Origin of the sequence: Lactobacillus sp. ESL0700, from assembly GCF_029392095.1 — a bacterium.
Lineage (GTDB): Bacteria > Bacillota > Bacilli > Lactobacillales > Lactobacillaceae > Lactobacillus.
The window spans coordinates 1094560-1152230 of record NZ_CP113930.1; the positions used below are offsets into that span (position 1 = coordinate 1094560).

Sequence of the window (57671 nt, forward strand, 5' to 3'; positions counted from 1 at the left end):
TGCTTCAATGCTGAAATATAGCCGGATAATTCTTGACCAAAGGTAACAGGAGTTGCGTCTTGCAAGTGAGTCCGACCAACCTTAACTGTCTTCCAATATTTGTCTTGCTTAATCTTCAATTCATCAATTAAGTGTTGAATTGCTGGTTCTAACTTATCCAAAGCTTCAACAGCCACAATATTCATTGCAGTTGGGTAAGTATCGTTAGATGATTGTCCACGATTGACATCATCATTTGGCAAAATATCCAAACCTGGATGCAGTTTGTTAGCTAAATTAGCAACAACTTCATTAACGTTCATATTACTTTGCGTACCTGAACCGGTTTGCAAAACATGAAGCGGAAAATCTTTTTGCAAATCAACATCATCAAGCTTTAAAAGCTCATTGATTGCATCTTCGATTGCTGCACCCTTTTCTTCAGGCTCATCTCCGACTTCAACATTTGATTGAGCAGCTGCCTTCTTCAAATGTAAAAATGCGCGAACAATTGCCAATGGCATTAATTCACCACTTGGGAAATTATTGCGGCTACGTTCTGTTTGTGGGCCCCACAATGCATCCTTAGGAATTTTTACTGGACCGATCGTATCGCTTTCTACACGGTATTCTTCTTTGCTCATAATAAGTCTCCTTTTGGGACTGAATCCCTAATATTCTTAAAATTATACTTTAGTTTTTTAAATTCCACACTAATAATACATTTTTTGACTAAATTTTTCAATAATTTAAAAATAAAAGGTGATTTTTTAATTATTTAAACAAAGCTATTTAGAAGCGACTTTTTTAATTCATTAATACGATTTTACTGCCATGAAGTTGAGTTACTCCTAGTTTACCCGCGATGACTTCACAATTGGCCGCAGTAATTCCGCCACCGGCCAAAATTTCAATTTTGTCTTTTGCCCATGACACAATTTCTTGTAAGTGTGGTACAGCTTCCATAATTGGCTGTATTAAATCACCGCCGTGAGTTAGGATTCGTTTAACGCCATGCATAGCTAGCCAATTCAAGCTTTCCTGTTGGCGTTCTTGCGGAATTTCATCAAATGCCATGTGCATTACAACAGTCATGTCAGCAGCTTGAGCAGCAACAATTAATTTTTGCATTTGTGCTTTATCCAAATCATGTGCAGCAGTCAAACAGCCAAAAGTAACTGCATCAACATTTAATGAAGCGCAAATTTTCAAATCATTCAGCATAATCTCAAATTCTTCATTATTATAGATAAAATTACCGCCACGTGGTCTAATCATAACGACTAGCGGCACATTATGTTGGTGAGCATAATTAACAGATTGCTCAATTACACCATATGATGGCGTCGTCCCACCAACAGCTAAATTGTTGTTTAATTCGATTCTGTTAGCTCCTGCCGCAATTTCTCTTGGTATATCGGTAAAATTTTCAACACAAACTTCTTTAAGCATCTTAAACTCCATCTATTTTTATTATTAATAACTATTACAAATTTAATATACAACAAAACCACGCAAAAATTAACGTGGCTTGTCATTTTATAAAATTATCAGCTATATCTTGAGCATTTCAGCATTAATCGCAACAATTACCGTTGATAACGACATCAAGATTGCACCCACTGCTGGATCCAACATAATCCCAAACGGTGCCAAAATACCTGCTGCAAGTGGTAATGCAACAATATTATAGCCTGTACCCCACCATAAATTTTGAACAGTTTTTCGGTGTGTGTTTTGAGCTAATTCTAAAAAATCAACGATATCTGACAGACGACTATTAACCAAAACTACATCTGCAGAGTCAACTGCCACATCAGTCCCAGCACCGATTGCTACACCAATATCTGCGCGGGCTAAACTGGGGGCATCGTTAATTCCATCACCCACCATCATTACCTTGCTACCATTTTTCTGCAGATTATCGACGATTTTTTCTTTATCCGCCGGCATCAATTCCGCATAGACCTCGGTAATACCTAGCTGACGAGCTATCCCCTGTGCCGCGGACTGATTATCGCCGGTCAACATCACTGGGGTAATTTGATGCAGCTTAATTTTACTAATCAATGAAGCTGCATCGGGTTTAAGTTGATCGCCAACCGCTACGTAACCCAACACATTTTGTCCCTGCACCAAATAACTAACTGTATAATCTGCAGTTGCAATTTGGTGGAAGTCAGGGACTTGTTCGCGAACGGCCTTCTCATTAATTAGAAAATATTTTTGACCAGAAATTGTCGCTGTAACTCCTTTTCCCGGCAGATTTTTACTATCAGAAATTGGTGCCAAATTTATTTTGTGAGCGCGGGCAAATTGCAAAATACTCTGTGCAATTGGATGAGTCGAATCTTGTTCAAGTGAAGCAATCAACGTCAATACTTGTTCTTGCGTCATTTGTTCATTTAAGCTAGCATATTTGCGCACTTGAAACTTGCCTTCGGTTAAGGTGCCAGTTTTATCGAGTAACAAATAGTTAATTTTGAGGCTCAAGTCAATCACATTACGGTTTCTAATTAGTAACCCATGTTTGGCACCAATCGCCATACTCTTAGCACTAACTAGCGGAATCGCCAATCCTAAAGCATGGGGACAAGCAATTATCAACACCGTCACTAGTCGCTCAAGTCCGGCCGCAATCCCCTGATTAGCAGTCCAAATAATTAAAGCGATTATCCCAATAATTATTGCCGCATAAAATAGCCAGCCTGAGACTTTAGCGGCAAGAGTTTGCAAATTTGATTTATCCATTTGCGCGGATTGAACTAGCTGATTAACATTAGCCAAAAAGCCATTATTGGCAGAGTTTGTTACCTTAATGGTTAACTTTCCAGAACCATTGCTGGCACCGCCAATTACTTGGTCTCCTTTTTGGCGCGTGACCAATCGTGCTTCGCCAGTAACAAGTGATTCATTCACCTCACTTTTTCCAGAAATAACAGTACCATCAAGCGGAATACTTTCACCAGCTTTGACAATAACTACAGCGTCTTTCTTTACTTGTGCAAGTGGAACGTCGATTATTTGATTATCCTTTTGAACGTGAACTTGATCAGGCAATAACTCAGCTAAATCATTAACTGAACTTCCAGCTCGCATAATTGAATTCATTTCAATCCAGTGCCCTAACAACATAATTAAAATTAAAGTTGCTAGTTCCCAGAAGAAGTCCATCACATGACCAGAATTTGGGTAAAAATTGTTTTGAATAAACGCATATAAACTGTAAATGTAAGCAGTAGTAATCCCCAGCGAAATTAACGTCATCATTTCTGGCTTTTTATCTTTTAACTCATAAAAGGCGCCACTGAGAAATGGTTTGCCGCCATAGATAAATAAGGCGGTTGCAAATATCATAACTAACCAGTCAGAGCCTGGAAAAGAAAACTGAAAGAAAAGATGAACTCCCATTGCTGGACTTAAAAATAAAATTGGTAATGCCAAAATCAGCGACACCCAGAATTTTTGCTTTAAATTACCCATGTGCATCATTTGCCCGCCATGCATCATCATGTCATTACCGTGCATCGACATTTTATCCATGTGCGTCATTGGCTGGTGCTGATGCATCTGCATTTCAGGTTTACCCGTCATTTTCATTTTTGCCACAATAAATCAATCCTATCTTCATACAACTAGCTCTATCTGTTCTGCACCCTTAATCTACTGTGGCAAATGATGGTTGTCAAAAATTCGGTACTAAAAAGCTAGGACTAAAATCCTAGCTTTTGACGATTTATTTAGCTAATTTTGTTTGACGATAAAAATGAAATGCCAGACCGATGATTAACCCAATTATTGCTGGAATAATCCAATCCATGCCAATTGCGGCAAATGGCAAAAGCCGTAATTGTAATGCCCGAACTTGCAAAGCCCAGTGAGTTTGACTGATAACTGGTGGAAATGAAGCAATCATATCAAAAATTGCAGGAATAATTGTTAATACAACTACCCAGAAATAAACTACTGGGTCGTGATCAAACAAGCTAGCCGTAATTGACAAGATAATTAAAACCATTGCAATTGGATAAATAAACATTAGCATTGGCGTTGACCAAGAAATAATTGTATCCAACCCACAATTAGCGGTCAGAAATGACGCAAAAGTCATAATTCCTAACCAAGCATGATAACTAACTTTACTAAAACTGCGATGAAAATCTTGTGCAAATGCAGCAATTAAGCCTACTGCAGTCGTTAGACAAGTTAAGGTAACTAGGGTCGCCAACAAAGCATGACCGATATTACCTAAATAATAGGTAACAATTTGATTGAAAACAGTCCCGCCATCTGGTGAAATGTGGTAATGATTGAGCGTTGTTGCCCCAAGCCAGATCAAGCCAATATAGATAATACCAATGGCGCTAGTCGCTAAAACCCCTGCACGAGCCGTAACCTTCGCATTGCTTTTGGCACTTGTCTTACCTAGTTGTCGAACAGCAGAAACAATTGTATATCCAAAAGCTAATCCGGCTAAAGCATCCATTGTGTTGTAACCTTCCAAGAAGCCGTTAAAAAATGGTGCACTTTGATAAGCTGCGGTTACCTGTTGCTCTTTGGCTGCACCCATTGGTGAAGAAAAGGCCATTAGGAAAATGGCAAAAAGCAATAATAGGAAAATTGGATTTAAAATTCGACCAATACTATCTAAAATCGTTGATTGCTCGTAAGAAATAATAAATGCCAAAATAAAGAAAATTGCTGAAAAAATTAGCAAACCAGGTTTAGCTAATTTTTGCGGTAAAACTGGCTGTAAACCAACCGAAAAGGAAATACTCGCCGTTCTCGGAGTAGCAAATAGTGGCCCTAAAGTTAAGTGAATTAAGACCATAAAGACCAAAGCAAATTTAGGTCCTAATGGCCGACCAATATCAAAAACTCCCTTGGCGTGACTGGCACTAATTGCCAAAACTGCCAGAAGTGGTAACAGAACTGCAGTGATCAAAAAGCCAATCGTGGCAATTCCCCAATTTGCGCCAGACATTTGACCTAAATGTATGGGAAAGATTAAGTTTCCTGCCCCAAAAAATAGCCCAAATAATAATGAAGCAACAACCAAATATTGTTTCCACGTTAATGGTTTAGTATTTACGTCTCTTTCGATTTCTTCCATTTAATTAACCTCCAGTTTTTATTCAATGCAATAATAGATTCATCATTGCTAGCACACGTATTCATTTTTCAAGATTGTCACTTCCTAAAAAGCGAAATTTAGCAGGTAACTAAAAAAGCACCCTTGATTTTCAAAAATCAAGGGTGCTTTGGCACGGTACCACCTATCTTACTAATAAATTGACAACAATATCAGTTATTAGTCACTTCACGTACAGCAGTTGCGATACGCTAACACGTTAATGGGTGTCACCAATACTAGCTACTTCTACTTCACTAGATAGCTCAAAGTTACTTTCCAATTGCTGTCGTGGTTCATTTTCACCATCTGAACTCTCTTTTGCACTACTTGCAACTGTACTCTTCTTTTCTTCGCTTGTTTAAATATTAATAATATTTTAATCATTAAGCCATTTTTTGTCAACAAGAAAAATGAAAAAATTTGCTGAAACTATGATTCTGTCTGCGCAACTTTTACTTTGACAAAACTACAAGCAAGACCAATTACTAAACCAACAAGAGCGGGAATTAACCAATCCATCCCAATTGCCGCAAACGGTAAATATTTAAGCTGCATAGCATGTAAAGCCAGCGCTAATGGACTTTGACTAACTACTGGCGGAAAAGCAGCAACCATGTCTAAAAATGCTGGGATTAATGTAAACAACACAACCCAGAAGTAAACAACAGGATCATGGTGAAATAGTGAGGATGAGATTGACAGTAAGATGAGCACCATGGCAAACGGATACAGAAACATGAGCATCGGTGTTGACCAAGAAATAATTGTATCTAGGCCAAAGTTAGCCGTTAAAAATGAAGCTAGCGTCATCAAAAATAGCCAAGCATGGTAACTTACTTTAGAAAAACTACGATGAAAATCTTGAGCAAATGCTGCGATTAAACCAACAGCAGTTGTCAAACAGGTCACTGTGATGAGAGTTGCCAGTAAAGCATGACCAAAGCCGCCGAGGTAATAAGTAACAATTTGGTTAAAGGCCACACCACCATCTGGTGATAATTTAAAATGATTCAAAGTTGTGGCACCAAGCCAAATTAACGCAACATAGATTAAACCAATAGCACTTGTTGCTAGAACACCAGCCTTAGCCGTTACTTTAGCATTGCTCTTGGCAGTGGTCTTACCCATTTGCCGAACGGCAGTTACGACCGTTACCCCAAAAGCCAATCCAGCCAAGGCATCCATTGTATTATAACCTTGCAAAAAGCCGTTAAAAAATGGTGCTTGCTGGTAAGCAACCGTTACTTTTTGGGCATTAGCGCGACCCATCGGTGAGAAAAAGCCTAACAAAAAGATAACGAATAGCAGTAACAAAAACAGTGGATTTAATATTTTGCCGATACTAGTTAAAATATTGGATTCCTTGTATGCGACTAAAAAGGCACAGATGAAAAACAGTGCGGAAAAGACAAACAATCCAGGTTGTGCCCACGACTTAGGCAGAATTGGCAGAACGCCAACCGTAAATGAAATACTGGCAGTACGTGGTGTCCCAAAGAGCGGACCGATTGTTAGGTGAATTAACACCATAAAAATCAACGCAAAAGCTGAACCTAGTGGCAAACCAATATCATAAACGCCTTTGGCATGTGTGACACTAATTGCCAAAACCGATAGTAATGGCAGTAAGACTGCAGTTACCAAAAAGCCAAGGGTAGCTTGACCCCAATTAGCTCCTGCCATTTGGCCTAAGTGAATTGGAAAAATTAAATTCCCAGCGCCAAAAAATAAGCCAAATAGCAATGACGCTACAACTAAATACTGTTTCCACGTTAATGGTTTTTGATTAACATCTTGTTCTAATTCCTTCATACTTAACCTCCATTTGGATAAAATTGTTCAATTCTTGTTTGGATGCTAATTTTAACTTTCATCAGTCCATCACCTGCCTATTTTGCAATAAAAAAAGCACCCTTGAAATTTCTTCAAGGGTGCTTGCTCGGCACGGTACCACCTATTTTACTGTTTAATTTATGCGCGTACCTAAATCAAACAGTCACTTCACGTACGGCCAAAAACAGCGATACGCTAACACGATAATGGGTGTCACCAATCCTAGTTACTCGGTTCACTAGATAGCTCCAAGGGATTTTCTGTTTGCATTTGTGATTCCATTTCAGTAACCGGAACTCTCTGTGCATTTCCTGCAAACTTACTTTTCTTTTCATTGCTTTTCAAATATTAAGGATATTTTAATTATTAACTCATTATTTGTCAAGCAAAATCACGTAAAAAAATACAACAGCATAATAAAATGCTGCTGTATTAGTTATTTATCGGGCTTTTTACCACATACCGATTACTTTAGTCCAAAGCAATCCGCCGCCAAGCCAGATAATGTTCAGAACCACGCCGATAATTGCGCTTAATTTCCACCAATCTTTATTGGAAACATAACCGGTTGATGAAAGTAAAGCTGCAGGACCAGCAGAATAAGTTGAAGTTGATAGATATAATGAGCCATCAAGAGCAAGCATTAAAGCTGCCATCAATGGTGGGACACCGGCACCAATTGCAACTGATAAAAATCCGGCGTACAAAGCTGAAATTTGAGTTGAAATACTTGGGAATAAGTAGTGTAAATAGAAGTAAACTAGGTAAAGAATTACCAAAACCCAAATCCAGTTCATTCCGTGTAATGCATTACCCAAAGTCTTTGAGAACCATGGGAAGAATCCTAAGGTCATTAATTTTTGGGACATTAACATGATAATTGACAACCAAGTTAAAATATTCCAAGCAAAACTTTGACCAAGCAAGTCTTTGACATTAATTACGCCAGTAATTAATAGTAGAGCTACGGCAATAAAACTAACTTCGGTTGCATCAATACCAAATTTTGAACCAACAAGCCATAAAACAACGGCTAAGATGAAGACAACGGCCATAATCTTTTCGGCAACAGTTGTTTTACCTAATTCCTTCAGTTTGTTATCAGCCCATGCGTGAGCATTTGGAGTTTCCTTAATCTCAGGTGGATAAATCTTGTATAAAATAAGCGGTATAACAATTAAAGAAATAATTCCGGGTACGATTGCAGCAACAAACCATTGCATCCATGAGATTGAGATATTCTGTGTTTTAGCAATTCCCAATGCTACCATGTTACCAGCAAGACCAGTAAGGAACATAGTTGAGGTAACGATGTTCACTTCGTATTCATTAAAGACTAAGAATGAACCCATCTTTCTTTGGGTACCCTTCTTAGGGTCCGATCCCATTTCTTTGGACAAGTTATCAATAATTGGGTACATAATACCGTTAACACGAGCATTATTACTTGGAATCCCAATTGCTAAAACAGTTTCAACCATTGATAATGCGTATGCTAAACCTAAAGTTCTCTTACCAAATGTTTTAACAAAAAAGTAAGCTATTCTTTTGCCAAGGCCTGACTTAATAAAGCCAGCAGCCATGAACATACACATTGCAACCATCCAAGCAGTTGAATTACCAAATCCAGCTGTGACTTCATCCATTTTAAAGATACCAGTCAAGGTCGCAATCACGATGGCAATAATCGTAGTTGCCATCATTGGTAGAGGTTTAGTAACACAGGCAATAATTGTCGCAATAAAAATTGCAAACAGATGCCATGCAGGAATACTGATTGCAGCAGGCTTTAATGGCGTTACTAGCCATAAGATGATGCCAACTGCTACTGGCAGCAGCCACTTTTTCCATTCAAATTTATCTAACATTATTTTTCTCCTTTATTTTCGGCTTTACCGATTGCTTGGTTAACAGCTTCTACTAAGGCTTTAGTGGTAGTTGTTGCGCCTGAAATTGCGTCAACATTTGTCGAGTTTTGGTCAACTATTTGTTGAGGCAATTGCTTAATTGCAACTGCACCAATGCCTTCAGTTTCATGGTTTTCAAGTACTTCAACATTACTAATAGTTTGATCCTGATAAGTTACTCGAACCAAGACCTTACCACCAATTCCAGCTTCAGAAGACCCTAAATATTGGTTAGCCTTAAGTTCAATCTTACTTTCACTTTCGCTATCAACTAAGTCGTTAATTCGCGGTACTTGGTTGGTAAGCTCAATTTCTGCAGCATCTGACAGTTGTGCTACATTTTCACCGGCAATTTTGCCAAAAATCAAACACTCTGCTAAATTGCCGCCACCTTGATAACGATTAGCACAGATGCCGCCCAATTCTCCAGCACTGTATAAGCGTTTAATCGGCTGATCAGAATTATCGAGAACTCGGGCTTGTTCATCATGTTGTGGGCCACCTTGAGTATTCAAAACAGCTGGAGCAAGCTTAATAGCATCTACCGCATCGTTTAAGTTAAAGCTACTCATCGTTTCTGGTGCGCGACCAAATTCTAAGTCACGGCCACTATCTGCAAATCGATTGAACTGGGTAATTGTAGTAGTCAAAGTATTCGCAGATAACTTCATTTGGTCTGCTAAATTCGCTACAGAATCTGCCTTAATTAATTTGTCAAAGAAATTCTGATATTTTAAATTACCAGCTTTTTGTTCTTGAACAAATTTTTGATATTGTTGTTCATCAAAGACAAGCCAGGCATGATCATAAGCGTGTGGCAACAAGTAATCACCATGTTGGAAAATATGTCCGTGGCGGAATTTTGCATCCTCACGCATAAACCGGCTGCCGTCATCAGCTACGGCAATGATTGAACCTGACTTCACATTCTGCCAGCCGCTGATTTGACGACCGCGTTGACCAGCTTCTTCTGCGATCACGTAGCTAGGAACTATGCCAAGGGATTCATAATTACTCATGTGCCACATCTTGGCGCCAACTTCGCCAGCCATCTTGATACCGTCGCCTTTGTTATACAAGGTACCTAATGGGGTTAAGTGCGTAATATGCAAATAATCCTGTTGCATTTTATCGTTATTTTCAAAGCCACCGGTTGCAAGCACTACACCCTTTTTGGCATGAATGCAATACTGCTTTTCTTGCCGCTTAATTACCACACCAGTGATTTCATCAGTTACTGGGTCTTGTAATAATCTTGTTGCTCTTGAATTTAGCCAAATATCGATTTGGTCTTTTCGCTGTAATGTTTCCTGGCGAATAACCTTCCACAGACCCGCATCAAAATCACGATTATGAACTAAGGCAAAGTCAAACGTTGCCGCGCCTTGATATTCTGGATATTCACATAACTGCTTCTTATTAGCTAAATGATCACCTGGCTGAAAATCCTTTGACCAAATAAACGGGTTTAGACCAAAATACTTTTTAAAATATTCTGGCATTTCTACAAAGCCATCAAGGTAGACATCCATTGTCTTTTCGTCAACGGCAAAAGGTGCAGCTAATTCATGATAATAATCAGAAATTTGCTGACGATCATGAGCCATTGCCACGTGCTGAGCAGAATAACGCGTGTTACCACCCTCATGACCATATGGGGCAGCTTCAACTAGTAAAACCTGGGCACCATTATCAGCTGCAAATCTGGCTGCAGTAGCACCAGCACCACCAAAACCTAAAACGATGACATCATAATCGCCATTCCATTTAGTATTTTTAGTTACTTTCACGATTAAGACTCTTTTCTACTTCTTAATATTTTGCAATGCTTGCTTGACTGCATCCTTAAACGCTGCACTAGTTACACTGGCACCACTAAAGGCATCAACATCGGCTGTTTGCTTAGCTAACATTTCCTTTGTTAAAGCTGGAATAGCGCGACCACCAAGTGATGGTGTTTCTTTTTGCTGCAAAGTTTCAATATCAGTAATCTTGTCATCGCTAGCAGTTACCCGAACGATAATTGGAACATCATTAATCCCATTTTCACTGATGCCAATACCTTGATTAGGACCGGCTTCATAATCACTTGTTGAAATGTGGGCATCAGATTGTAATTCTGGTGCCTTACTTGCATGACTAATAACTTCAAAGTCAATAATCTTCCGCTTTGGCCATGCAGCATTTTCTCCCGCAATTTTTCCTGAAATTAATAAATCAGCAATACTGTTAGCACCGACATACTTAGTAGCAAAAATGTCACCTAATTCTCCAGCTTCATAAAGGTGAGGAATTACGTTGTTTGCCATATCAAGCACTTCACAGTTTTCATTACGGCGGCCACCACCGTGAGTATGCAAGATATTATGGCGAATTGGAATTGCATAGTATGGACCTTCACCAAACGCACGCATTGTTTCAATCTTCCGGTCTAAAACCATGTCACGTTCCATTTTGTCAGTGAAGAAATTAAAATCAGTAACTGCTTGTTCTAATTTAGGAGCTTTAATCTTTTCAGCTAATTCTGCAATTGAATCTGCCTTGATGGCATAAGAGATTAATTCCTTAATTTGATCAGCTTTAGCAGAATCATCTTCAGCAAGTTGCTCATATTGTTTTTGATCCATTACAATATGCGGATGATTTTGGTTAGGCAGCATAATCCAATTACCGTGGTTGTACTTATAACCGTGGCGATCTTCTTCGTCCTCACGATAATAACGTGTACCGTCATCCCCAGCAACAAAAATACTACCGTTAAATAGGCTCTTCCAGTTAATCATGTAAGCAAACTTTTCTCTTGGTTGACCTTCATTTAATGAAAAACCGTGTGAATCATAATTGGACATGTGCCATAAACGTGCACCAGCCTCAACAGCAAGATCAATTCCCTTACCTTGGTTGTATAATGTCCCAATTGGTGCTAATGATCCTTGACCTAAAAAGTTTTGTACCATGTCTTGATTGTTTTCAAAACCACCACATGAGAGAACAACACCATTTTTAGCAGCTACATAACGAACTTGACCTTGGTGCTTAATTTGAACACCCAAAATTGTTTTGGTTTCTGGGTCTTGAATTAAGTGTTGCGCTGGACTTGAGAACCAGACGTCAATCTTATCTAATCTTTCGTAAACTTTTTTACGTAGTAATTTCCAGAAGCCACCATTATACATCCCCTGTGTCATACTTTGCGAACGCATTGTTGACGCATGACGATATTCAGGATATTCACCCTCAGGTCTTCTACCTGTGTATTGAGCTTCTATTCCGAAATATTTCTTTGAGTATTCCTTCATCTGCAAAACATTGTTGACAAAGGTATCTAAGTCCTTAGGGTCATATTTAAAAGGATAATAAGTTTGCTTGTAATATTCACGTAGGTCTTCAAAGTTATCGCTCCACGCAAAAGCACCACCAGCATAACGAGTATTACCGCCCTCTTGTCCTTCAGGAGCAGCATCTATTAATAATACTTTGGCATTGTTGTCAGCCGCAAATCTAGCTGCACCTGCACCTGCACCACCAAAACCGACTACAATTACATCATAGACGGCATCCCATTTAAGAGTTGAATTGTAAAGCAAAATAGTTACCTGCACTTTCATAAATCTATTAACAGAAATAAATATATCGTTTTCATAAACATAAATCTACTTTATTTTTAATCGAAATTGCTCAGCAAAGTTTCTTTTAAAGCCTGATTTACCAACTGTTTGTTGCAATTATTCAGGTGATTTAATATAATATAAAAAGATTCACTTATAAATAACATTTATTATTTTTTGTAAAAAAGGATTATCTCAAAATGAATGAAAAAGATTTGATTTATTTTTGTAAATTAGTCGAAAGTGGTAATTACACTACTACCGCGGCTTACTTTGGCGTTACTCAGCCAACGATTTCGATGGCCATCAAAAGGTTGGCCAAAAAATTTGAAGATCCATTGATTGTTCAGAAAAATCGTAAAAGTAAGTTAATACTGACCAATGCCGGTGAATTACTTTATCAAAAGGCTAAAATCCTCATCCAAGATATTGCAAGTATTAATTACGATGTTAAACATGCCAGTGACAAAAAAATCCGGCTTGCCTTTTCTGGTGAAGCCGGAAGTTCTTATATTCCCGATATTATTCAAAAGTTTTTCCAAGTTGGCCTGACCCACCTGCTTGACACTCATATTGAACGATCAGCTGATGCCTTTTCTGATCTCACTAATGGTAAGGTTGATGTCGCAATTTACTCCTGGATGGTTAAAATTAACGACCCAGATTACTTTATCCATAACTTACAAAAGACAGAATTAGTAATCATTACTGGACTTGCTGATCCGTGGAAAGATGTCCATGAAGTCAGCGCGGCCCAATTACGAAACAGACGCTTTATTGCTCGTGAGCGTGGTTTCTTAACTAGAGAATGTCTTGAGCAGGAAGCAAAATTAGGCGACTTTACCCCCGACATTGTTTATACAGCGACTACAATGAAGTTAATGATTGACCTTGTAAAGCGCAACGTCGGCATTGCCCTAGCAATGGAAAGCAGTCTGAAAGATGTCACGGGAGTTCATATTGTCCGCTTGAATTCCGGCCAAAAATTATGGGCATATATGCAGATTGCCATGCGTAAGAGCTTTGTACCAAATAAATACCAGCGTGAAGGTATTGAAATTTTACGTCATTTCAAACCATAAAAAATAAGCTATTCGAATTTGAATAGCTTATTTTTTATTTTATTTTATCTTATCTAAGACCAATGAATAATAAAGCAGCTAAAATTCCGCCAACGAATGGCCCAACAATTGGAACCCAGCTGTATGCCCAATCAGAATTACCTTTATTTGCAATTGGTAATACTTGGTGAGCAAGCCGAGGACCAAAGTCACGAGCTGGATTAAGGGCGATTCCAGTAGGACCACCGAGTGAAAATGCAATAGCCGTGATCAAGCTACCTGCAAGAATCGGATTTAATGCGCCATCAACGCCACTCTTGCTGAATGCGAGCAATCCGTATACCAAAACGAATGTTGCTAACATTTCTGCAAAGAAGTTCCAGAAGTAATTTCTAATGGCAGGTGACGTAGCAAAACTTGTCAAAATTACTTCTTGATCATTCGTTTCTTTCCAATGAGGATAAAACATTAACCACACTAAAATGGCGCCAACAAAAGCTCCTGCAACCTCAGCAATAATGTATGGCAAAACATAAGACCAAGAGAAACTACCTGAAACTGCCATTGCTACAGCAACTGCTGGATTAAAGTAACCAGGTGTTAACCATTTGACAAAGTATACGGAAAAGGTAATTGCCATACCCCAGCCAAACGCGATACCAACCCAATTAGCTCCACTAGCTTTAGACTTTTTTAGGCCCATATCTGCACAGACACCATCGCCTAATAAAATCATCATTGCCGTTCCGACAAATTCACCAACTAATTGCATACCCAAACTATCATGTAACATTTTTAACTCCCAATCTTTCTAAATTAGTAATTGAATTATTAACTTCATATTTATAAATATTGAACATTATGGAAGCGCTTGATTAAAATATATAATATTTTTTCACAAATGTAAATAGAAATTTAACAAATATTTTTTAGTGCATAATTGTTGTTAAGACAGTAAATTTGTGATATGTGATTTATACTTTGTGAAATACTTTGTGAAAATTATTTTATAGGATTCAAGCAATAAAATACACATATCCCATTAGCCCTTATGGCGATACAATAATAGCTATACTAACTTTATCCGGTACTTATTAGCTCAATTCATAAGTAAAATTTTATTTCAAAAAGTATAATTTTTAGCTACTATGTGATTTTTTGCTTTAACTAAAAATTCCTCCAATAAGCAGATATTGGGGGGATTTTTAATTTATTTTTCTTTTAAAATTTTTGAATTTTATTAAGCGGCCAGTAGCGCAATACCACTTTTCCAATTATTTTTTGTCTTTTTACTGGACCAAACAAGCGTGAATCTTTTGAAATGTCGCGGTGATCACCCATTACCCAATAATAACCTTTGGGAACTTGATACGTAAAATTACTTGTGTACGTTTGCCCTACTGCATTGTCGGCTTTTTTATAGTTATTTTCGAGATATGGCTCCGGCAATAGCTTGCCATTAACATACATTTTGTCATTTTTAGAAACGATTTTATCGCCAGGTAAGCCAATTACCCGCTTAACATAAACTGAACCAGGAACGTCTTGTGCGGCTTTAGGTGCGTATAACACAACAACGTCATTTCGTTTCAATGAAGTATGGCGCCAAGCAATCAAACGTTCATTATTTTCAAAGTTCGGTTGCATTGAAGCTCCATCAACGCGATCATTTGAAATCACAAAAGTAAGTAATAAGTAAAATATTCCTAGAATGACTGCCATCATGACAATCACTTCGCGAAAAAAACTGCCCCAGCCTTCGTTATTCTTTTCTTTTTCCATTGGATTTCCTCCTTATATTCACGCTTAATATTATATACCTGAATAAATTAGAAATAAAAAAGCCTTTAAACAAACTTAACTTGTCTAAAGGCTTTCCAAATAGTACTTATACTTATTTATTTAATTACTAAAAATAATAATGCTGCTAAAACTCCACCGACAAATGGAGCAACAACAGGAACCCAGGCATATGCCCAGTCAGACTTACCCTTATTAGCAATTGGGAACAATTGGTGAACCAATCTTGGTCCCAAATCGCGAGCTGGGTTAAGAGCAGCACCAGTTGAACCACCCAATGACAGACCAATGGCACCTAATAATAAGCCGGCAACTAGTGGATTTAGTCCTGGGGCAAATTGACTCTTACTGAAGGCCAATAAGCCAAAGACAAGCATAAACGTCCCAATCATTTCGGCAAAGAAATTCCAGAGATATTTTCTAATTGCTGGCTCAGTGGCAAAAGTACCTAAGATAACATCTTGGTCCTCAGTTGCAGCAAAGTGCGGGTAGTATGTCAACCATACGAGAATACCACCAACAAAACCGCCGGCAACTTGAGCAACAAAGTATGGTAAGACAGAACTCCAAGGTAAATTCCCTGCAAGTGCCATTCCCAAAGTAACAGCTGGGTTCAAATGACCCGGGCTAAGCCAACTTACGCAGTAAATCCCAAAGGCTAAAGCAAAACCCCAGCCAAGTGTAACTGCAAGCCAACCAGCACCATTACCCTTTGATTTCTTCAAATTAGCGACAGCACAGATGCCATCACCAAACAAAACAAGGATAGCTGTTCCTAAAAACTCTCCAAGCATCTGCATTGCTAAACTATCATGCATTCTTTTTTCTCCCTCACTTAAAGTTTCAAAGTATTAATTTTGACTTAATCAATGATAACTTAACTTGTGAAGATGAAAAACATTTTTGCTTGAAAGACATCAATTAGAAATTAATTTTTTAGTCCTTAATAACCAATTCTTTGAGTTGGTCTTCAACTTCCGTGCGGCCAACGCCTGCTTGAATGAGTGAAGCTGCTGTATAAGCACCTTCAATAAAGGCAGTATCATACAAATGAACGGTTTTATCTGCCATTTCAATGGCCATTTCCAAATTCATTTTGGCACTGCCGAGGTCATAAAAAGCCATGATTTCGTCAGCTTGATTATCAGCAAAAGCCTGCATAATCTTATCCATGCTGGTACCAATATTGCCATCATTCGTGCCGCCAGCAGTAGTAATCGAAACATCAGCTGCTACTTGGTCTAATAACTTTTTTAAGCCACTTGCAATTTCCGGAACATGAGAAACTAAGGTGATTCCTAAACTCATAATAATCCCTTCGTTTCTAACATTGCTTCAAATAGGTAGCCACTTGATTGTGAACCAGGGTCAACATGTCCTCGTGACCGCTCACCTAAATACGAAGCGCGGCCCCTCTTAGCAACCATTTCCTTAGTAGCTTCGACTGCAGATGCAATTTTTTCCGTGGTCAGATTGCCAGCCTTGACGTCAGGAATTAATGCAGTCCAAACATCAACCATTGTTTTGTCGCCTGGTTTGGCACCACCACGCTTTTCGATTCCAATTAAGGCCGCATCTAGCAGTTCGCCCAAATCAGTCGTTGAACTGCTCTTTTTAGCCATTTCCAAAAAGGCAGTCCCATAAAGAGGCCCGGAAGCTCCACCAACAGTTGAAATCAAGGTCATTGCAATTGTTTTAAAAGCTGCAGTTACACTAGCTGGCTTCTCAGCGAGTTTTTGGCTGACTGCCGCCATACCACGATTCATGTTAAAACCATGATCGCCATCGCCGATTGGGGTATCTAGGTCACTCAAAAATTGCTGATTAGCGGCAATTTTAGCCGTAAAATTATTCATCCACTCTGTTAAAGTATCGACAGTTAATGTCATTATTATGTCCCTTCTATTACCAAGCAATTGTTTCAACTGGCGTCTTTAAGGCCTCAAGCCACTTGTCATCCTTTAATTCGAACATGGTCAGTGACAATCCTGCCATATCAAGTGACGTCATGTAATTGCCGATCTTCATAAATGACGGCTTAATCTTAAATTGCTCAAGTTTATTTAGTAAATCATTACTAAAAATATACTGTTCCATTATCGGGGTTGCACCCATCCCATTGACAAGTACAGCATATTTTTTACTGCCATCAAGGTGCATTTCACTATCCAGCTTACTGACTAACTCTTCTACTAAGTCCTTGGCAGGTTTGATCTTTTCTCGACGATAACCTGGCTCCGAGTGAATACCTACACCAAACTCAATTTCATCTTCTTGAAGAACAAAGCCGGGCTTGCCAGTTTCTGGATTTGTCGCTGCAGACAAGGCAACAGCAATGGTTTTAATATTCGGCAAAACCTTCTCAGCCAATTCTGCAATCTCATCAAGGCTAGCACCATTTTGAGCAGCTGTTCCCAGAATTTTATGCATAAATATCGTCCCAGCTACGCCGCGGCGTCCTTGGGTAAAAGTACTGTTTTCAACGGCAATATCATCATCAATCACGATTGACTTAACTTTAATGTCGTCCATTTCAGCTAAATCCTTTGCCATATCAAAGTTCATGACGTCGCCAGAATAATTTTTAATTATTAAAAAGACTCCCTGACCTTGATCAACAGCCTTGATAGCAGCATAAATTTGATCTGGTGTTGGTGAGGTAAAGACCTCGCCGCAAACAGCAGCACTCAGCATCCCTTTACCCACAAAGCCGGCATGGGTCGGCTCATGACCAGAGCCACCACCAGTAACAAGACCAACTTTACCCTTCATTGATTCCTTATCGGCGCGCATAACTGCTTCAGCATCAGGAACTTTTTCAATAAATTGTGGATACGACCGAACCATCCCAGATACCATTTCTGACACAACATTAGCAGGATCATTAATAATTTTTTTCATTTTAAATCCTCTTTCAATTATAAAACTTAAACTTTATTACAATTCGATTATATCAGTTAGCGCTTTCATTGGCTAATATATTATTATCAAAAAAAGCGAAGATTACTCTTCGCTTTCAATTCTATTTTCTAATTACGCGATATCGGTTGGTTCGGTCTTCACTTGGCGTTTCTGCAGCGTGACCAACTGCGACAATTACAGCTGTCGAAAATTCTGATGTGATACCTAATTCTGCCTGTAAATCTGGAGCAGTATTTAAAGTACTTGCTGCCATCATTAAGTAAACAGAACCTAAATCAAGATTTGCAGCTTCCACCATGATATTTTCAGCGGCAACTGAAGCATCACGCTCGCCAAAATGGCTATCCTTTTTGACATTAATGACAAACAAAAGTGGCGCACCATAGCAGGCATTGTCAGTTAACTGTTCAATTTTGGCTAACAGCTGCTCGTCTTCTACCACTGTTACTTGCATAACATCTGTTTCGTGCATTCCACATGGTGCTGCTTGAAAAGCCTGCAGTAATTGCTCAATTTCGTCTTGGCTAACTTTTTCATCTGTATATTTACGAATTGCGACACGTTTTAAAATTGGATCTGACATTTTTAAACTTCTTTCCCAATTACTGATTTACAATTTTCCAACTCTTATGATTTAAATCTGACCATTTAACATAGCCTGTTTCACTAACACCTACATACTTAGTACCATTAATTTTCTTAGTTTTAATGACAGGAACACGGGTACCCTTTTTGTAGTAACTGTTAGTCCTTTTACCCTTACTGTTATAAATAAACGCACTACGCTTAGCTTTATAACTAGCTACTTTAAAACTTTTAACATTATTAGCATTAATATATTGATTTTTCTTATTGTTAATTTGTAATAATGATTTTCCTTTAACGGTTACCATTCCAGTAATTGTTACAATTGTATTTTTCTTTAGCGCACGCTTCTTAACGCGCTTACCAGATTTATTATAAACATAAGAATTACGTTTCAACTTAACATTTTTACCAAGATACGAAACAGCAATAGCACTATTACCATTACTTGTTCCATTATTAGGCTTATCTGCTGCCGGCTTGTCGCTAGTTGCAGGTTGATTAGCATCAGTTGTCCCTGTTGTTGCAGCTGGCTGCTGATTTGAATTATCTGTAGCAGTAGTTGCAGGCTGGGTAGCTGCTTGGTCGGTAGTTGCTGCTCCTACTTGAGTAATGTTAAAACCGAGCGACAAGGAGGCTGCACATACTAGACCTAACAATAATTTCTTCTTCATATTTCCACCTCATGATGTATTATTTTTTCTTACAGTTTATTTTACTACATTAAGATTGCAATTGCCCCCAATTACAAGAAATGTAATGATTTGTAATTTATCTTCAAGCACTAAATGATAATGTTTAGATTTGAAACTAAATAACTTATAATAAATACTATGTAAATTGTTGTTTTTAGAAAGGGACATATGAAAAATACAAGTGATCAGCCAATTGAAATTCTAGTTACTATCGATCAAAACTACATTAAGCCACTTGAGGTGATGATGTACTCGCTCAAACTTAATAATTTAGGGCAAAAGATACGAATTTGGATAATTTATGACAATATTAGTGATCCTGCACTAGCTTCTTTAAAAGACTTTGGCAAAAAAATTGGCTTTGAAATTGAGGCTTTAGCAATGAATGCCGATTTTACTTTTCCAGAATCATTACTCAGCTTGCATGATTACCCACAAGAAATGTATTTTCGCCTTTTATCTGGTAAAATCTTGCCTTCCAGCCTGCACAGAATTATTTACCTTGATCCCGATATTTTGGTCATTAATTCGATTAAACCGTTATGGCATTTGGATTTAAAGGGTAAAATGTTTGCTGCAGCTGCTCATGAGGGACTTACGGACATCATGAGTTCAATTAACAACATTCGCTTGGGCACAACGACTGAGTATTTTAATTCCGGTATTATGCTAATGGATCTGGACCAAATGCGGCAAAAGGTCAAACTTGATGATCTGACTACTGCAATCAATCAGCACCACGATACCTTGATTTTGCCTGATCAGGACATTTTGAATTACTTATACGGTGAAGATATCCTTAAAATTCCTGAAACAAAGTGGAATTATGATTCCCGCGCCTATCCGGTATATTTAACTAGAAGTACTGGCGATTTTAACCTCGAATGGGTCATGCAGAATACCGCCATTCTCCACTTCTGTGGCAAACCTAAGCCATGGCAAAAGGAAAACCATTCACGCTTTAAGGCACTTTACCTAAATTACCAGCAAATGACCAACAAATTAACAAAAGTCAAAAAATAATTTGCACAATCGCAATTTTTCTATTGAAGGTCGGCTTAACTGTGCTAAAATAATTAAAGTTGCTGAATATCAAGCGACACAACGCATTACGTGAATAGCATGACGATTGTCTGCAATCAATTGTGTTGACCGTTTTATAATTTTTATAGAAAAGAGAAGATACATTATGGCTTCAATTAACAAATCTGAACTTACTAAAGAAGTTGCAGCAAAGACTGGCCTTAAGCAAAAGGAAGCTGAAGGAGTTATTGACGCTTTCATCGACTCAATCAAGGATAACTTGACTAAGGGCGAAAAGGTACAAATCATCGGCTTCGGTTCATTTGAAGTTCGTCAACGTGCAGAAAGAAAAGGTAGAAACCCACAAACTGGTAAAGCCTTAACTATTCCTGCTACTCAAGTACCTGCTTTCAAGCCTGGTAAGGCATTGAAGGATGCAGTTAAATAATTAACTTAAAATATAAAAGACCAGCAAGCAATCTGCTTGCTGGTCTTTTTTTAACGGCTTTGGTGATTTAGCTTTTTAGCAAAGAAGTCACCGACAATTTGAACAATAAAAATCAAAATAATTACGAGCACTGTTGCCACTAAGGTCACATCATTATTAAACCGGTTATAGCCATAAGAAATGGCCGTGTTTCCTAGTCCACCTGCACCGATGGCACCTGCCATAGCGGTTAAGCCAATCAGACTAATAATTGTAACGGTCGACACCCGAACTAATTCGGAGCGTGCTTCATTTAGATAAATACTAAAAATTATGTCCCAAATAGTTGCGCCCAAGCTCTGTGCTGCTTCAATTTTGCCTTGTGCCACACTCTCTAGTGCAACTTGCACTTGCCGAGCATAGAATGGAAAAACACCTAAAGTCAATGGGACTAAGGCAGCTTTCATCCCAATTTGTGTTCCCACAATCTTTTGCGTAACTGGTGCGATAAAAGCCAGCAAAATGATAAATGGGATTGCCCGGAAAATTGAAACTACTTTATCGCAAATATTAAACCAGAATTTGTTTGGGCGAATGCCATCATCTTTGGTTAAAACAAGAACTACACCAAAAATAATTCCTAATATGCCGCCAAAGATAGCTGACCAGAAGGTCATAAAGAGAGTTTGAACAATACTGGTACCCCAGCCTGCGTCCCCACTCCAACCGAGTTGAACAACATTTGGAAATACACTACTAAACCAACTACTCATACAAATTCCCCTTTTCATCAAATCTGGTTAACGATACCTGCTGTTCTTTTAAGAAGGCAACTGTTTCCTGCTGTTTTTCACTATCGCCTTTGACTAATACTAGCAAGGTACCAATCGGCTCGTCATCAAGCAATTCCACATTGCCGTAAAGCATACTGACTTCAACCCCAATTTCACGATAAAGGTCGATGACAATTGACTTAGTTACATTAGCTACACTATAAACTAGTTGATAAATTGCTTCATCATCATTTAAATTATCTAGATGTAACATCTCCAAGGTATTGATAACTTCAAGTGACCCACCAACAAAGCTCTTAGTCAAGGCCATCTGCGGATGCAAAACGACATCACGCAGCTTACCCTTTTCAACGATTTTGCCTTGTTCCATGACTGCTACTTTGTCACAAATCTTCTTAACAGCATCCATTTCGTGCGTAATTAAAACAATCGTTAAGTTCAGCTCTTTTTTGAGCTTTTTCAATAAAGCTAAAATTTGTTGTGTGTTTTGCGGGTCCAAGGCACTAGTTGCCTCGTCTGAAATCAAAATGTCTGGTTCATTGGCAAGTGCCCGCGCAATGGCAACACGTTGCTGCTGCCCACCAGATAATTGTACCGGATAAAAATTTGCCTTGTCCTTTAAGTCAACCAAATCAAGTAAGTGTAATGACTTTTCTTCTATTTCCTTATCCTTCAACCCAGAATGCTTCAGTGCAAACGATACATTTTCAAGGACAGTCACTTCATTTAACAGGTTGAAGCTCTGGAAAATCATGCCGATTTTTCTACGTGCCAATTGCAACTGCTTGTTGGCAATAATTTGCTTGCCATCCTTAACAAAGTCTGTACCGTTAACTTGAATGTCACCTGCAGTCGGCTTTTGCAAAAGATTAATTGTTCTAACCAAGGTAGACTTACCAGCGCCAGAGAAACCAACGACGCCGTAAATATCGCCTTTTTCAACGTTTAAATTGACATCCTGCACTGCATGAACAATTTTTCCTTTCTTATCTGGGAAATCTACATTAACGTGCTTTAATTCGATAATACTCATGAACAATCATCCTTTACTAAAACTTGATATCCCAAGCTGGTATTGTAGTTTTCTTAAAATACTTCTTAATTAACTTTTTGGTTTCAGCCGTTTGGTAGGCCTTAACAACTGCTTGATAATCCTGATTATCCTTTTCGTCTTTGCGGGCACAAATGATATTGACCCATTGCAGCGAGTCTTTGTTAAGAGGTTCAACGAAGATTGTTTGCTTTTCGCCAAGTCCTGCAGGTGCCGCAAAAGTATTATTGACCACTGCCGCGTCAACGCTATTAACTACACGACCACACTGGTCAGCGCTAACTTCCTTGATTTTAAAATTATGGGGATTTTTAACAATATCTGCAACGGTTAATAACGATTTGTGAGGACGTAATTTAATCAAGCCCGCATTTTTAAGGACAATTAATGAACGTGATTCGTTAGTGGCATCGTTAGGTACGGCAATTGTTGCACCATCTGGCAGTTGACTAAGCTTGTGATACTTCTTGGAATAAAGTCTAATTGGTGAAATTTGTGTCCGCGCAATTGCAACGATATTACCATGATTAGCCTTGTTCCAATCTTTTAAGAAAGCATAGTGTTGAAAGGCATCCAGATCAATATCACCATTTTTTAATGCTTTATTTGGCTGGTTAAAATCAGTAAAGTTCTTTATCTTAATTGAAACGCCATACTTCTTTTTAGCTAAAGTGGCTGCATGTCCCCAAATATCCTGGTCGGCTTTGGTCATACTTACCACTCCGACTGTTACAACATGATTTTGCGTCTTAGGCTTATTCAAACCAGGGCCAAGGCCGAACCAAGCGGCAACAACTACAACGACGGCGATAATTATCCAAATAATGATATTTCTTCGTTTTTTGTTACTCATGATAATTTTTCCTTTCTATTTTAAGGTAATGTCCCAAGCAGCAACCTCCATGTCGCCGTAATACTTCTTATATAATTTCTTAGTTTCTTCTGTTTGGTAAGACTTCACAACGGCTTGATAATCCTTATTCTTGGTCTGGCCTTTCTTAGCACAGATAATATCAATCCATTGTTGCGAATCCTTGTTAACTGGCTCAACAAAGATTGTCTGCTTCTTACCTAAACCAGCAGGGCCAGAAAAGTCATTATTTACAACCGCAGCATCAACTGAGTTGATTACCCGACCACATTGTTCAGCACTGATTTCTTTAACCTTTAAATTGCGTGGGTTTTTAACAATATCAGAAACTGTAACAAGGCTTTTACCCTTGCGTAAACCGATTAGGCCAGCATTTTTTAAAACAAATAGTGCTCGCGACTCATTAGTTGGGTCGTTTGGTACCGCAATTGTTGCACCGTTAGGTAATTGTGTTAACTTGTGATACTTCTTCGAATACAATCTAATTGGTGCGATATAGGTCTTGCCGATTGGAACTACACCGCCATGATTGGCCTTGTTCCAACTTGCCAAGAAAGAATAATGTTGAAAGGCATTCAGATCAATGTCACCATTCTTTAAGGCTTTATTTGGTTGATTGTAATCAGTAAAGTTTTTAATCTGCACCGTTACACCATATTTCTTCTTGGCCGTCTGTTTAACATGCTGCCAGATAGCCTGCTCGGCCTTACTTTCACCAACTACACCAACAGTTACAGTGTGCGGGTTTGAGTTATGATGCAAGCCTGAGCCAAATCCAAACCAAGCAGCAATGATTACAATAACAACAACCAGTATACCAACAATTAAATTGCGACGTTTTTTATTACTCAACGACCTTTACCTCCAAAATTGCAATAAAAAAAGCATCCGTCCCAATCAAGGACGAATGCTCGTGTTACCACCTTTAAATTGTTTATTACTCACGTAATAAACCTCACTAGCTATCAAACAATAGCTTGCAAAGATAACGGATGCAACTCCGCCATTAGCTAAATATCACTAACAGTCATCATTTCAAGCCCATGTTCGCTATTACTTAACTGCTGATTCTCACCACACTGCCAACTCTCTTTATTGCTAAGAAAAATAGTTACTCTGCTTTTCAAGATGTATTAATTATTTAATTGTTTATTAATTTAACATTCGAATTACTCTCTGTCAACCCCAGAATAAAATTTATTTATTGCGAGCGTTTTTGAAAGCTTTAATTTGAACCATATGGTAACGACCAACGCTATAAGTTACAATTGCCATGCCAATGACTTGCCACCAAAAATTATGGTTGGCTGTTTCGGCTTGAATTAGGCTGCTAATTAAAACAATGACACTGATTAAGAAAACCACGCCAGACCAGATAACTTGCTTCATTTTTGGACTTCCTTTCGCATATAAGTTAAAAAAGTATACGGATATTTATCCTGCTCATTAGGGATATGCTTTACTTTTTTAATCAAATTAAATTGTTGATAATCAAGAGCTGTAATCACCGTATCGCCAGCAAAAGTGGCATCAATTACGGTCCTTTCTAGAACATCAACACGCTCTTTTAATGCGGTAAAAACAGAATTACCGCCAATTACGCTGATTTTCTCTTGCTCATGGGCAGTAACCCAATCATTTAATGCAGTCAATGAGTTTACTGTGACAACTTGCTTATTTCCTGCATATTTGGCAATTAGTTGCTCGTCTTTAGTTAAAACAACGTGCAGTCTTTGCGGTAATAGTCGCGGCAAACTCGCAAAAGTTTTTCGCCCCATAATTATCGGATGGCCGATTGTTATTTCCTTAAAGTGTTTCACATCCCCCGGCAATTGCCACGGTAAATGTCCATTTAGACCAATTTGACCTTTTTGATCTTCTGCCCATACAAAAGTAATCATCTATTCACCTCTACCTTATTATACGGTTTATTTAACTTTAATTGTTCTTTAAGGTCTTAGCTTGACCAATTTTATTGCTATTTGTAGTCTGATAAGTCTAACTTTTCAGTTTAAATTAGCGCTTAGAAATTAATTCAGGAATTATAATGGCCAATATGCTATAGTTAATACGATAAATTTAATTGAGGAGTATCAGTAATGACTAAAAAAGATGATAAAAAGACGGCTGAAAATTTTAACAAAATGAAGGTTGCTGAAGCAAACCTTGTCCGCAATTTGCAAGCAGTTGTTAAAGATCCTACTAAAGAAGCAGAATTAAGCGACGACATTTTTGCTAATCATAAGGCATGGCTACAAATAATTATGCCTAATTATTCCCCTGAAATCCACTTAGCACTAGTCGATGATTATGAAAGAGAAGCTCGCTACAAGTCATATTATGATGACAAGGCTGGTAAAGGTGCAACCGCAATTTTAGTCAAAGTTGTCAAAGAACATTTAGCAAAATAAAAGGTGAAATTCTTCAGTTAATGAAGAATCTCACCTTTTTTGGTTGGCTGGCATAGCAACATTGAAAATTGAGCAAATTAAAATGCACGATACCAGAAAATACTAGAATCGTGCATTAATAATATGAATTTAAAAATATCTAACTTTTATGTCACTTTTCAAACTTCTAATAGACATTTTTATATTTTATTTAAACACGTAAAATTATTTCTTATAAACAATTTTACCGTCAGAAATCGTTAAATCAACTTTAGCATAGCGAATATCCATTGGATCAATCTTAAATAAATTACGGTCAAGAACAATAACATCAGCTAGTTTCCCTGCATCAAGGGTCCCCAAATCATCTTCAAAAGATTCAGCATAAGCTGACCACTTGGTATGTGCTCTCAAAGCTTCGGCTAAAGTAACAGCATGTTCATGGAAATAGCCTCCATCTGGCTTACCTTCATTAGGTTCACAACGTGTAACCGCTGCGTAAATTGTCCACATAGGATTGACTGAATAAACTGCAGGAAAATCAGAACCAAAGCCCAAATGATTGCCTGCATCTAAAATTTCACGATATGGCCAAGTATGAGACAACCGTTCTTCTCCAATACATGGCAGGTATCCTCCACTCATAAAGTCACCGGTACAATGTTGCGGTTGAACACAGCACATAACGTTTAACTTCTTTAAACGATCAATGTCATCTTGACGAATCATGTCAATGTGTTCAATTGAATTATGCAATTTCAATTTACCAAATCTATTTTGAGCATATTGATATGCATCAAGAGCCATTGTACTTGCTTGGTCACCAATTGCATGAATCTTAACTGGTAAGCCTGCCTCTTGCGCTTCTAAAACATATTTATTCAGCTCATCCTGCGTTAAAGAAGCATCTCCTTTAACATCAGGATCATTATCATATGGTTTACTCAACAATGCAGTATGAGCTTCAACCACACCATCAAGAACTTGCTTTAAACCAGCAACTCTATGTTTATCAGTATGATATTTTTTCTTTAATTCCAAAGCTCCTTTAACGTCTGTTAATGACGGAAATGAACTTATTCTGGTAGTTAACTCGCCACTTTGTTCTAATTCGTCAAAGATTTCAGGAATATTATCATTAGTTAATCCTGACGGATAGACATCTGCCACAGAAGTCATTCCTAATTCACGAAAATGCTTTAAACATTTCAACAATGATTGTTTTAATGTTGGAACATTTAAAACCTCGTCCATCATTGCCTTGGTTGCAGGTGGCTCATATAAAATTCCATTCAACTCACCATCATCATCGTGACCGTAAATTCCACCTTGAGGATTTGGTGTATCTTTAGTAATCCCAATTTTGTCGAGAGCAACTTGATTGCACCAGACAGAGTGTAAATCAAATGAGTTTAGACATATTGGACGGTCTAAGTTTAAAGCATCCAATGATTTCTTTGAAGGTGTATGCGGATTATCCCAAACTTCTGAATACCAACCAGTACCATAAATCCATGGATTATCAGGATGTGAAGCCGCAAAGTCCTTAACCATCTGTACACATTCTTCTTCACTCTTACAATCCATCATTTGTATACAAAAATCCGGATCATTCTGAACAGAGCCTAAAGAAATATGCATGTGCGAATCATTAAATCCAGGCATTATTAAATGATCTCCACAATTAATGACTGTTGTATTTTCATCAACGTAACCAGTCATTCTTTCAAGTGGAACAATCTTTAAAATCCGATTACCCTTAATTAATACACAGCCAGATTTAGGTTCATCATCATTGCCAGTAAAAATAGCTGTTCCCTTTAAAATATAGTCTGCTTTTTGTTGTGTCATAATCAAGTCTCCTTAGATCATTTTTTAGCTTTACTACCTAATTCAGGTAAAACCAAAATACAAATAACTGATAAACCAAAAATTAAGGATTCAATACCTAAGTTCTTAGCATAATCATTGCCAGCAACCATTGATACTAAAATTGGAATAATGTATGAAATCAGCATTGAAACTGTACCAACAATACCACCGGCACTACCAGCATATTTTTCTCCAATTTCAGGAAACTGAATTGGCATTGCTTGAACAATAGGTCCACTGATAGCTGTGAAAAAGCCATTAATAACTAACATTGCCCATAGGAAAAAGCCTGCAGGAGTATACCAAGTAAAGTACATAACAACTGCACCAATTAATGTAGTAACCGTCAAAAATAATTTATAACGACCAATTTTGTTGCACATTGCTGGCCCAATCAATGAACCAAAGAAACTACCAACTGTAACAATTGCTGACATTACGCCAGCTGTAGAATTACTAATATGTTGTCCTAAATTTAAAGCTTGAGGTAAAAAGCCAGCATAAGCTGTCGTAGATGCAATACCTAAACCTGCACAAATTGAAACAATCCAAGTATTTTTACTTTTAATTGCAACTTTTAAATATTTCATCGTTGGCTCTGCAGGCGGTAAAGATTCTCCTTTTGGAGTATCTCTAACAAAAACAATCCAACAAATTGATAAAACAAGCAAAGAAACTGATGAAAACATGTAAGCAGAATTAACCGTTTTGAACCACGAGCCAGTAATTTGTGAAAGTGTAATTCCTAAACATGATGCAGCATAAAACACACCCATAGCCGAATCAGTATCTTGTTTAAACCAAGTACCTAAAACCTTTATTAAATTAGCATTTAATAAAGCGATAAATATCCCGCTCAATAAAAGCATAATCATCATCATTGCAAAATTTTGAGCAATAAACCGTCCAAATGCACCGATTACAGATAGAATACATCCTACTGTAATAACTTTTTTTGAGCCAAATTTATCGCCAAGTGATCCTGCAGGAATACTTAAAATAACCGCTACAAGCATTGGTGCCATTAACAAACTAGAAAATTGTGCAGTTGAAATGTGTAATTGCGGCATAATTTCAGTAGCTAAAGCTGAAACTTGAAACTGAATATAATTTGCAATTAAGCACAATAAACTAACAATAGTTAAAATTACCCAGCGATAACTTGGTAACTTTTGTTTTTCCATTCTCTTTCTCCTTCTTACTTACTTAAATTGTAAAATTTTTTACATAATTAAATTAGTAAAACTAAGAGCCAGATACAATCAACTTTGGTTGTAAATTTAAAGTTTTATCTAATCTAAACTTTAGTATGAGATAATAAAAATGCCTTTAAATCAAGGATTATCTTAATCTAAAGACATTTTTATTATTTTTCTTCTTTGTATTCCATAAACACATGCATTAACTGACTACGTCGGTCAACTTCTAATTTTTTGAAAATACTATAAATATGCGATTTAACAGTACCAACAGAAATAAATAATTCATCTGCAATTTCTTGATTTTTCTTACCTTTTAAAACTAAACGTAAGATTTCTGATTCCCTTTTAGTCATTTTATAATATTCGCAAAATCCTACGACTTGACTATCTTCACTAGCGACTTCTTTTTCGTGTATCATTGCCTGATACTGATTCATTTTATGTTGTAGCAGTATTTCAAGCTGATTTTTATTAGCAATATCTTCTTCTTGTCTAGCAAACCAAATAATTAAAAGAGAAAGAATTACAGAAAAAAGATCCTCACTTAATCCTATTACCTTCATATAACTAAGTAATCTCTGCACTGCTATCGAACTTAAATGATACAAAGCAAAGTAAACAATACCTTCAATACACGATAAAGCCATAAATAAGGCTGTAATAAATACTACTTTATTGTAAAGAAAATCATTTTTTGTTTGTTTTTGTCTTTTACGAGCATAAAAATAATAAAAAATACATAATACAAAAATGCCAGCATCTTGTATACTTCTCTGCCAAACCACTGTTTGATTATCATTATAAAAATAAATTACGTGAATAATATCCAAAATTACTACAGAAATGATAGGTAAATAAAAAATTGGTTTAGTTTTTTGCGAGAGCATTTTAGCTACCAATTTAACATACAAATCTCCAGCAATTAAAAAGAATAAAACTCGTGCAAGGTAATAAGCCCGATCAAAAATATTTAGCCCACTGTTAGTTGCTTTAAGTAAATCAAATGAGAACGCAAAAGTACTATCAATTATTAGAATGACAAATAATAATTCTACATAATAAAAAAGATTATTATTTGTTATTTTATAAGCATAGCTTGCAACATTTATCACCCATAAATATAGAATAATAAAGGCAATGTTATAAATATAAATAAAAATTTCTTGCAAATTAATTTCTCCCATTCTATGCAGTATTATTTTGCAAAAATCAATAGATGTTATCTTGAGTCTACCATAAATAATTTTATTACTTCTGTTATTTTAAAATTTCTCACAATATTTATGATAGCGCTTTTCCAAGCAAAAGTATACTCGCTCTGTTTTGTTTAAAATGAATCGTATAAAAAATGTCCATTAGAATTTTTTCTAGTGGACATTTTTCAGTATTTTGAAATACTAATTTTTGGTTAAGCAAAATTATAAACTTGCTTAACTGGGTATCTAACTGATTTTACCTCGTCTACATAGTCTTTTGGCTTTTTACCAACTGCAATAGCCATTACTGGAACAAAACGCTTAGGGTCTAAATCAAACATTTCTGCAGCTTTCTTAGGATCATAGCCGCCGATTGGGTTAGTCTCATAACCGTGACTACGAGCTACAAGCATAAATTGCATAGCAGCTAGAGAACTATCAACAGCAGAATCCATTACCAATGTATCGTAATCTGCGTTCTCATATAAAGGTAAGAATGTGTTAAACACTTCATCAAGTTTAGCCTTGTCAATTTGCCCATTATGATATGCTTCGGTCCATAAATCACGATAGGACTTAAATGCCTCTGTATCGCCAAACAATAGTACCATTGCTGAACATGTTTCAACTTGTGGCATATTAAATTTCATAAAGTATTTCTTTAACTTTTCTTTGCCTTCTGGAGTATCAACGATTACAAAGTGCCATGCTTGCAAATTACATGCTGATGGTGCTTTCGTTGTTTGTTCAATCATTTCTTCAAATTCTTCATGCGAAATTTTAACTTCTGGGTCAAAAATTCTTTGAGATTGTCTGTTGAAGGCAACGTCTTTAAAATTGTTATTTACAATGTTTTCTTTAGTCATAATTAGTCTTCCTTTTCTACATCATGTGTTTCTTTTAAAAATGGCATTAGAGCTTGTAAATCAGGTCCTTTACCGCTTGGAATATTTTCGGCACGAGCTACAATAGCAGCATTCATCCCTGGGTGAGTCAAAATATAGAATTTATCCTCTTCCAAGGCCCTAAAGATAATTTTTGGTACATTATCAATTGGCATTCCAGTTGTAATATCCTTTTTAGCCTGTGCTTGTGCATCTTTAAATGTCTTGCTTGAATAGTAGGGATCACTTTCATCAGTATACTTAGCAGGACGATGATTTTCTGTGTGGTATAAATCAGTTTGAACGAATGCTGGACAAAAGACGTGCATCCCAACATTGGCCTTTTCTACTTGTAAGTCATATTCAACAGCCTCAGTCATACCAACAACGGCAAACTTAGTAGCGTAATATGCTGGCATTAAAGGACTCGTAGTTAAGCCGGCCATTGAAGCAACATTGATGATATCGCAGTGTCCTTCTTGTTTGCGCATAATTGGAATCACACGTTTTAGTGACCAAACCTGACTCATTAAATCAGCATGTAAAATCCATTCCCAGTCCCGTGTAGGTAACTCCCAAATTGGCCCAGGAATTGCAATACCAGCTGAATTAATCAACAAATTAATTTCACCGTATTCGGCCATAGTTTGTTTAACCATATTATCAACGGCTGACTCTTCCGTAACATCAGTTGGGATACTTATTGCATCTATACCCTTACTTTTAACGTCTTGCAAAGTTTTTGCTAAAGCAGGTTCGTCAATATCTGCAATTGCTAACTGCATACCTCGGTCCGCAGCTTCTAAAGCTAGTGAACGACCAAAGCCATGTGCTGCTCCTGTAATTAATGCAACTTTATCTTTAAATTCTTTCATAACAGCCTCTTAATTAATATCAAACTTTATTCGTCGACTTTATGAGTCTTCGTTAAAAACGGAGCAAGAAACTTCAGATCTGGTCCCTTTCCTTCTGGGATTCGTTTTGCTCTACCGACAATTAAGTCATTAACTCCAGGATGAGTTAAAATATAGAATTTGCCATCTTCAATGGCCTTGAAAATAATTTCAGGAACTTTATCAATAGACATTCCAGTTGTAATATCAACTTTAGTTTGAGCTAATCCATCTTTGAAAGATTTGCTTGAATAATATGGATCCGACATGTCAGCATATTTATTCGGACGATGATTTTCAGAGTGATAGAGATCCGTTTGAACAAATGCAGGGCAAAATACATGCATACTGATATTGGATTTTTCTACTTGCAAGTCATATTCAACGGCTTCTGTCATACCAACAACGGCAAACTTAGTAGCATAGTATGGGGCGCTTGTTGGGCTAGTTATTAACCCAGCTATTGAAGCAACATTAACAATATCGCAGTGTCCTTCTTGTTTGCGCATAATTGGAATCACACGTTTTAGTGACCAAACTTGACTCATTAAATCAGCATGTAAAATCCATTCCCAGTCTTGCGTTGGAACATTCCAAACAGTTCCGGCTACAGCAATACCAGCTGAATTTATCAATAAATTAATTGCACCATATTTGGCCATAGCTTGCTTAACCATATTGTCAACAGCCGCTTCATCAGTCACATCAGTTGGGATACTGATTACTTCAACACCCTTATCTTTAACATCTTGTAAGGTTTTAGACAAAGCAGTTTCATCAATATCCGCAATTGCTAACTTCATTCCACGGTTTGCAGCTTCTAAAGCTAGTGAACGACCAAAGCCATGTGCTGCTCCTGTAATTAATGCAACTTTATCTTTAAATTCTTTCATAACAAGCCTCTTTTCAAAATTGCTCAATAAGTAACAAAGTTTTTTACACTTCAAATATTAAACGCTTTCAAAAAGAAATAAAATATACACTTAATTAAATTCATAAGACATCTTATAAAACTTAATTAATGTAAGACTGTATCGTTTCTAAACATATCTTGATTTTTAGCTGTACTATGAAGACAATCGATGATTATGTCTTGCTGTGTCCGGCATAGCTGTTCTCTAATTTCTTCAGGTGTCTCTTTTTGACCGTATGCGATCCAATCCAAAACGATTGCAGAAAATGCCCCAGTAAAAAATTTAGCAATCAGCAATCTATCTTGCTGGCATATTTTTAGTTTGTCTCGGGAGATTATGTCATCAATATAGCCTAGTAAAATTTTTACTTGTGGATTTCTAAAAATTTGATTGAACTGGTACATATCAAGGTTGTTGTAAAAGGCTTTTGCCAAGGCTTGATTTTCATAAAAGTAGTTAAGAACTTTCAAAATATCTGTATCCCAGTGGTCATACCCTTTAGTTTCATTAAGCAAATTAATAACTTCTTTTTGAACTGTCCACTTTATTAAGTCAGATATATCCTTAAAATGATAATAAAAAGTTGGCCTAGTTCTATTTGTTGCTTTCAGTAAGCTTGTAACAGTGATCTTATTTAGTGGATGATGCTTTAATTCTACTTTTAAAGCACTTGAAAATTCTTTTTTAGTTTTTAGGGAAAGTTCTGAATTCTTCAAGATAAGTACTCCTTAAATATTATCCATACGACTTATTACTTACCTATATATTATAAAATGTAAAGCAAAAATAGATCACCAAAAATTTTGTTTAAAAATTAACAAGGTGCTCGACTTTTTGGTTGCATGACTAGAAAAAAGAATAGCAACGACTTGCTGTTCCTACTAAAATTATTTTTAATTCATAAAATAGTAGTTCAACAAAAAAGCAGTAGTTCTTTATTCTTGCGAATACTGAATTGCTGCTTAATTTATATTTTTATGACTATTAAAAGTCTCTATTTGAATTAAAGAGTTTCAATATACTTTTGAGCATTCATTGCTGCATAACGACCTGAGTTAACATTATGCGCACAAGCAGAACCACCTAAAGTAATTGTATAAACATTACGGTATTGCATCGTACTGTCTACTCCTGCAACATAAAGACCTGGAATTTTATCGAAATTATCACGAATAACTTCAAACTTACGGTTTGAGCCAACACCACCAACACCAATAAGATTGGACGGATCCAACCGAGCAATATAGAATGGCCCTTCATCTAATGCCACTAACATTTCTTTTTCTTTGTTAAATTCTTCATCTTTGCCATTAGCACAGTAAGAATTATACTTTTTAATTGTTTCAGTGAAGTCAGCAACCGGTAAGCCAACAGCTTTGGCCAAATCTTCAATCTTGTCTGCCTTGAATAAAGAGTTACCATCGTTTGTTTTAACAGCTTCGGCTAAAACTTCATCGGCGCCATCTATCCCTTTAGTTATCATGTCGTAAATCTTTTGACTAAATACTTCATAAGTAACTTTAGTAGACTTGATTGCCATTCTTTGATAAAGCAAATTATATTTCTTAACATTTTCATTTACCAAGCGGGCACCGTCCTGGTTAACAAATACAACTGGTCCACCTGATGGTAGTGACATGAAACCATTAATTGGGTCAATGTACAAATGAACGCCTTCATGTGGTAGAGCTTGAATATAATTCATCATAAATTCTGCTGATTCCATAAGCATATCTTTAGCACCTAACGACATTGCCATCATGTAGCCATCACCGGTATTACTTGGCATTGAACAATAATGCAGGTTTTCTGTCTGCCAACCTTGTTTTCTAATTAATTCTGGATTATGACCAACACCACCGGTAGCTAGTAACGTGGCTTTAGCGTTAAGCTGTGTTACCTTACCGTTGGCATTACGAATATATGCTCCAGTTACTTTGTCGCCATCATACATAATTCCAATAGCACTAGAATTCAAAACAAAATCAATACCCAATTCATCTGCACGTTTCTTCATATAAGGAACATAGCCTTCTGAGGCAAAACCGCCCTTAAACCAATGAAATGTTGGAAAAGCACAGGTACCGTGGTAATCATCAACATTAGTCAGTTGAACCCCCTGCTTTAATAGCCAACTAATATTTTCGGCAGAATTATTAACTAAATCGACCCAGAAAGAACCGTCTGTACGATATTGAGCAAGCTCCTGTTCACGGGAAATGATCTCCTCTTTTTCTGCATGAATACCTGCCTTTTTTTGCATATCAGTATTAATGCCAAAGATACCTTCAACACCGCCACCATTACCAGCTACAAAACTATTTTTTTCAATTACAGTAGTTTTCATTCCTAGTTCACCGGCTTGTACAGCAGCTGCTAAACCTGAAATACCGGCTCCTAAAATCAAGAAATCAGTTTCTTTTACCTGATCGATCTTATCTGGTTTACTGCACCAATTTTGATATTCTGATTTTTGTTCTAGTGCTGAATTACTTTCAACAACTTCTTTTGAATTATTTGTTGCACCATATTCAAATTCTTTAGGATCACCACCCGCTTGCTTAATAACATTAGCGACTGCGTCTATCAACCCTTTACTTGAATAGGAAGCTCCAGTTAAAGTATCAACGGCCAAAGACTGGTCTGAAATTATCTTCTGTGGAATTTGAGAAAATACCGCATCTTCAAGACTATTAGGAACTATTTCCTTATTTGTCGTTATCTTTTTAATTTGATTATCGGCAATTTCAACTTCTATATCAGTTGAGTTATTTTCATAACCAGCTGCAGTAATTTTATATATTCCTGACTTCAGTTTTTCCATTATGAATTTCTCCTTTTTTCTTTTTAAATTCATGTTAAAAATATCACTTAAATTAAAGACAGTGAAATGAAATAGTATTATTATTAATAAAAGAGTTTTATTAATAATGGAGAAAAGCCCATGAATACTGAATATTTAAGATTATTTCTTAATCTTGCCGAGACGTTGAATTTTTCACAAACAGCCAAAAATGTTAATTTAACACAACCTGCAGTAACCCATGCAATCAATAAATTAGAACAAGATTTAGGCTTCAAATTATTTAACCGCAATAAAAGAACCGTAGAACTAACCGAGGGAGGAAAAATTTTACACGAAAATGTTCAATCAATTCTTGTTAAATTAGATACAACTATCCAAAGCGCACGTGCTGCAGAAGAAAAAGAGTTTTCTTCTCTTGCTATCGGCTATACTAGCACATATTACGAAATCCAAAAGTTTCCTGAATTAATTAAACAATTTAACAAGTTGCATCCCGCTTCTCGTCTATACCTAGAAAATTTTGACCACAATGTTTTAAAGCAGCATTTATTAAGCCAACAATGCGATGTGATTTTTTCCATGCAAGATATTATTAATTCACAGAACATTAAATTTATCCCGTTAATCAAGGGACAGTTTGCATGTATTGTGCCTAATGCAAATCATCTTGCTAACCACAAATCATTGAAAATTACCGATTTAAAGAATGAAACTATGATTTTCTTTAATGCTAATATTTGTCCTCCACGACAATTCAAACTTCAACGGTTAATTAAAGAAGTATGTCCTAACGCAAATTATTTATATTCTGATTCAGTATTACTCTCTCATACCTTTGTAAAGGGTAATCTTGGTATCGCCATGATGGTAGACTTAGCTAGTGTTAAAGATTCTCCTGATTTTAAAGTAATTCCCTTGGAGTATCCTGATGAGTTTCCTTATGTTTATGGACTCTCTTTTCTAAAAAATACTATTAATCCAACTATTAAAGATTTTGTACCTTGTGTGACGAAGTATTTTATCTAGCGCTTATTCACAACCAATTATCAAATTTTCTGTAATTACAAGAATGCATTATTGCCATATTTTTTACCAAAACAAAAGAACATTGCTACTTAGCAATGTTCTCTTTTTATCTATTACATTTTTGAATGCCCTGTACACTCTAGTAAAGAACTATTCTCCTTTAAACGTGCCTGCCTCAACTTGTTTAATAAAGTCAGCAACGTGCTTGTAATAGACATCAGGATTATCTACCATCTGGTGATGGCCTGCATCTGGTGTTGTTACTAAACGAGAATTTGGAATTTCTTTCTGCATAATTTTTGCAGTTTCCAGTGGCATTGTATCTTCTTCGCCAAAAGTCAGCAAAGTTGGCATTGTAATTTGTTTCAGATATTTTCTAAAGTGCCAATCCTTTAATTTACCAGTGACTACGAACTCATTATCACCTTGAAAAGTATGATAGACAGGTAAGCCACCAATTCGTTTAATGTGATACAACTTGCATGGCTGACGCCGATCTAGGAAGTTAATATTCAAGATTTGGATGTCTTCGCGATAGCGTGGATTGGCAAAGTCATGGTTGTCTTCACACTCACGCATAAAATCAATTTCTGTTTGCGGTAAAATTTCTTGTCTGCGCCGATTAATTGAGTCGATGTAATCATCAATTTCATCAACCATTGAAGAAATAATCGTACCTTTAAGGTGAGAACCATATTTTACAGAGTATTCTTGTGCAAGAAGTCCACCCCAACTTTGACCAATCAGATAAAAATTGTCTAATCCCAATTTATCTCGAACTTCGTCAACTTCATCAAGAAAGTATTCATAAGTTAGATACTTTTCAGCAATTTTAGGGTCGGAGTAGTCGGGTTGGTCAGAGTATAGTGAGCCTAATTGGTCATACATCGTTACTTGAACATGTAAACCTTGCTTGGCTAATTGATCAGCCGCATCTTCCCAATATTCATGATTACCACCAGGGCCTCCATGTAATGCAAGCAAGTGAATATCACCCTCACCTTGCGTACTCGTCCATAAATGGTAACCATTATCTAATGTAATAATTTTTGATCCAGTTTTCATATTTTCTCCTCGTATATTTAATAATTACTTGACATATCCTACTTTGTACCATAATGGCTGGTAGTTATTTGTGTGTGATGGCTTCAATGAGTAACCCGTCAACTTATCATTAACCGCAGTAATTTGGTAAGAATTATCAATTGGAATGACATAAGCTTCATCATTCATGTATTCTTGCCATTCATGGAACTTTTGTACCCGATATTTGTGGTTAAACGCCTTTGAAGAATTGATTTCTGACATCAATTTATTATTTTTGGCAGTCACAAATCTAGACATGTTAAATGGCGCAGTCTCACTATAATAAGTTTGCGGTGACGGTTCTGATGGCATAGACCAACCACCAATAAACATATCAATTCCCGGATCATCGTGTTGAAGCTTATCATAAAACGAGTTGTGCTCAATTAAACGTCCTGATGCTAGTTGGACATTTAGACCAATTTTATGCCATTGTTGAATGTAATTTTGAATAATAGGTTCTTGGGTTGAGTCACCACTCATGGCCGCAATATTAATAGTCAATGGTTGACCATTAGGTTGTCTGCGCCACTTGCCCTTCTTTTTATATCCAGCTTTATCTAAAATGCTATTAGCTTTTTTCAAATTATAAGAATAGCCCTTAGCATTTTTATCAAAGTAATCACCGAATTGCGACGGAATTAGGGTTGGAACTCTAAAAGTTAAGCCATAAGTATAACGTTTATCAACCGCGTCAACATTCATTGCATAACCAATAGCTTGGCGCAATGCCTTGTTATTCATCTTTGCTTTAGGATTTTCAACGTTTTTACTTGCCTTATTGTCCCATTTCCCCACTCTAAAGGCTAAGTAATGGTAGCTCAAAGGTATTTGGGCAATGAAATTGACTTTTTTAGTATCTTTAACTTGGTTCCACTGGGTGTTAATGACCTTCATTACGTCAAATTTATGACTTTTAATTGCTTGTGAAGCGGAATTAGGTGAAACCACAGAAATGACAATTTTATCCAGCTTTGGCGTGCCACGCCAGTAGTACTTATTAGGAGTCCAAGTAACGGATTGACCGCGGACGATTTTATCAATTTTGAAAGCACCAAAAAACAGTGGATCTTTTCTAATTTTATCGGAAGATTTTAATTTAGAGAAAGGTATATCCTTTAAATAGTGATACGGTTCAGCCACATCCCATAAATAGCGATTTCCGGTGTTAAACATGCTAGGATTGAGTTCCTTGAAGTGCATAATAACAGTTCTACCATTATCACCATCAGGCATTTCAATTCCTGAAATAGTCTTAGCTTCGCCATCATGATAGGCTTTAAGTCCATTAAGAATTTCAAATTGACTACTGTATCTTGGACAATTGGTATCCTTATTGGCTAAAATTTCATAAGCATATTCATAGTCCTTAGCGACAACTTGCTTGCCGTCAGACCATTTAACGCCCTTTTTAATCGTTATAGTAGCTGTTTTCTTTTTTACATCTAATTTAAGAGTAGCTGGTCCCTTGTCAGTAACTTTGTAATGGTCGTCGCTATCAAATAGTGTTTCAAGACCTGGAGCTGCAACTTGGGAGTCAATGTCAGCAGAAGATAATTCTTGTGAAAATATTCCAGCAAAAGGTGTATCTGTTTCAAGACCAATCTTTACTGTACCGCCCTGCTTGCTAGCTTTTTGTGGGGTTGACATTGGGAACTTGGATGCTGTTTTGGTTTCATCATTGCCAGCATTGTTCTTGCCACAACCAGCTAGGACAAGACCAGAAAGGCTTATAATTCCGATAGATTTAAATAAATTTTGTTTGCTCATCATGATATATCACTCGTTTCTACATTCAATTTTCATATTTAAACAATATATCATAAATATTTCATAAAAACACTATCTTTATGAAATAAATGTTTAACTTTACAGCTAGTTAGGGTAAAATACTAGCTATTGTTAATACTAAATATAGCTTTAAGCTTCATGATATTTGAGAGACAGAGGATTAATTATGGATAATGAAAAAATTAATAATTTTGCTGAAAAAGTAATTAAAGAATTTCACTTACCAAGCTTAGGTGTGGGCATTTATCAACATGGTGAAGACTTTAGTCATGTATACGGCAACGCAAAAGAAGATAGCTTGTACCCACTAGCATCAATTTCAAAAACATTTTTAGCAACAGCAATTTGTCAGCTTGCAGATGCAGGTAAGATAAATTTGGACGAGCCTTTAAAAAAGTCTTGGCCAGATTTTAAAATGGTTGATAAATATGTTGAAGAACATCTGACCTGGCGAGATGCATTAAGTCATCAAAGTGGCTTGCCAGCACATGATTTAATGCGTTTTACCAACATGAACAAGCACGACCTATCCTTAAGAGAAAAAGCAGAACATGTTGGTTATTTACAGCCTACGCATGAATTGAGACAAAAAATGCAATATAGCAATTTGATTTATGCAGTAACAACCTATGTAATGGAACAAGTTATTGGTGAAGATTATGGTACGTATGAACGTGAGCATTTGCTTAAGCCACTTGAAATGAACGATACTTACATTAATCATCATGAAGCACCATTTGCTAAAATTACTAAACCATATATCAGAGATAATGATGTGACAAAAGAAGTACCATTTATTGCACCAGGCAAGGTTGGCGGTGCTAGCAGCATGATTGCGACTATTTCTAACCTACTTACTTGGGCAAAATTTCAATTGCAAACGCAAAAAACAACTAAAAATGAAGTCACAGCCCAGCGTTATTTACCACAATCAATTATGTTGCCCAACCGTGCTTATGGTGGTGCCAACTTCGCTGCCTATGGCTTGGGAATGATGATGGAAGATTATCGTGGCCACAAGTATTTTTATCATAGTGGTTCATACATTGGCTATTGTTCATTCTTGGGCTTTGTACCAGACCTTGATTTAGCTTTTGTATTTACAACCAATATGGATTCTACAGATGCGATTTTTGCTTTAGCATACCAAACAATTGACGCTGCATTAGGCATTAACACAGTTGATTGGACAACTAAAGTATCCGAAACAATGACAGCTAAGATTGCAGGTAAAGAAAAGAAACTTAGCGATTTAAAAGGGACGACATGGGATCATGTTAAAGCTGACACTGCTCAATTAGGTGATTACCAAAATCCTGGATATGGATTAGTTACTTTGAGCGCTGACGATGATAATTTAATGGTTACTTTAGGAAAATGGCGTTATCCAGTGATGATCAATAATCAAGGTAATATGTTTATTGAAGAGCGATTATACGAGCATGAACTTTTGCCAATCACATTAGGCGACAATGCTCTGACAATATTAACCGAACCAGCATTAAAACAGCCAACAGAGTTTGAAAAGGTATAGAATTTTTTTAAGCTTTAACTTAGCCCTAACTTCCCTTTTTTTCGAAGTTAGGGCTTTTTTATGATTGATTTTCAATCATATCGCCAATAATTAAAGAAAAAAATACACGACTCCGACAAAAATCGAAATCGTGTATTAATAGCAGTATAAATTAGTGGAACCAGTGAGTATTTTTATCAGTAAACGCAAGTAAGTCGTTACTCATGTATAAAATATAAGTAATAAACAAAGTTAAATTAGCATCCCCTTGGAAAGCCGTTACGCCCCACAGAATGATCGACATAATTCCTTGAATTGTCCAAAAATAATATTGTTCGCGAAAACGCAAAGTACATAATAATGAACCAGTTATCCCAATTGAACCCGCAAAGGCGTCAATCCATGGTCGAGGACTAATAAAAATCTTGGTATCCATAAAATAAAGAGCCCCAGTAACAACAGCAAAGAAAATTAAAGTGAGCAGCCATTTAGATGCATTCAACCCGTGAATATGCTTTTCTGCGTCTTTTGCCCAAGCTGGCAGTAACAAAACCGGCAAATCTAACAGAAAGATATATGATGCTTGCAAGACAACATCGGCATAATTACGAGCATTAATTGCTACCACAATATAAATTAGCGCCGATAACAGCCCCAAAATACCGTTTAATGGCTTAGCGTTTGTAATTGCCAGCGTGCAAGTAAAGCCCATAATTGCCGCAATCATTGTTACCAGCGAAATGGTATTTATTGGCGAACTAATAGTAGTGCCAATAATAACTCCAATTCCCAGCATCAATAACATATAAGTTTTAAAACTCCAACCGCGCATTTGCTCAACATACCACTTAGGTCTGAAGACATCAGTATTTGGCTGTATTTTCATTATTCCCTCTCCTTACAGATACAATATTTAGTATTTTTAAACATGTTACCTATCATATCATGTGTTTTTACTAAAATACAATTTTTTAAATGGTGGCAATCCAGTCAGCACGTGAACTTGAGCGATTTGATGAAAAGAAATATTATGACTCTGGTAAAATTAGGATAAAGATTTTCAAAAAATATAATTAAGAACGAAAAATTTCTAAATTTAATTTGGAAAAAAAGTGGCAATAGGGTATAATATGCTTTGTTGTGGAGAGTTGGCAGAGTGGTAATGCACCGGACTCGAAATCCGGCGAACCAAGTTTTTCCTTGGCGCGCAGGTTCAAATCCTGTACTCTCCTTAAATATAGGTAAATAAATACTGATATAAAGGTATTATTTAATAGCAATGGACTAACTAGTAACTAGTTAGTCCATTTTTGTTTGATCCAGACTTACCTAGGTTTGCTTAATCAAATAATGATGCATAGCTTGAAAGAAAATCTTAAAAGGATAATAATTATAAATAAAAAGGAAGTGCTTTAATTATGTGTATATTTAATTTTAAAAATTCACAAGATAAAAAAACAAATAACAGTGCTCTAATTAAAAAAATAGATGAAAACACGACAGCAATTAATGAACTTAATGATCAGTTAACAGATTTAAATAATAAAAATAACACTTTAATTGAAAAAATAAATAAAAACACGACAATAATTAATGAACTTAATAATCAGTTAAAGATTTTAAATTGTAAAGATACTGCAAAAAACGAGATACAGAGACTAACAAGATGGGAAGATCAAATACAGCCCATATCTTACATCTTTGGGATTATATCGTTTATTATTGCAAACTATGCTATTAAATTACTATCCGGACACGATTTAATTGCAATTTTAGCAATTTTATTTGCATTAGATGGAGTTGCAGCTGGGACAACACTACTTATTGTAAATGTTAAAAATCTTTGGTCTAATAAAGGCAATATTCGCGATATACTATATAATGACACGTCAAATGTTATCAGAGCTGCAGCTTGGCTTTTTGTACCTATTATTTTATTTTTACTGACTCCCATGCTATATTATAAAGTAATACCTTTTATATATAATGTAGTACCTTTTTTGATCAAATATAAATTTGATACTAATAGCCAATTATCTTCTTTTATCTTTATAATAATATATTCAATAGAATGGAGCTGTGTGGTTGCATCATTCGCATATCCTATTACTGAATTATTTTATTTAATGTTATATCGAGGATATAACAAAATGCTTGCAATATTGCTAGGCATATTATTAACAACTTTTTTATCTTCTTCAATTATGTGGATGGTAACAAGTAGTAAACTAGCAATAGTGATTGAAGTAACTTCTGCTTCTCTGTTATTTATATATACAATTTATATACAGCATAAAGAAAAAAGTTTATTGAAACTGAATAGCACTAAAAATGTTGTTAAATAAAGAAGACCGTTCATAGAGCATTTAAGCTCTATAAACAGTCTTTCTTTGTATCAATATGTCTACAACAAACATTTTTTCTACCTGGTCAGCACAATATTCGCTCCGCTAAAACCTTTCTTCAGGTCTTTTTGGAACTTAGCTTTAGATACGCCAATCTTTGGTAAATAGTGCCACGGATCAACGTGATCAGTGTTAAACAAGCCATGTTGAACAAGTCAACTGTGGGTTTTAATTTTCCGATAATAGTTAGTATCTAATGTAAAAGGAATATTGTACTTTCCTTAAATATAGGTAAATAAATACTGAGATAACGGTATTCTTCAATAGCGATGGACTAACTAATAACTAGTTAGTCCATTTTTATTGCATAAAACGACATTTAAAGATTTACCTATTTTTATACTAAAAAAACTCTCGTAAATTTTACGAGAATTAGATATAATAACCACCTTAGGTAATTACATGCAAGAACTAATATTGATTTTACTCTTAATGATTGCTTCATTCAATTAAAAATAACGTTGTAATCTTTATGATTACAGCATTTTTCATCCCTACTTTTTTACAAAATAGTTACAAAAAATGCTGATTTCTTAAGTTTTATTCAAGACCAGCTTTAAACGGTACATACCGGTCTTGAAATGCTGGTAAAATAGCTTCAGTAAGTATTTCTAGGTAGTGATTTATATATGCAAACAAGTATTTGGCTTGCGGCTTTGTCCGCTTTTATTCTGCTAATTCTTATTGTTAACATTCGCAATTCACGTCGCTTTAATCTTTTTGATCATTGGCTGCATCACAAGTTAGTCAGAAATCACGATGGCTTTAGTTGGCAAATCGTTGCTTTCATTAATGATCCTAAGTTAATGGTAGTTTGGGACATCCTACTTGCCAGCTTTCTCATTAATGAAGAAAGAAATATCACTGCACTTTGGGTAATTGCCACGTTAGGGTTTACTGATATTACGGGAATTTTACTCAAGCGTTGGATGCATCGCAAGCGACCGATTGAACATTCTGATTTAGAGGATGGCTACAGCTTTCCTAGTGGCCATGTCTTGGGAGCTACTTGCATGGTGCTAATTATCCTGCAGGTTTTTGGCAAGGAACTCGCTAGTTGGCTAGTTATTGCATTAGGAATAATTTGGTTAATGGTTGTCATTTCCCGCTTAAGCCTTAAGGCGCATTATCCTTCCGACATTATTGGTGCAACGAGCTTAGCTATCTTTTGTTTTACAATTTCACAGCAGATATTATTAGCCATTATTTAAAAAAGACAAGTTTCAATTTGAAACCTGTCTTTTTTTTTGCTTTATAAATCTTCAAAGCCAATCATTAATCCGCCCTCTTCAGCGTAAAAGGTACATAACCCTTTCATCGAGCGAATAATCACTTGAGCTTGAGGATACAGCTCAATAATTTTTTCTTTAAGTGTCTTGGCGTCTTTCTCATTCTTGCAGTGATCAATAATCACTTGGCCGCCCTGATATTTCATCTCAGCCATGCGCTTAATGACTTCCTTCAGCGCCCGCTTCATCCCCCGGACTTTTGCCAGTGGCTCCAATTTACCTTCTTCGCTGGCAGTACCAACAAGGTCAATCTTCAACATCCGTGCAACCTTAGCAACCGCAGGACTAACACGGCCATTTAGCGATAAATTATGCAATGATTGCAAAATAAATAACAAATGGGTATGCGTTTTATATTCCGAAATCTTTTGCTCTAAATCAACAAATCGCAATTTACCATTAATCAATCGCTTAATTTCATTTAAAATAACAGACATTTCTGGACCAGCAGAGCGAGAATCTACTACAATTACATGACTGTTAGGATGTTTCTTTTCATACATTTCTTTTGCCTGAAACGCTGAAGAAAAACTGCCACTAAGACCACTAGTAATCGTCATTAAAATTGCTCGATTACTGCCCTCTAACGCCTCAAGCCATTCATTAATGCTTGGACAAGATGTCTTACCAGCTTCAGTATTCTTTGCCATCTCAGCAATTAGCTGATCAATGTCAAGTTGTTCGCCGTCAATAAAATCTTGACCAGCAATGGTCATTGTTAGCGGCACTACTTGTACCATTTGGTCGGTATTTTCGTTGGCACTAGAATCAATTATTAATTTTACTTCTTCCATTTATTGATACATCCTTAAATTAAATACAAAGTCAATTTATGAATTAAATTGTATAGATAAATAATAAAGCAAAACCGCCAAAAAAGCGATTAAAAATTTTTAATTTTAGAAATCGCTTTCAAATGTTTACAGAATCACAAAGTTAGGCTAAAATTTGTCATGTAGAGATGGAGCCGGTGCTCCAGCTAATGTATGTACACAAAAGTTGTACAACATTTATTATTCTAGGAGGTTTTTAGATGTTAAAATCAGTCATTGAAAATGTTCATGCACTGGAAATCTATGATTCACGTGGTAACCCAACTGTTGAGGCTTTTGTTACCCTTTCAAACGGTATCGTAGGAAAGGCTGAAGTTCCATCAGGTGCTTCAACTGGTGAAAACGAAGCCGTTGAATTGCGTGACGGTGGCAGTCGTGTTGGTGGTAAAGGTGTTTCTAAGGCTGTTAACAATGTTAACACTAAAATTGCTGAAGCCTTAAAGGGCTTAGATCCTCACGACCAAGCAAATATTGATCGCGTTATGATCGAATTAGACGGTACACCAAACAAGGCTACTCTTGGTGCTAATGCTATCTTAGGTGTCTCAATGGCTACTGCTGTTGCCGCTGCTAAAGACAGTCACCAACCACTTTACAGATACCTTGGCGGAACTGATCTTGAAATGCCACAAACATTCCATAACGTTATTAACGGTGGTGAACACGCTGACAACGGTATCGATGTTCAAGAATTCATGATTACCCCAGTTAAGAAGACTTCATTCCGTGATGGTTTTGAAAAGATTGTTAACACTTACCACACTTTGAAGAAAGTTCTTGAAGACATGGGTTACGAAACTGGCCTCGGCGACGAAGGTGGTTTTGCTCCTAACATGAAGAGCTCAGAAGAAGCTTTGAAGGCTTTACACGAAGCAATCATTAAGGCTGGATACAAACCAGGCGAAGATATTGCTATTGCTTGTGACTGTGCTGCTTCATACTTCTACAACAAAGAAGACAAGAAGTACCACTTCGAAGGTAAAGTTCTTGATGATCAAGAATTGTCAGATTACTACGACAAGTTGCTTGGTGAATTCCCAGAATTAATCTCAATCGAAGACCCATACGACGAAAACGACGTTGACGGTATGATTAAGTTTACTGAAACTCACAAGGACAGAATTCAAATTGTTTTGGATGACTTTATTTGTACTAACCCTAAGCTTTTAACTAAAGCTATCAAGGAAGGTGCTGGTAATGCTTCATTAATCAAGTTGAACCAAATCGGTACTGTAACTGAAACTTTGGAAACTATTCGTCTTTCACGTAAGAATGGTTACAATACTATGATTTCTCACCGTTCAGGTGAAACTGGTGACACCTTCATCGCTGACTTTGCTGTTGCTGTTAACGGTGGTCAATTGAAGACTGGTGCTCCAGCTCGTTCAGAACGTGTTGAAAAGTACAACCGTTTGCTTGAAATCGAAGAAGAACTTGGTGACGGCGAACGTCTTGCCTTCTTCCCAGACAGCGTTGACAAAGACTAGTATATATAGTTTAAAAATGTCTATAAAAAATTGATTTCTTAGGCAAAAAATATAGATCAAGAATTCCTTTTGGAAACATCTTGATCTATTTTTTTGCCCTTTTTTCTGTAAAGAAGCCCTACTGACTATCTTCCACGTTAATGTTTTGAATAGTTGCCTATTTAGCCTTACTTAACGCATCTTTAACGGCATCTTTTAAGCCGCGACTGGTATTAGAAGCGCCTGAGACGGCATCAACATCAACAGAATCTTCTTGAACCATTTTAGCCGGTAGTTCTTTAATTGCTTTCAAGCCATAATCATCCGATTCAGCTTGCTTCAAGACTTCAATGTTCTCCAAATCTTTTCCATTAGAAGTGGTAACTCGAACAACAATCTCATCACCCATACCTTGGTTGGATTTACCAATGTATTGGTTAGCTGCTGTTGGGAATTCTTCTTGTTGAATATCAGATTTAAGCAAGTCTTTAACGTTTACAGTCTGCTTATTAGAAGCAATAGTTTGCGTACTCTCAGGCTTAGGCTTTGCAGCATTTTCACCGGCAATTTTACCAAAAATTAGACATTCAGCTAAATTACCACCACCTTGATATTGATTAGCACATATTCCTCCTAGTTCACCAGCAGAATATAAATGCGGAATTGCTTGTCCTTTTGTATCTAAAATTTCTGCACGAGAGTTTCTTCTTGGACCACCTTGAGTATTAAGTACGGTTTGTTCTAACTGAACCGCATAAATTTTTGTTCCTGAAAATGCACGCATACTTGATGGGTCACGATGAAATTCTGCATCGTTTTGCTTTTGAGCTGCATCATTATAAGTATCCAGTGTTGTTTGTAAAACAGTTGGCTCAACACCAATCTTATCAGCCAATTCTGAAACTGAATTGGCAGTAATTACATGCTTTGTATACGGTTCATAGCTACCGATAATTTCATCCTCATCCAATTCTTTTTTCTTAGTTTCGTCAAATATTAAATAAGGATGTTCTTGATTTAGTGGGACTTTCCATTGACCATGATTCTTGATGTGGCCATGACGATTAGCTTCATCTTCATTGAAATATCTTGTCCCATCATCGCCAACAACAAATACGCTACCTTTAGATACTAATTCATTTTGTGCACCCAGCATCAAACGTCCACGCTCACCACGTTTAATGGCAAAAGCCATGCCGTGAAGTAAGCCCAATGACTCATAATTTGCCATGTGCCACATATCTGCACCAACAGCTTGCGTCATCGTAATTCCTGCGCCTGTATTATAAAGCGTGCCTAATGGGGCTAAATTTTTGGCTCCTAAAAAGTCTTCCAGCATTTGCTGATTATCTTCAAAGCCACCTGTTGCCATTACAACTCCGTTTTTAGCTTGAATTTTAAGCAATTGATGCTTACGTTCGATAACTACACCAGCAATAGCTTCCGTATCAGGTTCTTGAATCAACTCTTTAGCCGGTGTGTTATAAAGAACAGTAATTTTATCTTGACGCTTAACCACTTGTTGCTTTAAGTTTTGCCATAAAGCAGCGTCAAACCATTGCTCATGAACCGTTGTAAAATCGTAAGATTCTACACCTTCATATTCTGGATATTCTTCGTATGCACTTCGAGTTTGAGGTAAATATTCCCGAACACTGCATGGTTTTACATCTAAGTACTTATTAACATATTCCGGCATTTTTACCATGCCTTTAACAAAGGTGTCAACCATTTCCTCATCAAGTGCCATTGGCGCTGTTAATTTTTGATAGTACTTTTTGGTCTTAGCAAAGTCATTACTTGTACCAATTAACTGTGCTGAATAACGGGTATTCCCGCCTTCATGACCTTCTGGTGCAGCATCAACTAGTAATACATTAGCGCCATTATCTGCAGCAAAACGAGCAGCAGTTGCTCCAGCTCCACCAAATCCTAAGACAACAACATCATACGTTGCATCCCATGCAATATTTTTTGTGTATTTCATAATTTTAACCTCTTATCTGTAATCGCTTACGTTTATATGCTAATAATATCACAAGTGATTAATTTAGACTATCTGTCCAAAAAATATAGGCTTAGCTCTAAGTAGTCACGTTTCATATACTATTTGTTAACAAATACTAATTTTTCAACTAAAATACAAATAAATTAAAGTATTGATGAATAAAGATAAAACAAAAGCTAGCCTCTATCCTTTCTGATAAAGATGCTAGCTTTTTATAATTAAAATTTTGACTTTTACTTCTTTAACAATTTTCTTGCTTTTTCATCTGCAATAACAATAAAATCCGGATGACTTCTTAGAATAGATGCTGGAACATTTGCGTCAATTTCCGATTCGATTAACTTTTTAATAATTGGAGCTTTAGAATCACCATAAGCCAATAAAACTATTTTTTTACTTTTAGTTATTGATTTTATTCCCATGGTGATTGCTTTTTTAGGAGTTTTTTCCAAACTTTTAAAACCAAAGCCCTGTTCTACTGCATTAACAGTCTGCTCAGTAAGTGTTACGACCCTAGTTAAACTATCAACTGAAGAACCAGGTTCATTAAAAGCAATATGACCATTTTGACCAATTCCCAAGAACATAATATCAATTGGATTTTCATCAGCAAACTGTTCATATTGCTGGCATTCTTTAGTTAAGTCTTCTGCGCGACCGTCAGGAATTACATTTCTTCTAAATTTTTTAAACTTAAATAGATTGTCATCCATAAAGTTAGCAAAACTCTTTTTATCAGATTTATTCATTCCCACAAATTCATCAAGATTAATGGTAAGAATATCCTCAAAATTAATATTACTTTCCGCTATTTCTTTATATAAGGTCAAGGGAGAATTTCCCGTTGGTAATCCAATTGTTTTTATACCTTGATCCAAACCATCTTTTAATAAGTCAAATGCTACCTTTCCACCTTCAGTTGCATTCTTTACTTTAATTAATTCCATTTTAATTCTCCTTAATACTAAGAACTGTTCCTATTTGAATTTTGGGTAATGGCTTCTTTTCAACATAAAGCGTGCCTGGTAAATCTGCTTTATCTGCGCCATTAAATTTAATTGTAATATGACCTAATGCATCCAAGTTTTTTTCAACGACATTTCCGACAGCCGTAATTCTATATTTATCTTGCCCGATGCATAAATATTCACCTACACCTATTTTGTCAACCAGCTGTGTAACTTTTATTTTGAAACAGTATTCAGCCAAAGCAGCAGGTGCTTCTTCACCGAATAAAATGATCATATTTTCGTTTTCAAAATCAGCTGCTTTATCACCAATATTAGTTATTTTAGTTTTGTAAATTAAATCCATATATTTTTCACTCTATCTTTAATGACTGTACAAACCAAAACTAGCTAACCAAGCAATCACTACTCTAGGAACACTGTTTAAAAAACGTGAATATAAAACAGAAGGCACACCTACCTCAACTGTTTCTGGTTTAGCCTCACCTAACCCAAGGCCAACCGGAATGAAATCACAGCCACATTGAACATTAATTGCAAATAAAGCTGGCAATGCTAATTGTGGAGGAATGTTACCCTTTCCAATTTCTGCACCAATTAAGGCTCCAATTACTTGAGCCATTACCGCACCAGGCCCTAAAAGCGGTGAAAGAAATGGTAATGAACAAATCAAGCCAATAATGATCAATCCCCAGATATTTCCAGCAAGTGGTACCAAAGCATTAGCAATTATCTTTCCAATACCTGTTCCTTCAATAATTCCAATTAATAATGAAACAAAAGCCATAAACGGAATAATAGTATTCAACACCGTCTTAACTGCATCTTTAGCGGCTTGATTAAAGGCGGCTACAATCTTACCGGCACCCATACCAATTTTAACAATGATACTTTTTTGATTAGAATTTTGCTCACTAATTTTTTTATTAACATCATACGTAGGTTTGGCTTTTTCAGTTTGCGTAGCTTCTACCTTTTTTGCTTGTTTAACTGCACTGATTTGTTCAGGCCCGACTGCTGAAACATAAATATCCTCATGCATGTATTCTGCAAGTGGGCCGCTTTTACCAGTAGCAACAATATTGATTGTTGGAATCTGTTTTTTAGGATAGATACCACAACGTAAGGTTCCACCACAATCAATAACTACCGCAGCTATTTGGTCATCAGGAATCGAATTATTAAAACCATTGACAGCTTCCATACCAGTTATTTTTACAATCTTATCAACTACTGCTGGTTTAGCTCCACCAGCAGTAATATATACTAACTTGTGCTTATCCTTTGTTGGAGTAATTGTTAGTGGCCCACCATAGCCGCCGTTACCTTTTTCTATTTTGACTGTTTGATATGACATTTTGTTTTCTCCTTTACTCGGCAATATCCTCTACTTTTTTACTTAATTTAATTCCTTGCTGTTTGCATACCATCGCAGTCGTTAAGTCTGTTATGCAGCCATCTAAAAGATTTAACACAAAACCTACTAACATATATCTGATTGCTAACTCTGTTGAATTTAATCCAAGAGCTTCAACACCTTTGGCCATTCCTAGCCAAACAAACAGTTCTCCTGGATTCATATGTGGAAAGATCCCACTATTTGTCTGTAATACTTGCGATTGAACACCATAGTAACTTGGTTTATAAAATTCCGGCAAAAAACGATTCATTGTAAATGCCATCGGATTACTTAGAGCAAAAGCTGAAATAAAAGGCAAAATTAAATACCTGGTAAATATATTTCTAGAAGAAACTTTTGCTAATTTTTCTACTCGCTCTTTACCCATAAAGGTTACTAGAGTATTCATGGCAATCATTAGCATTAATACTAATGGCACTGTCCCACTTATCCAGCCCATCAAATTCTTTCCGCCTAAGCGGAATATTCCAATAAAACCTTCTGCTAATTTTGTTAAAACTGTCATTTTTGTTCCCTCCATGTTATAGCTTTGAGTTTGTTTTTAAGTAAATCAATCTTGATCGTTAATGGATTCACTGGCACTTGGTCTAGATCCTCGACTTCACCATTTTTAACCTTTAAATAATTATCTTTTGCATTAAGAACAGATTTTCTTATTAACCAATTTTCTGTCTTTAATAACCTATCTAAATCGGCACCCATTAAATTTATGTTGTTATACTTATAGCTTTCTTTAAATCTAGAAAAGATCGTCACCCCTTTCATTATCCAGCTATCTAAAATAGTTCCTTGTTGATCAATAGAAAAAATCACAATTGAACCAGCAAAGAATTTGCCAGACTTTTTACCAATTACTACTTCTCCTTTTAGCCTTAATTTTGAATAAATTCGACCGAAATTTTTTATTTGCTGAAAACCTAAAAGCACTTGAGCAATATAGGCTGTTAAACCAACTGTTATAAAAATTTGAATTGAATCCATACACCAACCTTCTTTCTATTTTGTAAAATCATAATGAAAATAAATATTTCAAAAAATCGATTAATGTCTGTTTATTATTTATTAATTGAATCCTCGTTAAAGCATTCAACGAAACTGACATCTTGAAAATTTTTTCGTAAAGTGTAATTAGGCTATCTTCCTTGTTTTTACTCAATTTTTCAGGCACACCTAATAAAAAAGTACAACCAGATTGCTGATCAATATTTTTAGCTTTAGAAAAACACAATACAATTCTTGAACTCTTTTTATTGATATGATGTGGAAATGCCACTCCTGGTACCATAAAAGACGGTGTCACTTGTTCCTTTTCAATGATTTTTTTAGCAAATTCAGAATCAACCAAATTGTGTTGTTCCAAATTCTTCAACATGATTTTCAGATTACCTAAATAATCGATTTGATCATCATATTCATAATAATCCAATAGAAAATCATCAATTATTAACTTCTTGCTACGTTGAATTTGACTCAAAATATTATTAAAATTACGTACATCTAACAAGTTGTTTATAAATACATACGGAATATCTGAAGGTACGTTTTGCAACGGAACAGTAGTAAAAATTGCACAAAATTTACTTTTATCATCTTGTGTATACTGCGAAACAGTTAATTGCAATACTTCTATTTCATCACCAAGCATTTTTTGAATTTGTTTTTTTACTAACAGAGAAATTCCTCTACCGGTATTAGTTACTACAGCTATACTGTCTTTTTTTGTCGTTTCACTATTATTTTCTAGCATTAATTCAAAATAAATAGCCAAGTAACTATCTTCGGTTTTATCAATTTTTCTATTTAAAATTTCCTCAAGTTCAGTCAAACTTACTTTGGCCATTTCATAAGCAAAAGGATATTTAGTTTTAATTTCACCATTAAAAATATCCGTTCGGTCAAGATAAAAAACTGTTCGATTAATTAGTCCCCAAAGATGAATTTTTATCTTCTGATATAAACTAGTTTCATTGATTTCGATCATAAAATTACTCTCACATTTAGCAAGCATGCGAGAAAAGCACTGCCTTAAAAAAGTATCATCAGCATTGTTAAGCACAATTCCTTGATTATTACTAATATTAAAAGGAAAACTTAAAAAATCTTGTTCGAATTTGCTTAATTTAATATCATATTCTTGCTCTAAACTATTAATAAAATCTACAAACCAAGAACGATTTTCAAAAATATTGCGATAATGAGAGATTTGCTTAGTTAAATCTTGTTTCGCTTTTATTCTCAAAAAAGTAATCTGAACAACTTTTTTAAGCAAATTAACATCTTGATATTCCAGATTAACTGAATTACTCAATTCCTGAATGCTCTGCAAAATATCATTGCTTAGAGGTTTGAACTTGAAATAGTCATATACCTCATATAAGTAAACACATCTTAAATTAAATTCAGAACCGTAAATTTTTATTCCACGATTAGGAATTCCGCGAATTTTTACATCATATTTATTTAAAGATCGCTTGATCAATTTAATATCTTTATTCATCAAAGCTATGCTAATGTCCATCTCATTTGCAATATCAGAAATAAATAAGAAGTCATCTTCTTCAATCAATCTTTTCAATAAATAAGCTTTTCTTTTTTTAAATGAATTAAAGTCGCTATTGGTCTTTAAGTCCTCAAAAGCTAATTTATTAAACACTTCGAAATCATATATTTTCAGCTTTACTTCATTATTATTTTCAACAATTTTAGCCGAACCCTTAAATAAACTGTTTAATTCACTTATTTCATCTCTTAGCGTCTTTAAACTTGTTTTTGCTATTTTTCTTAATTTTTGTAAATCAATTTGCTTGTTAATCATTAACTGTTGAATAATTAATTCATATCGATTAATCACATTTCCTCACCCCCTTCTTGTATTTTATTCATTAAAAACAGTATAGCGTTTTCAATTTTTAAATTAATATACACTTTTATTTACATTGCTTACATTTGTTTACAGTAGTTACTCAAACCAAACAAAAAAGCATATTTTCAATAAATTATTGAAAATATGCTTTTTAAATGTATAAATAAATATTTTTAAAATAATCCTACTAAACAGCCCAAAGTAACGATTACTACCATAATAATGATAACTTTGGTTGCCGTCATTTGTTTGCTTGAAACAAGCCACCAACCAAGAATAACCATAGCTAGAGGCAATAATCCTGGGAAAATTCCATCCAAAACGCCTTGCAATGGAGCTGATTTACCACCTTGAGGTATTTTAGCAATTGTCTTCAGAACAATGGTATTAGCCGCTAGAGCTCCAACAACCATCACACCCAAAATATTGAATGCATCAGTGATTCGTTTAGAATTTTCACCCACGATGGTATCAATTGCACCAACACCTAAACGATAACCACTATGAAACGCAATGTATGAAATTGTTGGTCCAATAATGCCATAAGCAATGATATAGAACAATGGCCCAATTGGACTACCACCTTTAGCTAAACTCATACCAATAGATAAGAGAATAGGAACAATAATACCTTGAATAATTGAATCCCCAATACCAGCTAACGGTCCCATCAAAGTTGCTTTAATTGTTACAGGCATTTCTTCAGAAACGTCATTGCCAAGAGCAATTTGTTCCTCAAGTGAGGCAACAATTCCGTTAATTATTTGTCCAGTTTGTGGTTCAGTATTATAAAACATTGAGTGCCGTTCCAAAAGGCGGCGCTTCTTTTCAGGGTCATTTTTATAATATTTACGAGCAAATGGTAAATATGAATATGCCCATGCATGACCCTGCAGCTTTTCGTAACTCATCGAGCTCAAATGCGTAAAGCCCCAACGATACCAAATTTGATTCAATTCATGCTTTGACAGTAATTTTTGTGGTTCAGTACTGTTTGAATTTGCCATAATAAACCTCCTTAGAATAGATCCTCGTCTTCATACTCATCATCTGTATTAACCGTTTGATCATTATCACCCACAGTTGAGCCTGCGGCAGAGACAGTATTTTTACCTGATGCAAGATAGTACAGATATGCCACTAACGCTGCAATAAAGACAATCGCAATCATACTTAATTTTGCAAAAGCTAGTAGAACGAACCCAGCAAGGAAAAAGATGAAATGTGGTTTACTTTTAATAACTATGCTCATCAGCATAGCAATACCAAGAGCTGGTAAAACGCCACCTAGAACTTGAATAATATGAGTTACGATTTCAGGAATACTACTAATCAGCCAGTTAACTAGTCCTTTACCAAAGTAAATTGCTAAAAATACTGGTACAGCACGTAAAAGAAAAGTAGTAATTTGTGGATATACCAAATGGTTTAAGACAATACCGCGATCGTTGTTTTCATGGGCTGCTTTTTCTGCTCTAGTGTTCCAGAAAGAATAGAGAGCCATACGTCCGTTGTAAAAGATTAGGCCAAAAGTTTGTCCAATTAAAATTGCTAAAGTTACCGCAATTGCTGGATTTTTGGTAGTCGCCATTGCTAACCCGATACCACCATATGCCGCATAAGTAATCTCGCTATTAGTAGCACCACCGGTTGAAAGGTTAGCTATAAACACAGCCTGAACAGCTAAACCACATAAAATACCGTTTTTAATATCACCAAAAGCAAGACCTACCAATAGTCCAGCAACTAAAGGTCTACCTACAATGTAGAAGCCACCTGACATACCAAATAGCCAAGGTGTTTCAATTGCCCCTAAATAGCAAAAAATTCCTGTTAAAAGAGCTGGAAAAAACAAACTATTCATTTTCTGTTCCCCCTATCTATTTCATTTCATCATATTTTTTCTTCATCGTTGTCCATGATTTAGGCTCATCATCTGGCAGAAGCTGGAATTGAATCTCAACACCATGCCTTGCAATATCTTCAAAGGCATCGTAATCATTTTGATCTAAAGCAACTGTTCTTCCTAATACCTTAGTCCCAGGTCTAGTGTTCATTGGACCAACATTAAGTACCTTACCGAAATCAACACCTAGATCAACCAATTTAGCAAATGTCTGTGGTGAGTCACTTATTAAAAAGAATTTCTTTTTAGATTCAATTCCCTTTGCAATTTTTTCACCTGCTTCTGCAACAGTGTAAATTCCGACTTTTAACTCATTGGCTGCAGCTTTAAGAACCTTTCTACGCAGCTTGTCATGTGCAATATTATCACCAACAACTAAAATACCATCTACTGGACGTGCCTTAGTCCATCTGGTCATTGTTTGACCATGGATTACACGATCGTCAACTCTTACTACTGAAATACTCATTTTTTATTACTCCATTCCTCAATTTCTAAAAAAGGTCGTCATTATCATCTTGAATATCTTCTGCTTTTATAATTCCTTCTGTACCAGCTTTTAAAACAATTTCTGTTGCTTCTTCAAGTGTTGTTTGACTTGTAAGCTGAGGGATTAATTCAAGTAACATTGGTAAATTTAATCCACTAATTAAACTAACCTTTTCTGGATGTTCTAAATAATATTTATATGATTCGTTATAAGGTGTTCCTCCTTTCAAATCAGCCAAAATCAAAACTGGTCCCTTTTGCTGATCTAATAATGCATTTAACCTGCTACGATATTTATCAATGCCATCATTATCCAATTCTAAAGTTAAAATTTTTGAACTTTTACCAGCAATAAATTCAAAGCCTGATAAAATACCTTCAGCTAAGTTACCATGTGATGTCAAAAGAACTTTCACTAGCTTCATCTCCATTTTGTAATTACATATTATTTTTACAATGTAATTATATGGAATCGCTATCTTTAAGTCAATATCTATTTTTATAAGCATTTAATTTATTGTTGACCTTTTTGCTTTTAGTTATTATAATTTGTTATGTAAATACATAAAGGAGAAATAATTATGAAATATACAATTGATGACTTTGCCCGCTTAATTGACCATACGAATTTACATCCGTATGCAACTCAAGAAGATATGAAGAAACTCTGTGACGAAGCAAAAAAGTATCATTTTAAAATGGTGGCAATTAATCAAGTTCAATCAGAATATTGCGCTAAGCAACTTGCAGGAACAGACATT

55 protein-coding genes, 1 tRNA gene and 1 other annotated feature (2 of these 57 only partly in view) are annotated in these 57671 nt (G+C 36.0%); of the genes, 11 read left to right on the forward strand and 45 right to left on the reverse strand.

The window, feature by feature from the left end; all coding sequences use genetic code 11:
* The 8 genes from OZX63_RS05195 to OZX63_RS05230 all read right to left on the reverse strand — a co-directional run.
* Nucleotides 1-623 carry the start of a class II fumarate hydratase gene (locus tag OZX63_RS05195; RefSeq protein WP_277142099.1) on the reverse strand. It extends 781 nt beyond the left edge of the window, so 623 of the gene's 1404 nt are visible here — the first part of the coding sequence; the start codon lies at nucleotides 621-623; its stop codon lies off the left edge, out of view.
* A gap of 163 nt (nucleotides 624-786) precedes the next feature.
* Complete coding sequence (locus OZX63_RS05200; RefSeq protein ID WP_277142101.1) at nucleotides 787-1431, reverse strand: copper homeostasis protein CutC; 645 nt, start codon at nucleotides 1429-1431, stop codon at nucleotides 787-789.
* Between the two features lie 102 nt (nucleotides 1432-1533).
* Nucleotides 1534-3579 (reverse strand): copper-translocating P-type ATPase, encoded by a 2046-nt coding sequence (locus tag OZX63_RS05205; RefSeq protein ID WP_277145102.1) that lies wholly within the window; start codon nucleotides 3577-3579, stop codon nucleotides 1534-1536.
* Between the two features lie 136 nt (nucleotides 3580-3715).
* Nucleotides 3716-5092, reverse strand: a complete 1377-nt coding sequence (brnQ, locus tag OZX63_RS05210; RefSeq protein ID WP_277142103.1) for a branched-chain amino acid transport system II carrier protein — start codon at nucleotides 5090-5092, stop codon at nucleotides 3716-3718.
* Nucleotides 5093-5542: 450 nt separating this feature from the next.
* Nucleotides 5543-6925 carry a branched-chain amino acid transport system II carrier protein gene (gene brnQ, locus OZX63_RS05215; RefSeq protein WP_277142106.1) on the reverse strand — a complete coding sequence of 461 codons (1383 nt, stop codon included), beginning with the start codon at nucleotides 6923-6925 and terminating at the stop codon, nucleotides 5543-5545.
* A 112-nt stretch (nucleotides 6926-7037) separates the two neighbouring features.
* Nucleotides 7038-7290 (reverse strand) — a binding site (T-box leader).
* Between the two features lie 108 nt (nucleotides 7291-7398).
* A complete protein-coding gene (locus OZX63_RS05220; protein ID WP_277142108.1) occupies nucleotides 7399-8814 on the reverse strand; it encodes a DASS family sodium-coupled anion symporter in 1416 nt (471 codons plus the stop codon).
* Nucleotides 8814-10643, reverse strand: a complete 1830-nt coding sequence (locus OZX63_RS05225; protein ID WP_277142110.1) for an FAD-dependent oxidoreductase — start codon at nucleotides 10641-10643, stop codon at nucleotides 8814-8816. The genes OZX63_RS05220 and OZX63_RS05225 overlap by 1 nt, the downstream gene beginning before the upstream one ends.
* Before the next feature lie 15 nt (nucleotides 10644-10658).
* Nucleotides 10659-12440 carry an FAD-binding protein gene (locus tag OZX63_RS05230; RefSeq protein ID WP_277142112.1) on the reverse strand — a complete coding sequence of 594 codons (1782 nt, stop codon included), beginning with the start codon at nucleotides 12438-12440 and terminating at the stop codon, nucleotides 10659-10661.
* A gap of 221 nt (nucleotides 12441-12661) precedes the next feature.
* Here OZX63_RS05230 and OZX63_RS05235 point away from each other — a divergent pair, with 221 nt between their 5' ends.
* Complete coding sequence (locus OZX63_RS05235; RefSeq protein WP_277142114.1) at nucleotides 12662-13543, forward strand: LysR family transcriptional regulator; 882 nt, start codon at nucleotides 12662-12664, stop codon at nucleotides 13541-13543.
* Between the two features lie 49 nt (nucleotides 13544-13592).
* On the opposite strand, the gene OZX63_RS05240 is transcribed toward OZX63_RS05235, so the two are convergent.
* The 8 genes from OZX63_RS05240 to OZX63_RS05275 form a co-directional block, all read right to left on the reverse strand.
* Entirely contained in the window at nucleotides 13593-14315 is a 723-nt protein-coding gene (locus OZX63_RS05240; protein WP_277142116.1) for an MIP/aquaporin family protein, read from the reverse strand.
* A gap of 428 nt (nucleotides 14316-14743) precedes the next feature.
* Entirely contained in the window at nucleotides 14744-15304 is a 561-nt protein-coding gene (gene lepB / locus OZX63_RS05245) for a signal peptidase I (protein WP_277142117.1), read from the reverse strand.
* A 116-nt stretch (nucleotides 15305-15420) separates the two neighbouring features.
* Nucleotides 15421-16140 carry an MIP/aquaporin family protein gene (locus OZX63_RS05250; RefSeq protein WP_277142119.1) on the reverse strand — a complete coding sequence of 240 codons (720 nt, stop codon included), beginning with the start codon at nucleotides 16138-16140 and terminating at the stop codon, nucleotides 15421-15423.
* 118 nt (nucleotides 16141-16258) lie between these two features.
* Entirely contained in the window at nucleotides 16259-16630 is a 372-nt protein-coding gene (gene dhaM / locus OZX63_RS05255; protein WP_277142121.1) for a dihydroxyacetone kinase phosphoryl donor subunit DhaM, read from the reverse strand.
* Nucleotides 16627-17211: a dihydroxyacetone kinase subunit DhaL gene (dhaL, locus tag OZX63_RS05260; protein WP_277142123.1), complete on the reverse strand. Its 585-nt coding sequence runs from the start codon at nucleotides 17209-17211 to the stop codon at nucleotides 16627-16629. Before dhaL ends, dhaM begins: the two co-directional genes overlap by 4 nt.
* Before the next feature lie 16 nt (nucleotides 17212-17227).
* Nucleotides 17228-18223, reverse strand: coding sequence for a dihydroxyacetone kinase subunit DhaK (dhaK, locus tag OZX63_RS05265; RefSeq protein ID WP_277142124.1), 996 nt, complete (start codon nucleotides 18221-18223; stop codon nucleotides 17228-17230).
* A gap of 121 nt (nucleotides 18224-18344) precedes the next feature.
* On the reverse strand, nucleotides 18345-18827 hold the full coding sequence (locus tag OZX63_RS05270; RefSeq protein WP_277142126.1) for a nitroreductase family protein: 483 nt from the start codon (nucleotides 18825-18827) through the stop codon (nucleotides 18345-18347).
* Between the two features lie 19 nt (nucleotides 18828-18846).
* The gene (locus OZX63_RS05275) at nucleotides 18847-19503 is read right to left on the reverse strand and encodes an SLAP domain-containing protein (RefSeq protein ID WP_277142128.1); all 657 of its coding nucleotides are present in this window, start codon (nucleotides 19501-19503) and stop codon (nucleotides 18847-18849) included.
* A 189-nt stretch (nucleotides 19504-19692) separates the two neighbouring features.
* Between OZX63_RS05275 and OZX63_RS05280 the strand changes: the two genes are divergently transcribed.
* Together OZX63_RS05280 and OZX63_RS05285 are read left to right on the forward strand one after the other, a co-directional pair.
* Nucleotides 19693-20547 (forward strand): glycosyltransferase family 8 protein, encoded by an 855-nt coding sequence (locus OZX63_RS05280; RefSeq protein WP_277142129.1) that lies wholly within the window; start codon nucleotides 19693-19695, stop codon nucleotides 20545-20547.
* Nucleotides 20548-20713: 166 nt separating this feature from the next.
* Entirely contained in the window at nucleotides 20714-20995 is a 282-nt protein-coding gene (locus OZX63_RS05285; protein WP_277132929.1) for an HU family DNA-binding protein, read from the forward strand.
* 50 nt (nucleotides 20996-21045) lie between these two features.
* Here OZX63_RS05285 and OZX63_RS05290 read toward each other — a convergent pair whose 3' ends face one another.
* From OZX63_RS05290 to OZX63_RS05315, 6 genes are all read right to left on the reverse strand, one after another.
* Entirely contained in the window at nucleotides 21046-21747 is a 702-nt protein-coding gene (locus tag OZX63_RS05290) for a methionine ABC transporter permease (RefSeq protein WP_277142131.1), read from the reverse strand.
* Complete coding sequence (locus OZX63_RS05295; RefSeq protein ID WP_277142133.1) at nucleotides 21740-22801, reverse strand: methionine ABC transporter ATP-binding protein; 1062 nt, start codon at nucleotides 22799-22801, stop codon at nucleotides 21740-21742. Before OZX63_RS05295 ends, OZX63_RS05290 begins: the two co-directional genes overlap by 8 nt.
* A gap of 16 nt (nucleotides 22802-22817) precedes the next feature.
* Nucleotides 22818-23672 carry a MetQ/NlpA family ABC transporter substrate-binding protein gene (locus tag OZX63_RS05300; RefSeq protein ID WP_277142135.1) on the reverse strand — a complete coding sequence of 285 codons (855 nt, stop codon included), beginning with the start codon at nucleotides 23670-23672 and terminating at the stop codon, nucleotides 22818-22820.
* Between the two features lie 15 nt (nucleotides 23673-23687).
* Nucleotides 23688-24542: a MetQ/NlpA family ABC transporter substrate-binding protein gene (locus OZX63_RS05305; RefSeq protein WP_277142137.1), complete on the reverse strand. Its 855-nt coding sequence runs from the start codon at nucleotides 24540-24542 to the stop codon at nucleotides 23688-23690.
* Between the two features lie 345 nt (nucleotides 24543-24887).
* Nucleotides 24888-25079, reverse strand: a complete 192-nt coding sequence (locus tag OZX63_RS05310) for a hypothetical protein (RefSeq protein WP_277142139.1) — start codon at nucleotides 25077-25079, stop codon at nucleotides 24888-24890.
* Complete coding sequence (locus OZX63_RS05315; protein WP_277142141.1) at nucleotides 25076-25591, reverse strand: dihydrofolate reductase; 516 nt, start codon at nucleotides 25589-25591, stop codon at nucleotides 25076-25078. Before OZX63_RS05315 ends, OZX63_RS05310 begins: the two co-directional genes overlap by 4 nt.
* A 198-nt stretch (nucleotides 25592-25789) precedes the next feature.
* On the opposite strand from OZX63_RS05315, the gene OZX63_RS05320 reads away from it, so the two are divergent.
* Nucleotides 25790-26101: a TipAS antibiotic-recognition domain-containing protein gene (locus OZX63_RS05320; RefSeq protein WP_277142143.1), complete on the forward strand. Its 312-nt coding sequence runs from the start codon at nucleotides 25790-25792 to the stop codon at nucleotides 26099-26101.
* A 204-nt stretch (nucleotides 26102-26305) separates the two neighbouring features.
* Here the strand turns inward: OZX63_RS05320 and OZX63_RS05325 are convergent, their stop codons facing one another.
* The 8 genes from OZX63_RS05325 to OZX63_RS05360 form a co-directional block, all read right to left on the reverse strand.
* Entirely contained in the window at nucleotides 26306-27931 is a 1626-nt protein-coding gene (locus OZX63_RS05325) for an amidohydrolase (protein ID WP_277142144.1), read from the reverse strand.
* Nucleotides 27932-27948: 17 nt separating this feature from the next.
* Nucleotides 27949-29136, reverse strand: coding sequence for an MFS transporter (locus OZX63_RS05330; RefSeq protein WP_277142146.1), 1188 nt, complete (start codon nucleotides 29134-29136; stop codon nucleotides 27949-27951).
* Between the two features lie 182 nt (nucleotides 29137-29318).
* Nucleotides 29319-30338, reverse strand: coding sequence for a helix-turn-helix transcriptional regulator (locus tag OZX63_RS05335; RefSeq protein ID WP_277163662.1), 1020 nt, complete (start codon nucleotides 30336-30338; stop codon nucleotides 29319-29321).
* Between the two features lie 224 nt (nucleotides 30339-30562).
* Nucleotides 30563-31216 carry a nitroreductase family protein gene (locus tag OZX63_RS05340; protein ID WP_277142150.1) on the reverse strand — a complete coding sequence of 218 codons (654 nt, stop codon included), beginning with the start codon at nucleotides 31214-31216 and terminating at the stop codon, nucleotides 30563-30565.
* Nucleotides 31217-31218: 2 nt separating this feature from the next.
* The gene (locus OZX63_RS05345) at nucleotides 31219-32109 is read right to left on the reverse strand and encodes an SDR family NAD(P)-dependent oxidoreductase (RefSeq protein ID WP_277142152.1); all 891 of its coding nucleotides are present in this window, start codon (nucleotides 32107-32109) and stop codon (nucleotides 31219-31221) included.
* A gap of 26 nt (nucleotides 32110-32135) precedes the next feature.
* A complete protein-coding gene (locus OZX63_RS05350; protein ID WP_277142154.1) occupies nucleotides 32136-33020 on the reverse strand; it encodes an SDR family NAD(P)-dependent oxidoreductase in 885 nt (294 codons plus the stop codon).
* A gap of 125 nt (nucleotides 33021-33145) precedes the next feature.
* Nucleotides 33146-33757, reverse strand: coding sequence for a TetR/AcrR family transcriptional regulator C-terminal domain-containing protein (locus OZX63_RS05355; protein WP_277142156.1), 612 nt, complete (start codon nucleotides 33755-33757; stop codon nucleotides 33146-33148).
* Between the two features lie 287 nt (nucleotides 33758-34044).
* Entirely contained in the window at nucleotides 34045-35865 is a 1821-nt protein-coding gene (locus OZX63_RS05360) for an FAD-dependent oxidoreductase (protein WP_277142158.1), read from the reverse strand.
* Between the two features lie 120 nt (nucleotides 35866-35985).
* Here OZX63_RS05360 and OZX63_RS05365 point away from each other — a divergent pair, with 120 nt between their 5' ends.
* Nucleotides 35986-36873 carry a LysR family transcriptional regulator gene (locus tag OZX63_RS05365; protein ID WP_277142160.1) on the forward strand — a complete coding sequence of 296 codons (888 nt, stop codon included), beginning with the start codon at nucleotides 35986-35988 and terminating at the stop codon, nucleotides 36871-36873.
* 150 nt (nucleotides 36874-37023) lie between these two features.
* On the opposite strand, the gene OZX63_RS05370 is transcribed toward OZX63_RS05365, so the two are convergent.
* Both OZX63_RS05370 and OZX63_RS05375 read right to left on the reverse strand, forming a co-directional pair.
* A complete protein-coding gene (locus OZX63_RS05370; RefSeq protein ID WP_277142163.1) occupies nucleotides 37024-37938 on the reverse strand; it encodes a proline-specific peptidase family protein in 915 nt (304 codons plus the stop codon).
* A gap of 24 nt (nucleotides 37939-37962) precedes the next feature.
* Entirely contained in the window at nucleotides 37963-39729 is a 1767-nt protein-coding gene (locus tag OZX63_RS05375; protein WP_277145103.1) for an oligopeptide ABC transporter substrate-binding protein, read from the reverse strand.
* Nucleotides 39730-39916: 187 nt separating this feature from the next.
* Between OZX63_RS05375 and OZX63_RS05380 the strand changes: the two genes are divergently transcribed.
* Nucleotides 39917-41284 (forward strand): serine hydrolase domain-containing protein, encoded by a 1368-nt coding sequence (locus OZX63_RS05380; protein ID WP_277142164.1) that lies wholly within the window; start codon nucleotides 39917-39919, stop codon nucleotides 41282-41284.
* Between the two features lie 151 nt (nucleotides 41285-41435).
* Here the strand turns inward: OZX63_RS05380 and pnuC are convergent, their stop codons facing one another.
* Nucleotides 41436-42149 carry a nicotinamide riboside transporter PnuC gene (pnuC, locus tag OZX63_RS05385; RefSeq protein ID WP_277142167.1) on the reverse strand — a complete coding sequence of 238 codons (714 nt, stop codon included), beginning with the start codon at nucleotides 42147-42149 and terminating at the stop codon, nucleotides 41436-41438.
* Nucleotides 42150-42405: 256 nt separating this feature from the next.
* Between pnuC and OZX63_RS05390 the strand changes: the two genes are divergently transcribed.
* From OZX63_RS05390 to OZX63_RS05400, 3 genes are all read left to right on the forward strand, one after another.
* Nucleotides 42406-42495, forward strand: a tRNA-Ser gene (locus OZX63_RS05390).
* A 186-nt stretch (nucleotides 42496-42681) separates the two neighbouring features.
* Nucleotides 42682-43608, forward strand: coding sequence for a hypothetical protein (locus tag OZX63_RS05395; RefSeq protein WP_277142169.1), 927 nt, complete (start codon nucleotides 42682-42684; stop codon nucleotides 43606-43608).
* 689 nt (nucleotides 43609-44297) lie between these two features.
* A complete protein-coding gene (locus tag OZX63_RS05400) occupies nucleotides 44298-44879 on the forward strand; it encodes a phosphatase PAP2 family protein (RefSeq protein ID WP_277142170.1) in 582 nt (193 codons plus the stop codon).
* Between the two features lie 41 nt (nucleotides 44880-44920).
* Here the strand turns inward: OZX63_RS05400 and OZX63_RS05405 are convergent, their stop codons facing one another.
* Nucleotides 44921-45751, reverse strand: coding sequence for a DegV family protein (locus OZX63_RS05405; protein WP_277142172.1), 831 nt, complete (start codon nucleotides 45749-45751; stop codon nucleotides 44921-44923).
* A 239-nt stretch (nucleotides 45752-45990) separates the two neighbouring features.
* Between OZX63_RS05405 and eno the strand changes: the two genes are divergently transcribed.
* Entirely contained in the window at nucleotides 45991-47277 is a 1287-nt protein-coding gene (gene eno, locus OZX63_RS05410; RefSeq protein WP_277132958.1) for a phosphopyruvate hydratase, read from the forward strand.
* 157 nt (nucleotides 47278-47434) lie between these two features.
* On the opposite strand, the gene OZX63_RS05415 is transcribed toward eno, so the two are convergent.
* The 11 genes from OZX63_RS05415 to OZX63_RS05465 all read right to left on the reverse strand — a co-directional run bounded on the left by OZX63_RS05415 (nucleotide 47435) and on the right by OZX63_RS05465 (nucleotide 57419).
* Nucleotides 47435-49243 (reverse strand): FAD-dependent oxidoreductase, encoded by a 1809-nt coding sequence (locus tag OZX63_RS05415; RefSeq protein WP_277142174.1) that lies wholly within the window; start codon nucleotides 49241-49243, stop codon nucleotides 47435-47437.
* Nucleotides 49244-49497: 254 nt separating this feature from the next.
* Entirely contained in the window at nucleotides 49498-50211 is a 714-nt protein-coding gene (locus OZX63_RS05420) for a glucosamine-6-phosphate deaminase (RefSeq protein WP_277142176.1), read from the reverse strand.
* Nucleotide 50212: 1 nt separating this feature from the next.
* Nucleotides 50213-50578, reverse strand: coding sequence for a PTS glucitol/sorbitol transporter subunit IIA (locus OZX63_RS05425; protein ID WP_277142177.1), 366 nt, complete (start codon nucleotides 50576-50578; stop codon nucleotides 50213-50215).
* Nucleotides 50579-50596: 18 nt separating this feature from the next.
* Nucleotides 50597-51589, reverse strand: coding sequence for a PTS glucitol/sorbitol transporter subunit IIB (locus tag OZX63_RS05430; protein ID WP_277142179.1), 993 nt, complete (start codon nucleotides 51587-51589; stop codon nucleotides 50597-50599).
* Nucleotides 51590-51602: 13 nt separating this feature from the next.
* Nucleotides 51603-52157 (reverse strand): PTS glucitol/sorbitol transporter subunit IIC, encoded by a 555-nt coding sequence (locus tag OZX63_RS05435; RefSeq protein WP_277142180.1) that lies wholly within the window; start codon nucleotides 52155-52157, stop codon nucleotides 51603-51605.
* Nucleotides 52154-52633, reverse strand: a complete 480-nt coding sequence (locus OZX63_RS05440) for a transcriptional regulator GutM (RefSeq protein ID WP_277142182.1) — start codon at nucleotides 52631-52633, stop codon at nucleotides 52154-52156. Before OZX63_RS05440 ends, OZX63_RS05435 begins: the two co-directional genes overlap by 4 nt.
* Nucleotides 52634-52661: 28 nt before the next feature.
* Nucleotides 52662-54503 (reverse strand): PRD domain-containing protein, encoded by a 1842-nt coding sequence (locus tag OZX63_RS05445; RefSeq protein WP_277142184.1) that lies wholly within the window; start codon nucleotides 54501-54503, stop codon nucleotides 52662-52664.
* 185 nt (nucleotides 54504-54688) lie between these two features.
* Nucleotides 54689-55522 (reverse strand): PTS system mannose/fructose/sorbose family transporter subunit IID, encoded by an 834-nt coding sequence (locus OZX63_RS05450; protein WP_277142186.1) that lies wholly within the window; start codon nucleotides 55520-55522, stop codon nucleotides 54689-54691.
* Between the two features lie 11 nt (nucleotides 55523-55533).
* A complete protein-coding gene (locus tag OZX63_RS05455) occupies nucleotides 55534-56379 on the reverse strand; it encodes a PTS sugar transporter subunit IIC (RefSeq protein WP_277142188.1) in 846 nt (281 codons plus the stop codon).
* A 16-nt stretch (nucleotides 56380-56395) separates the two neighbouring features.
* Nucleotides 56396-56890: a PTS sugar transporter subunit IIB gene (locus tag OZX63_RS05460; RefSeq protein WP_277142190.1), complete on the reverse strand. Its 495-nt coding sequence runs from the start codon at nucleotides 56888-56890 to the stop codon at nucleotides 56396-56398.
* A 25-nt stretch (nucleotides 56891-56915) separates the two neighbouring features.
* Nucleotides 56916-57419: a PTS N'-diacetylchitobiose transporter subunit IIA gene (locus OZX63_RS05465; RefSeq protein WP_277163663.1), complete on the reverse strand. Its 504-nt coding sequence runs from the start codon at nucleotides 57417-57419 to the stop codon at nucleotides 56916-56918.
* A 72-nt stretch (nucleotides 57420-57491) separates the two neighbouring features.
* On the opposite strand from OZX63_RS05465, the gene deoC reads away from it, so the two are divergent.
* Nucleotides 57492-57671: the 5' portion of a deoxyribose-phosphate aldolase gene (gene deoC, locus OZX63_RS05470; RefSeq protein WP_277142194.1), read on the forward strand. The gene runs 528 nt beyond the window's last position; 180 of the gene's 708 nt are visible here — the first part of the coding sequence; its start codon is at nucleotides 57492-57494; its stop codon lies beyond the right edge, outside the window.

Bases quoted from the DNA above. Each gene is read 5' to 3' on its own strand.
- OZX63_RS05200 (WP_277142101.1), bottom strand. From the start codon at position 1,431: ATGCTTAAAGAAGTTTGTGTTGAAAATTTTACCGATATACCAAGAGAA.
- OZX63_RS05205 (WP_277145102.1), bottom strand. From the start codon at position 3,579: ATGAAAATGACGGGTAAACCTGAAATGCAGATGCATCAGCACCAGCCA.
- brnQ (WP_277142103.1), bottom strand. From the start codon at position 5,092: ATGGAAGAAATCGAAAGAGACGTAAATACTAAACCATTAACGTGGAAA.
- brnQ (WP_277142106.1), bottom strand. From the start codon at position 6,925: ATGAAGGAATTAGAACAAGATGTTAATCAAAAACCATTAACGTGGAAA.
- OZX63_RS05220 (WP_277142108.1), bottom strand. From the start codon at position 8,814: ATGTTAGATAAATTTGAATGGAAAAAGTGGCTGCTGCCAGTAGCAGTT.
- OZX63_RS05235 (WP_277142114.1), top strand. From the start codon at position 12,662: ATGAATGAAAAAGATTTGATTTATTTTTGTAAATTAGTCGAAAGTGGT.
- OZX63_RS05240 (WP_277142116.1), bottom strand. From the start codon at position 14,315: ATGTTACATGATAGTTTGGGTATGCAATTAGTTGGTGAATTTGTCGGA.
- lepB (WP_277142117.1), bottom strand. From the start codon at position 15,304: ATGGAAAAAGAAAAGAATAACGAAGGCTGGGGCAGTTTTTTTCGCGAA.
- OZX63_RS05250 (WP_277142119.1), bottom strand. From the start codon at position 16,140: ATGCATGATAGTTTAGCAATGCAGATGCTTGGAGAGTTTTTAGGAACA.
- dhaM (WP_277142121.1), bottom strand. From the start codon at position 16,630: ATGAGTTTAGGAATCACCTTAGTTTCTCATGTTCCGGAAATTGCAAGT.
- dhaL (WP_277142123.1), bottom strand. From the start codon at position 17,211: ATGACATTAACTGTCGATACTTTAACAGAGTGGATGAATAATTTTACG.
- dhaK (WP_277142124.1), bottom strand. From the start codon at position 18,223: ATGAAAAAAATTATTAATGATCCTGCTAATGTTGTGTCAGAAATGGTA.
- OZX63_RS05270 (WP_277142126.1), bottom strand. From the start codon at position 18,827: ATGTCAGATCCAATTTTAAAACGTGTCGCAATTCGTAAATATACAGAT.
- OZX63_RS05275 (WP_277142128.1), bottom strand. From the start codon at position 19,503: ATGAAGAAGAAATTATTGTTAGGTCTAGTATGTGCAGCCTCCTTGTCG.
- OZX63_RS05280 (WP_277142129.1), top strand. From the start codon at position 19,693: ATGAAAAATACAAGTGATCAGCCAATTGAAATTCTAGTTACTATCGAT.
- OZX63_RS05285 (WP_277132929.1), top strand. From the start codon at position 20,714: ATGGCTTCAATTAACAAATCTGAACTTACTAAAGAAGTTGCAGCAAAG.
- OZX63_RS05290 (WP_277142131.1), bottom strand. From the start codon at position 21,747: ATGAGTAGTTGGTTTAGTAGTGTATTTCCAAATGTTGTTCAACTCGGT.
- OZX63_RS05295 (WP_277142133.1), bottom strand. From the start codon at position 22,801: ATGAGTATTATCGAATTAAAGCACGTTAATGTAGATTTCCCAGATAAG.
- OZX63_RS05300 (WP_277142135.1), bottom strand. From the start codon at position 23,672: ATGAGTAACAAAAAACGAAGAAATATCATTATTTGGATAATTATCGCC.
- OZX63_RS05310 (WP_277142139.1), bottom strand. From the start codon at position 25,079: ATGAAGCAAGTTATCTGGTCTGGCGTGGTTTTCTTAATCAGTGTCATT.
- OZX63_RS05315 (WP_277142141.1), bottom strand. From the start codon at position 25,591: ATGATTACTTTTGTATGGGCAGAAGATCAAAAAGGTCAAATTGGTCTA.
- OZX63_RS05320 (WP_277142143.1), top strand. From the start codon at position 25,790: ATGACTAAAAAAGATGATAAAAAGACGGCTGAAAATTTTAACAAAATG.
- OZX63_RS05325 (WP_277142144.1), bottom strand. From the start codon at position 27,931: ATGACACAACAAAAAGCAGACTATATTTTAAAGGGAACAGCTATTTTT.
- OZX63_RS05330 (WP_277142146.1), bottom strand. From the start codon at position 29,136: ATGGAAAAACAAAAGTTACCAAGTTATCGCTGGGTAATTTTAACTATT.
- OZX63_RS05335 (WP_277163662.1), bottom strand. From the start codon at position 30,338: ATGGGAGAAATTAATTTGCAAGAAATTTTTATTTATATTTATAACATT.
- OZX63_RS05340 (WP_277142150.1), bottom strand. From the start codon at position 31,216: ATGACTAAAGAAAACATTGTAAATAACAATTTTAAAGACGTTGCCTTC.
- OZX63_RS05345 (WP_277142152.1), bottom strand. From the start codon at position 32,109: ATGAAAGAATTTAAAGATAAAGTTGCATTAATTACAGGAGCAGCACAT.
- OZX63_RS05350 (WP_277142154.1), bottom strand. From the start codon at position 33,020: ATGAAAGAATTTAAAGATAAAGTTGCATTAATTACAGGAGCAGCACAT.
- OZX63_RS05360 (WP_277142158.1), bottom strand. From the start codon at position 35,865: ATGGAAAAACTGAAGTCAGGAATATATAAAATTACTGCAGCTGGTTAT.
- OZX63_RS05365 (WP_277142160.1), top strand. From the start codon at position 35,986: ATGAATACTGAATATTTAAGATTATTTCTTAATCTTGCCGAGACGTTG.
- OZX63_RS05370 (WP_277142163.1), bottom strand. From the start codon at position 37,938: ATGAAAACTGGATCAAAAATTATTACATTAGATAATGGTTACCATTTA.
- OZX63_RS05375 (WP_277145103.1), bottom strand. From the start codon at position 39,729: ATGAGCAAACAAAATTTATTTAAATCTATCGGAATTATAAGCCTTTCT.
- OZX63_RS05380 (WP_277142164.1), top strand. From the start codon at position 39,917: ATGGATAATGAAAAAATTAATAATTTTGCTGAAAAAGTAATTAAAGAA.
- pnuC (WP_277142167.1), bottom strand. From the start codon at position 42,149: ATGAAAATACAGCCAAATACTGATGTCTTCAGACCTAAGTGGTATGTT.
- OZX63_RS05395 (WP_277142169.1), top strand. From the start codon at position 42,682: ATGTGTATATTTAATTTTAAAAATTCACAAGATAAAAAAACAAATAAC.
- OZX63_RS05400 (WP_277142170.1), top strand. From the start codon at position 44,298: ATGCAAACAAGTATTTGGCTTGCGGCTTTGTCCGCTTTTATTCTGCTA.
- OZX63_RS05405 (WP_277142172.1), bottom strand. From the start codon at position 45,751: ATGGAAGAAGTAAAATTAATAATTGATTCTAGTGCCAACGAAAATACC.
- eno (WP_277132958.1), top strand. From the start codon at position 45,991: ATGTTAAAATCAGTCATTGAAAATGTTCATGCACTGGAAATCTATGAT.
- OZX63_RS05415 (WP_277142174.1), bottom strand. From the start codon at position 49,243: ATGAAATACACAAAAAATATTGCATGGGATGCAACGTATGATGTTGTT.
- OZX63_RS05420 (WP_277142176.1), bottom strand. From the start codon at position 50,211: ATGGAATTAATTAAAGTAAAGAATGCAACTGAAGGTGGAAAGGTAGCA.
- OZX63_RS05425 (WP_277142177.1), bottom strand. From the start codon at position 50,578: ATGGATTTAATTTACAAAACTAAAATAACTAATATTGGTGATAAAGCA.
- OZX63_RS05430 (WP_277142179.1), bottom strand. From the start codon at position 51,589: ATGTCATATCAAACAGTCAAAATAGAAAAAGGTAACGGCGGCTATGGT.
- OZX63_RS05435 (WP_277142180.1), bottom strand. From the start codon at position 52,157: ATGACAGTTTTAACAAAATTAGCAGAAGGTTTTATTGGAATATTCCGC.
- OZX63_RS05440 (WP_277142182.1), bottom strand. From the start codon at position 52,633: ATGGATTCAATTCAAATTTTTATAACAGTTGGTTTAACAGCCTATATT.
- OZX63_RS05450 (WP_277142186.1), bottom strand. From the start codon at position 55,522: ATGGCAAATTCAAACAGTACTGAACCACAAAAATTACTGTCAAAGCAT.
- OZX63_RS05455 (WP_277142188.1), bottom strand. From the start codon at position 56,379: ATGAATAGTTTGTTTTTTCCAGCTCTTTTAACAGGAATTTTTTGCTAT.
- OZX63_RS05460 (WP_277142190.1), bottom strand. From the start codon at position 56,890: ATGAGTATTTCAGTAGTAAGAGTTGACGATCGTGTAATCCATGGTCAA.
- OZX63_RS05465 (WP_277163663.1), bottom strand. From the start codon at position 57,419: ATGCTTATAAAAATAGATATTGACTTAAAGATAGCGATTCCATATAAT.